This is a genomic window from Kitasatospora sp. NPDC001540 (genome assembly GCF_042894345.1).
Lineage (GTDB): Bacteria > Actinomycetota > Actinomycetes > Streptomycetales > Streptomycetaceae > Kitasatospora > Kitasatospora phosalacinea_C.
This window is the reverse complement of the sequence record NZ_JBIAVO010000012.1, coordinates 112,034-169,200: the sequence shown is the minus strand read 5'-3', so window position 1 is coordinate 169,200 and position 57,167 is coordinate 112,034. Positions and strand designations below refer to the sequence as shown.

The 57,167-nt window shown below is 74.5% G+C and carries 47 protein-coding genes (2 of these 47 running past the window's edge); 29 read left to right on the top strand and 18 right to left on the bottom strand.

The annotated features are described in order from the left end of the window. Nucleotides 1–686, bottom strand: the 5' portion of a protein-coding gene (locus ACFY00_RS17235) for an NAD-dependent epimerase/dehydratase family protein (protein ID WP_388032258.1). It extends 316 nt beyond the left edge of the window; only the first 686 of its 1,002 coding nucleotides appear in the window; its start codon is at nt 684–686; the stop codon falls past the left edge of the window. 234 nt (nt 687–920) lie between these two features. Here ACFY00_RS17235 and ACFY00_RS17230 point away from each other — a divergent pair, with 234 nt between their 5' ends. From ACFY00_RS17230 to ACFY00_RS17215, 4 genes are read left to right on the top strand one after another with little or no spacing between them, the layout of a single operon-like run. Continuing rightward, complete coding sequence (locus ACFY00_RS17230; protein ID WP_388032257.1) at nt 921–2,216, top strand: DUF1254 domain-containing protein; 1,296 nt, start codon at nt 921–923, stop codon at nt 2,214–2,216. 27 nt (nt 2,217–2,243) lie between these two features. Then, nucleotides 2,244–3,575 (top strand): DUF1254 domain-containing protein, encoded by a 1,332-nt coding sequence (locus tag ACFY00_RS17225; protein ID WP_388032255.1) that lies wholly within the window; start codon nt 2,244–2,246, stop codon nt 3,573–3,575. A 34-nt stretch (nt 3,576–3,609) separates the two neighbouring features. Beyond that, nucleotides 3,610–4,257 carry a GAP family protein gene (locus ACFY00_RS17220; RefSeq protein WP_388032254.1) on the top strand — a complete coding sequence of 216 codons (648 nt, stop codon included), beginning with the start codon at nt 3,610–3,612 and terminating at the stop codon, nt 4,255–4,257. Further along, nucleotides 4,257–5,945 carry a SulP family inorganic anion transporter gene (locus tag ACFY00_RS17215; protein WP_388032253.1) on the top strand — a complete coding sequence of 563 codons (1,689 nt, stop codon included), beginning with the start codon at nt 4,257–4,259 and terminating at the stop codon, nt 5,943–5,945. Before ACFY00_RS17220 ends, ACFY00_RS17215 begins: the two co-directional genes overlap by 1 nt. Before the next feature lie 7 nt (nt 5,946–5,952). Here ACFY00_RS17215 and ACFY00_RS17210 read toward each other — a convergent pair whose 3' ends face one another. Continuing rightward, nucleotides 5,953–7,704, bottom strand: a complete 1,752-nt coding sequence (locus ACFY00_RS17210) for a sigma-70 family RNA polymerase sigma factor (protein ID WP_388032252.1) — start codon at nt 7,702–7,704, stop codon at nt 5,953–5,955. Between the two features lie 152 nt (nt 7,705–7,856). Here ACFY00_RS17210 and radA point away from each other — a divergent pair, with 152 nt between their 5' ends. Together radA and disA are read left to right on the top strand one after the other, a co-directional pair. Continuing rightward, nucleotides 7,857–9,389, top strand: coding sequence for a DNA repair protein RadA (gene radA / locus ACFY00_RS17205; protein WP_388032251.1), 1,533 nt, complete (start codon nt 7,857–7,859; stop codon nt 9,387–9,389). A gap of 121 nt (nt 9,390–9,510) precedes the next feature. After that, entirely contained in the window at nt 9,511–10,617 is a 1,107-nt protein-coding gene (gene disA, locus ACFY00_RS17200; RefSeq protein WP_342449633.1) for a DNA integrity scanning diadenylate cyclase DisA, read from the top strand. On the opposite strand, the gene ACFY00_RS17195 is transcribed toward disA, so the two are convergent. Further along, a complete protein-coding gene (locus tag ACFY00_RS17195; RefSeq protein ID WP_388032249.1) occupies nt 10,614–11,213 on the bottom strand; it encodes a helix-turn-helix domain-containing protein in 600 nt (199 codons plus the stop codon). The genes disA and ACFY00_RS17195 overlap by 4 nt on opposite strands. A gap of 121 nt (nt 11,214–11,334) precedes the next feature. On the opposite strand from ACFY00_RS17195, the gene ACFY00_RS17190 reads away from it, so the two are divergent. Next, entirely contained in the window at nt 11,335–12,570 is a 1,236-nt protein-coding gene (locus ACFY00_RS17190; RefSeq protein ID WP_388032247.1) for an MFS transporter, read from the top strand. Nucleotides 12,571–12,585: 15 nt separating this feature from the next. Here the strand turns inward: ACFY00_RS17190 and ACFY00_RS17185 are convergent, their stop codons facing one another. Further along, nucleotides 12,586–13,452 carry a hypothetical protein gene (locus ACFY00_RS17185; RefSeq protein ID WP_388032245.1) on the bottom strand — a complete coding sequence of 289 codons (867 nt, stop codon included), beginning with the start codon at nt 13,450–13,452 and terminating at the stop codon, nt 12,586–12,588. A 133-nt stretch (nt 13,453–13,585) separates the two neighbouring features. On the opposite strand from ACFY00_RS17185, the gene ACFY00_RS17180 reads away from it, so the two are divergent. From ACFY00_RS17180 to ACFY00_RS17165, 4 genes are all read left to right on the top strand, one after another. Next, complete coding sequence (locus ACFY00_RS17180) at nt 13,586–14,338, top strand: rhomboid family intramembrane serine protease (RefSeq protein WP_388032243.1); 753 nt, start codon at nt 13,586–13,588, stop codon at nt 14,336–14,338. A 35-nt stretch (nt 14,339–14,373) separates the two neighbouring features. Next, nucleotides 14,374–15,279, top strand: a complete 906-nt coding sequence (locus tag ACFY00_RS17175) for an A/G-specific adenine glycosylase (RefSeq protein WP_388032241.1) — start codon at nt 14,374–14,376, stop codon at nt 15,277–15,279. A gap of 479 nt (nt 15,280–15,758) precedes the next feature. Further along, nucleotides 15,759–17,345, top strand: a complete 1,587-nt coding sequence (guaA, locus tag ACFY00_RS17170; RefSeq protein WP_388032239.1) for a glutamine-hydrolyzing GMP synthase — start codon at nt 15,759–15,761, stop codon at nt 17,343–17,345. 153 nt (nt 17,346–17,498) lie between these two features. Further along, nucleotides 17,499–18,503 carry a ubiquinol-cytochrome c reductase iron-sulfur subunit gene (locus ACFY00_RS17165; RefSeq protein ID WP_388032237.1) on the top strand — a complete coding sequence of 335 codons (1,005 nt, stop codon included), beginning with the start codon at nt 17,499–17,501 and terminating at the stop codon, nt 18,501–18,503. Nucleotides 18,504–18,508: 5 nt separating this feature from the next. Here the strand turns inward: ACFY00_RS17165 and ACFY00_RS17160 are convergent, their stop codons facing one another. Together ACFY00_RS17160 and ACFY00_RS17155 are read right to left on the bottom strand one after the other, a co-directional pair. After that, on the bottom strand, nt 18,509–18,736 hold the full coding sequence (locus tag ACFY00_RS17160; RefSeq protein WP_388032236.1) for a hypothetical protein: 228 nt from the start codon (nt 18,734–18,736) through the stop codon (nt 18,509–18,511). Further along, on the bottom strand, nt 18,736–20,292 hold the full coding sequence (locus ACFY00_RS17155; RefSeq protein ID WP_388032235.1) for a PspC domain-containing protein: 1,557 nt from the start codon (nt 20,290–20,292) through the stop codon (nt 18,736–18,738). The genes ACFY00_RS17160 and ACFY00_RS17155 overlap by 1 nt, the downstream gene beginning before the upstream one ends. A 134-nt stretch (nt 20,293–20,426) precedes the next feature. Between ACFY00_RS17155 and ACFY00_RS17150 the strand changes: the two genes are divergently transcribed. The 5 genes from ACFY00_RS17150 (at nt 20,427) to ACFY00_RS17130 (ending at nt 26,833) form a co-directional block, all read left to right on the top strand. Beyond that, the gene (locus ACFY00_RS17150; protein WP_388032233.1) at nt 20,427–21,812 is read left to right on the top strand and encodes a PspC domain-containing protein; all 1,386 of its coding nucleotides are present in this window, start codon (nt 20,427–20,429) and stop codon (nt 21,810–21,812) included. Next, nucleotides 21,805–22,485: a response regulator transcription factor gene (locus ACFY00_RS17145; protein WP_285737117.1), complete on the top strand. Its 681-nt coding sequence runs from the start codon at nt 21,805–21,807 to the stop codon at nt 22,483–22,485. Before ACFY00_RS17150 ends, ACFY00_RS17145 begins: the two co-directional genes overlap by 8 nt. A 211-nt stretch (nt 22,486–22,696) precedes the next feature. Next, nucleotides 22,697–23,854 (top strand): acyltransferase family protein, encoded by a 1,158-nt coding sequence (locus ACFY00_RS17140; protein ID WP_388032231.1) that lies wholly within the window; start codon nt 22,697–22,699, stop codon nt 23,852–23,854. Between the two features lie 144 nt (nt 23,855–23,998). Continuing rightward, nucleotides 23,999–25,246: a hypothetical protein gene (locus tag ACFY00_RS17135; RefSeq protein WP_388032229.1), complete on the top strand. Its 1,248-nt coding sequence runs from the start codon at nt 23,999–24,001 to the stop codon at nt 25,244–25,246. A gap of 60 nt (nt 25,247–25,306) precedes the next feature. Beyond that, nucleotides 25,307–26,833, top strand: a complete 1,527-nt coding sequence (locus tag ACFY00_RS17130) for a glycosyltransferase family 39 protein (RefSeq protein ID WP_388032227.1) — start codon at nt 25,307–25,309, stop codon at nt 26,831–26,833. Between the two features lie 88 nt (nt 26,834–26,921). Here the strand turns inward: ACFY00_RS17130 and ACFY00_RS17125 are convergent, their stop codons facing one another. After that, entirely contained in the window at nt 26,922–29,354 is a 2,433-nt protein-coding gene (locus ACFY00_RS17125; RefSeq protein WP_388032225.1) for a hypothetical protein, read from the bottom strand. Nucleotides 29,355–29,828: 474 nt separating this feature from the next. Between ACFY00_RS17125 and ACFY00_RS17120 the strand changes: the two genes are divergently transcribed. The 3 genes from ACFY00_RS17120 (at nt 29,829) to ACFY00_RS17110 (ending at nt 34,196) form a co-directional block, all read left to right on the top strand. Further along, nucleotides 29,829–30,824 carry a glycosyltransferase family 2 protein gene (locus tag ACFY00_RS17120; RefSeq protein ID WP_388032223.1) on the top strand — a complete coding sequence of 332 codons (996 nt, stop codon included), beginning with the start codon at nt 29,829–29,831 and terminating at the stop codon, nt 30,822–30,824. A gap of 127 nt (nt 30,825–30,951) precedes the next feature. Continuing rightward, on the top strand, nt 30,952–33,612 hold the full coding sequence (pcrA, locus tag ACFY00_RS17115) for a DNA helicase PcrA (protein WP_388032221.1): 2,661 nt from the start codon (nt 30,952–30,954) through the stop codon (nt 33,610–33,612). 179 nt (nt 33,613–33,791) lie between these two features. Then, nucleotides 33,792–34,196, top strand: a complete 405-nt coding sequence (locus tag ACFY00_RS17110; protein ID WP_033256091.1) for a cobalamin B12-binding domain-containing protein — start codon at nt 33,792–33,794, stop codon at nt 34,194–34,196. Nucleotides 34,197–34,321: 125 nt separating this feature from the next. Here the strand turns inward: ACFY00_RS17110 and ACFY00_RS17105 are convergent, their stop codons facing one another. The 7 genes from ACFY00_RS17105 to ACFY00_RS17075 all read right to left on the bottom strand — a co-directional run bounded on the left by ACFY00_RS17105 (nt 34,322) and on the right by ACFY00_RS17075 (nt 40,195). After that, complete coding sequence (locus tag ACFY00_RS17105; RefSeq protein WP_388032219.1) at nt 34,322–35,884, bottom strand: DUF5691 domain-containing protein; 1,563 nt, start codon at nt 35,882–35,884, stop codon at nt 34,322–34,324. Then, on the bottom strand, nt 35,881–36,024 hold the full coding sequence (locus ACFY00_RS17100; protein WP_388032218.1) for a hypothetical protein: 144 nt from the start codon (nt 36,022–36,024) through the stop codon (nt 35,881–35,883). Before ACFY00_RS17100 ends, ACFY00_RS17105 begins: the two co-directional genes overlap by 4 nt. A 183-nt stretch (nt 36,025–36,207) precedes the next feature. Next, the gene (locus ACFY00_RS17095; protein ID WP_388032216.1) at nt 36,208–37,521 is read right to left on the bottom strand and encodes an SWIM zinc finger family protein; all 1,314 of its coding nucleotides are present in this window, start codon (nt 37,519–37,521) and stop codon (nt 36,208–36,210) included. A 77-nt stretch (nt 37,522–37,598) separates the two neighbouring features. Continuing rightward, the gene (locus ACFY00_RS17090) at nt 37,599–38,129 is read right to left on the bottom strand and encodes an SUKH-4 family immunity protein (protein WP_388032214.1); all 531 of its coding nucleotides are present in this window, start codon (nt 38,127–38,129) and stop codon (nt 37,599–37,601) included. Nucleotides 38,130–38,172: 43 nt separating this feature from the next. Beyond that, complete coding sequence (locus ACFY00_RS17085; RefSeq protein WP_388032212.1) at nt 38,173–38,718, bottom strand: hypothetical protein; 546 nt, start codon at nt 38,716–38,718, stop codon at nt 38,173–38,175. 2 nt (nt 38,719–38,720) lie between these two features. Next, nucleotides 38,721–39,518, bottom strand: coding sequence for a hypothetical protein (locus ACFY00_RS17080; RefSeq protein ID WP_388032210.1), 798 nt, complete (start codon nt 39,516–39,518; stop codon nt 38,721–38,723). Next, a complete protein-coding gene (locus tag ACFY00_RS17075; protein ID WP_388032208.1) occupies nt 39,515–40,195 on the bottom strand; it encodes a WXG100 family type VII secretion target in 681 nt (226 codons plus the stop codon). The genes ACFY00_RS17080 and ACFY00_RS17075 overlap by 4 nt, the downstream gene beginning before the upstream one ends. A gap of 251 nt (nt 40,196–40,446) precedes the next feature. On the opposite strand from ACFY00_RS17075, the gene ACFY00_RS17070 reads away from it, so the two are divergent. From ACFY00_RS17070 to sucD, 5 genes are all read left to right on the top strand, one after another. Continuing rightward, nucleotides 40,447–41,544: an AAA family ATPase gene (locus ACFY00_RS17070; protein ID WP_285737129.1), complete on the top strand. Its 1,098-nt coding sequence runs from the start codon at nt 40,447–40,449 to the stop codon at nt 41,542–41,544. Then, the gene (locus ACFY00_RS17065) at nt 41,541–43,964 is read left to right on the top strand and encodes a DUF5682 family protein (RefSeq protein ID WP_388032205.1); all 2,424 of its coding nucleotides are present in this window, start codon (nt 41,541–41,543) and stop codon (nt 43,962–43,964) included. The genes ACFY00_RS17070 and ACFY00_RS17065 overlap by 4 nt, the downstream gene beginning before the upstream one ends. Before the next feature lie 164 nt (nt 43,965–44,128). Further along, nucleotides 44,129–45,262: a VWA domain-containing protein gene (locus ACFY00_RS17060; protein ID WP_388032202.1), complete on the top strand. Its 1,134-nt coding sequence runs from the start codon at nt 44,129–44,131 to the stop codon at nt 45,260–45,262. Nucleotides 45,263–45,606: 344 nt separating this feature from the next. Next, a complete protein-coding gene (gene sucC / locus ACFY00_RS17055; RefSeq protein ID WP_388032200.1) occupies nt 45,607–46,779 on the top strand; it encodes an ADP-forming succinate--CoA ligase subunit beta in 1,173 nt (390 codons plus the stop codon). Nucleotides 46,780–46,795: 16 nt separating this feature from the next. After that, nucleotides 46,796–47,686 carry a succinate--CoA ligase subunit alpha gene (gene sucD, locus ACFY00_RS17050; RefSeq protein WP_388032197.1) on the top strand — a complete coding sequence of 297 codons (891 nt, stop codon included), beginning with the start codon at nt 46,796–46,798 and terminating at the stop codon, nt 47,684–47,686. 107 nt (nt 47,687–47,793) lie between these two features. On the opposite strand, the gene ACFY00_RS17045 is transcribed toward sucD, so the two are convergent. Next, nucleotides 47,794–49,254: a LuxR C-terminal-related transcriptional regulator gene (locus tag ACFY00_RS17045; RefSeq protein WP_388032194.1), complete on the bottom strand. Its 1,461-nt coding sequence runs from the start codon at nt 49,252–49,254 to the stop codon at nt 47,794–47,796. A gap of 117 nt (nt 49,255–49,371) precedes the next feature. Here ACFY00_RS17045 and ACFY00_RS17040 point away from each other — a divergent pair, with 117 nt between their 5' ends. Beyond that, complete coding sequence (locus ACFY00_RS17040) at nt 49,372–50,643, top strand: DUF6350 family protein (RefSeq protein ID WP_388032191.1); 1,272 nt, start codon at nt 49,372–49,374, stop codon at nt 50,641–50,643. Between the two features lie 111 nt (nt 50,644–50,754). On the opposite strand, the gene ACFY00_RS17035 is transcribed toward ACFY00_RS17040, so the two are convergent. Next, nucleotides 50,755–51,513 carry a hypothetical protein gene (locus tag ACFY00_RS17035; RefSeq protein ID WP_388032188.1) on the bottom strand — a complete coding sequence of 253 codons (759 nt, stop codon included), beginning with the start codon at nt 51,511–51,513 and terminating at the stop codon, nt 50,755–50,757. Continuing rightward, entirely contained in the window at nt 51,510–52,427 is a 918-nt protein-coding gene (locus tag ACFY00_RS17030; RefSeq protein ID WP_388032185.1) for an ABC transporter ATP-binding protein, read from the bottom strand. Before ACFY00_RS17030 ends, ACFY00_RS17035 begins: the two co-directional genes overlap by 4 nt. A gap of 133 nt (nt 52,428–52,560) precedes the next feature. Between ACFY00_RS17030 and ACFY00_RS17025 the strand changes: the two genes are divergently transcribed. Continuing rightward, nucleotides 52,561–53,709, top strand: a complete 1,149-nt coding sequence (locus tag ACFY00_RS17025; protein WP_388032182.1) for a sensor histidine kinase — start codon at nt 52,561–52,563, stop codon at nt 53,707–53,709. Further along, the gene (locus tag ACFY00_RS17020; RefSeq protein ID WP_388032180.1) at nt 53,706–54,422 is read left to right on the top strand and encodes a response regulator; all 717 of its coding nucleotides are present in this window, start codon (nt 53,706–53,708) and stop codon (nt 54,420–54,422) included. The genes ACFY00_RS17025 and ACFY00_RS17020 overlap by 4 nt, the downstream gene beginning before the upstream one ends. A gap of 27 nt (nt 54,423–54,449) precedes the next feature. Here ACFY00_RS17020 and ACFY00_RS17015 read toward each other — a convergent pair whose 3' ends face one another. Continuing rightward, nucleotides 54,450–55,088, bottom strand: a complete 639-nt coding sequence (locus tag ACFY00_RS17015) for a hypothetical protein (RefSeq protein WP_388032177.1) — start codon at nt 55,086–55,088, stop codon at nt 54,450–54,452. Between the two features lie 366 nt (nt 55,089–55,454). Here ACFY00_RS17015 and purN point away from each other — a divergent pair, with 366 nt between their 5' ends. Continuing rightward, nucleotides 55,455–56,114: a phosphoribosylglycinamide formyltransferase gene (purN, locus tag ACFY00_RS17010; RefSeq protein WP_388032175.1), complete on the top strand. Its 660-nt coding sequence runs from the start codon at nt 55,455–55,457 to the stop codon at nt 56,112–56,114. Beyond that, a protein-coding gene (gene purH, locus ACFY00_RS17005; RefSeq protein ID WP_388032172.1) for a bifunctional phosphoribosylaminoimidazolecarboxamide formyltransferase/IMP cyclohydrolase crosses the window boundary here: on the top strand, nt 56,111–57,167 show its 5' portion. The gene runs 527 nt beyond the window's last position; only the first 1,057 of its 1,584 coding nucleotides appear in the window; its start codon is at nt 56,111–56,113; the stop codon falls past the right edge of the window. Before purN ends, purH begins: the two co-directional genes overlap by 4 nt.

Below are 57,167 nucleotides of genomic sequence, written 5' to 3'. Positions count from 1 at the left end.
TCGAGGAGTTCGCCGGTCGTCGCGGAGCCGATCGGCGCGGTGGTGACGTAGCGTCCGGCGGCCCGCCGCTCGGCGAGGTCGAGGCCGAAGGCGGCGAAGTCGCGGGCGTCGATGAGGCTGAGCGGGCTGTCGGGGGTGCCGGGGGCGAGGACGCGGCCGCCGCGGGCGATCCGGTCGAGCCACCAGGGGAGGCGGCCGATGGGTTCGTGGGGGCCGATCAGCAGGCCGCAGTTGAGGATCGCGGCGGGTCCGTCGAAGTTCTCGGCGAGGGCGCGTTCGCAGCCGGCCTTGAGGGCGTTGGCGAAGGGCTGGTCGGGCGGGAGGTCGCCGGGGCAGTCGAGGGTGGGGGAGTGGGCGTCGACGGGGCGGGCGGGCCAGTCGGCGAAGGCGTGGATCGAGGAGACGAAGCCGTAGTGCCCGGCGCGGCCGCTGAGCAGCCGGGCGGCGGTGGCGACGTCGTGGGGCTGCTGGCCGGAGGTGTCGACGACGGCGTCCCACCGGCGGCCGTCGACGAGGCGCCGCAGGTCCTCGGGGTCGGTGCGGTCGCCGTGGACGGCTTCGACGCCGGGCGGGTCGGTCCGGCTGACGCCGCGGTTGAAGGTGGTGACGCGGTGGCCGCGGGCGAGCGCTTCGGTGGCGTAGGCGCGGCCGAGGAACTTGGAGCCGCCGAGCAGAAGGATGTCCATGCCCAGCAGGGTCTCCGGGGCGGTGGCCGTCCATGCGCCGCGTTCACCGGGAGCGGAGCGGTTACGCCAGGAGCAGACGGCCGGTCAGACGGCCGGTCGGACGATCGGTCGGACGGCCGGTCAGGTGCGCGTCCCGGTGGTGCCCGGAGTGCTGATCGCGGGGGGAGCGCATAGCATCCCGGTGTACCGGTATGTCTGAATGGTCCCTTTCGTGGGGGAAGAAGGGTGGGCGAGATGGGGAACCCGGTCGGCACGGATCCGGAGGCGGTGCGGCGGACGGCGGCGCGGGCGTGGATCTGGGGCTACCCGATGGTGGAGAACTACCGGACGATCTACCCGCAGGCGATCGACGACGCGGACCCGCGGTACGTCGGCGGCTTCGGCGTGTTCCGGCACTACCCGCGGCCCTTCACCCCGGACAACACGGACGTGGTGACGCCCAACAACGACACCCCGTACTCGTGGGCCTGGCTGGACCTGCGGGCCGAGCCGTGGGTGCTGGAGAAGCCCGCGACCGACCGCTACCACGTGCTGCCGGTGCACGACCTGGACACCGCGTACGTCGGGTTCGTCGGCTCGCGGACCACCGGGGACGGCGCGGGCCGCTACCTGGTCGCGGGGCCGGGGCACCGGGCGAACCCGCCGGAGGGCTTCGACGGGGTGCTGCGGGCCGACACCAACCTGGTCGGCATCCTCGGGCGGACGTTCTCGGCGGGCCCGCAGGACGTGCCGGAGGTCGAGCGGGTGCAGGCCGGGTACCTGCTCAAGCCGCTGAGCGAGCACCTGGGCACGCCCCGCCCGGTCGCCGCGGAGCCGGTGTGGCCGGTGTGGCGGGGCGAGGAGGTGCTCGGCACCCTGGAGTTCTTCTCGCTGCTGGACTTCCTGCTGGGCTTCTTCCCGGCCCTGCCCGCGGACGCCGAACTGCGCGGTCGGCTGACCGAACTGGGCATCGGCAGCGGCGACTTCGAACCGGCGGCGCTACCCGCCGAGGTGCGCGACGCCCTGCTGGCGGGCATCGCGGACGCCCGCGAGGAACTGGTCGCGGCCACCGAGGGCGCGGCCACCGGCACCGCCCTGTTCGGCACCCGGGAGCAGCTGGGCACCCGCTACCTGGACCGGGCCTGCGGCGCCCTCAAGGGCCTGTACGGGCTGCCCGCCGAGGAGGCCTGGTACGGCGGCTGGGAGTCGGCGGCGGGCGGCCGGGAGCCCGCCGTGCTGCGCTTCGCGGCCGGGCAGCTCCCGCCGGCCCGGTTCTTCTGGTCGGCGACCGCGTACCGCCTCCCCGAACGGCTGCTGGTCGCCAACGAGATCGACCGGTACTCGATCGGCGACCGCACGCCGGGCCTGGTGTACGGCGAGGACGGCTCGCTGACCCTCTACCTGCAGCACCAACGCCCCACCGACCCGGACGAGTTGGCGAACTGGCTGCCCGTCCCGGAGGGCCCGTACTTCGTCGCGGTGCGCGCCTACGGCCCGCAACCCGCGCTGCTGGACGGCAGTTGGCGGCTGCCCACCCCCACCCCTCGATGAAGTCACCGACCAGACAAGGACGTTCGCATGGCTGACGCCACCCCCGAGATGCTGGCCGCCGAGGCCCTGGTGTACGGATCCCCGCTGGTGGCCAATCTGACCATGGTGGACGCGATCGTCCGCCGGGGGCTGAGCTCGATCGGCCCGACGCCGTGGAACACCTTCGGCCACGCCACCGAACTCGCGGGCCCCGCTTCGCACTTCGTGTCGGTGAACAACGACACCGTGTACTCGGTCGCCCCGCTGGACCTGTCGGCCGGCCCGCTGCTGCTGCACGTCCCGGACACCGGCGGCGCGTACGACGTGCTGCAGTTCATCGACTCCTGGACGAACAACTTCGCCTACGTGGGCCGCCGTTCCTCCGGCACCGCCGAGCAGACCTGGCTGATCGCCCCGCCCGGCTGGCAGGGCGCCGCCCCGGAGGACGTGCCGGTGATCACCGCGCCGACGACGGTGGCGGCGATCGCGGTGCGCAACTACTGCGCCGGGCCGGACGACCTGGCGCGGGTCCGCGAACTGCAGCGGCAGTTGACGCTGACCCCGCTGGAGGGCTCCGGCACCCCGGCGGGGCTGCCGGAGCCGACCGCGGGCGTCCCGGAGGAGCTGCTGTTCCTGGAGAGGCTGCGGCTGTGGATGGCGGCCTTCCCGCCCGCCGCCGCCGACGTCGCCTTCCAGCAGCGCTTCGCCCCGATCGGCCTGCTCGACGAGGGCCGCTCGCCCTACCTGGACGGCCCGGCCGCGTGGGCGGCGGCGCTGGCCAAGGGCCTGGCGGCGGGCCGGGAGCGGGTGGAGGCGGCGACCCTCGGCACCGGCGACCCCACCGGCGAGTGGGCGGCCAACCTGCACCTGTTCGACTACAACCTGGACTTCCTCGGCCCCGGCACCCGCGACGAGCCGCAGTGGAAGATCGCCGACCGCCGCGCCGCCTACCTGTCCCGCGCGGTCGCGGCCCGGACCGGCCTGTGGGGCAACCACGCCTACGAGGCCGTGTACGCCACCACGTACCACGACGCCGACGGCGTCCCGCTGACCGGCGCGCACGCGTACGTCCTGCGGTTCGAGAGGACCCCGCCGGTGGGCGCGTTCTGGTCGGTGACGATGTACGACACCCCGGAGTACCTGCTGGTCGCCAACGAGATCGACCGGTACTCGATCGGCGACCGCACGCCGGGCCTGGTGTACGGCGAGGACGGCTCGCTGACCCTCTACCTGCAGCACCAGCGCCCCACCGACCCGGACGAGTTGGCGAACTGGCTGCCCGCGCCCGCGGGCGGGTTCCGGCCCATGGTGCGGATGTACCAGCCACAGGACGCGGTGCTCGACGGCAGCTACCGGCTGCCCGCCGTCCGGTTGCGCTGACCGGGGAGGGGACGGAGATGGGTGAGGCGAGCAGATGCTGGCCTCGGCGGTCGGCATCGCGATCAGTCCGCTGCCGCTGATCGCGGTGATCCTGATGCTGGCGACCCCGCGCGGGCGCTCCAACGGCATCGCGTTCACGGCGGGCTGGGTGGTGGCGCTGGCCGCGGTCACCACCGTGGTGGTGCTGGCCGGTTCGGGCATCGACACCGACGCCGGGACGCCCGACTGGTCGTACTGGGTGAAGCTGGTGCTGGGCGTGCTGTTCCTGCTGCTGGCGGCCAAGCAGTGGCAGGGGCGGCCCCGGGAGGGGAGGGTCGCCGAACCGCCGGGCTGGATGCGGGCGATCGACCGGTTCACCCCGGCGAAGTCGGCGGGGCTGGCGGTGGTGCTGGCCGCCGCGAACCCGAAGAACCTGGTGCTGGCGGTCGGCGGCGCGGTCTCCATCGCCACCAGCGGCGCGAGCGGCGGCGGCAAGGCGGTCGCGGGCGCCCTGCTGGTGCTGATCGGCTCGCTGTGCACCCTGCTGCCGCTGGGCGTCTACCTGCTCGGCGGGTCGCGGGCGAGCGAGGTGCTGGGCGGCTGGAAGGCGTGGATGTCAGCGCACAACTCGGCGATCATGCTGGTGCTGCTGCTGGTCCTCGGCGCGAAGTACGTGGGTGACGCCGTGGCGGGGCTGGCCTGATGCGCCGACCGTCGTTGCGGTCGCTGCGGTCGCTGGGGCGGCCGAAGCCGAGCGACGTCACCTCCGGGCTGGTCACCGGCCTGTTCTCGATCCCGGAGGGCATGGCGTACGCGTCGATCGCCGGGTTCAACCCGGTCGCGGGCCTGTTCTCCGGCGTCGTCCCGGCGGTCGTCGGCTCGCTGACCGCCCGCACCGTCCTGATGGTCACCACGCTGACCAGCGCGATCGCGCTGACCTCGCAGAGCGTGCTGAGCGACGCCGGGCTCGACCCGTCCGACGCCGGGAACGTGGCGGTGCTGGGCCTGCTGTCCGGCGTGGTGATGCTGCTGATGGGCGTGCTGCGCCTGGGCGTGGTGCTCAGCTTCGTCTCCAACGCGGTCATGGTGGGCTTCTCCACCGGCATCGCGGTGCAGATCGTGGTCGGCGTGCTCGAGGACGCCACCGGGTACGCGCCGCAGGGCCACAACAAGCTGGTGCAGCTGGGCGACTGGCTGGCGCACGTCGGCTCCTGGGAGTCGGCCGCCACGCTGGTGGCAGTCGCGACCGTCGCGGTGTGGGCGCTGGCGCACGCGGTGCGGCGGCTGCGGACGGTGGCGCTGCTGGTGGCGATGGTGGTGGTCAGCGTCGTCGTCGCCGTGCTCGGCACCGACGTCGAACTGGTCAAGGACATCGCCGACATCCCCGCCGCGCTGCCGCACTTCACCGCCCCCGACTGGTCCGCGCTGCCCCACCTGGTCGGCGGGGCGCTGTCGATCGCGCTGGTGGCGCTGGCCCAGGCCGCCGGGATCAGCCCCTCGGTGCCCAACCCGGACGGCTCGAAGTCGAGCGTCAACGGCGACTTCGCCGCGCAGGGCCTGGCCAACGTCACCGGTTCGCTGTTCCAGTCGCTGCCGGTCGGCGGCTCGCTGTCGCGCACCGGCGTCGCCGTCTCGGCCGGGGCCCGGACCCGCTGGGCGGGCGTGTTCTCCGGCGTCTGGCTGGCGCTGATCGTGCTGGCGCTGGCCCCGCTGGCCGAGCACATCCCGATGCCGGTGATCGGCGGGCTGATCATCGTGGTCGGCGGCGAGCTGATCGTCGGCAAGCTCGCCGACATCGGGCTGGTGCTGCGCACCTCGAAGCTGTCCGCCGCCGCGATGGTGGCCACCTTCCTGGGCACCACCCAGCTGCCGCTGCAGCAGGCGATCATCCTCGGTGCGGTGCTCTCGCTGCTGCTCTACTGCGTCCAGGCCTCCCGGCAGGCGAAGCTCACCGCGCTCACCCGCACCGCGGACGGGCGCTGGGAGCTCGCCGACGCCCCGGCCGAACTGCCCGCGGGCCGGGTCACCGTGCTCGCCTACGGCGGGGTGAGCCTGTTCGCCGAGCTCCCGCTGATCGAGGCCGACTGGCCCCGCGCCCCGGACGGGCCCGCGGTGCTGGTGCTGGTGGTGCGCGCCGTCCCCGACGTGCCCTCGTCCAGCATGGTCAAGCTGCTGCGGCGCAGGAACGACGAGCTGGGCGCCCGCGGCGGACGGCTGATCGTCGCCGGGGCGCAGCCCTCCTTCGTCCGGCTCGCCGAGCACACCGGGCTGGCCGGGGCGCTCGGCCCGGACGGAGTCGTTCCCGCCGACCCCGTCCTGGACGCCTCGCTGGAGGAGGCCGTGGCCCGCGGTGAGCGCTGGCTGGCGGGCGAGCGCACCGCGGCGGACTGACGCCCCGTCACGGCGACGGCGGGGCCGAGGCGGACGGGGAGGCCGGGGAGGCCGAGGCCGAGGACGCGGACGCGGAGGGGGAGGGCTCCACTGGCGCGGACGTGGACGCGGACGGCGACGGTGACGGCGAGGGGCTCGTCGTGGCCGGAGCGGAGGCGCTCGCCGAGGAGGAGGGCGAGGGCGCCGGGGTCGGCGTGGCGCTGTCGGAGGGCGCGGAGGTCGGCGTCGGCTCCGGGGTGGGCACGCCGCGGTGGTCGCTGCCGCCCTCCAGGGTCACCACGGCGCTGGACGGCGGCAGCGCCAGGTGGGCCGTCCAGCGGGACTGCGGGGCGCGCGCCTCGTCCACCGTGACGGTCACGGTGATCCGCTGCCCGGGGGCCAGGGTGCCGGAGTCCCGGCTGAGCCGCAGCCAGTCCGCGTCCAGCACGGCGTGCCAGGACAGCGGCCCGTCCCCGGAGTTGGTGAGCGTCAGCACGGTGCGGTTGCCGTACGCGCCGGCCTCCACGGTCAGCCGGTCCGCGGGGGCGGCGGGCGGCAGCGGGACGGGTTCGGGGGTCAGCGCGGGGCTGGAGAGCGGCGCGGCGCCGTGCGAGGGCACCGGCACGGCCGGGCCTTGCACCGTCGGCAGGGACGTTTCTGCGGTCACCGCACCGGCCAGCTCCATCGAGGCGACCTGGCCCGCCGGGGGCAGCACCGCCACCGCGACCGCCGTCGCCTCCGGCACCGGGACGCGCTGCCCGGGCGCCGCCGTCGGGTCGACCCGCACCGAGGAGACCGCCGCGGCCCGTTCCTCGTCGCCGCCGCGGTGCGCGCTCCACAGCGCCACCACCGGCGCGGCCAGCACCGCCGCCAGCACGCCCGTGGTCACCACCCGCTGCCGCACCGCCGTGCCGCGCGGCGCCGGGGGCATCCGGTGCCGGGGGAAGCCGCGCTGGTCGAACCGCGGCTGGGCCGGGCCCTGCGCGACCCGCCGCCCGGCCGCCGCGCCGGACAGGAACGCCGCCCCGCCGGAGGGCGCCGTCCGGCCGGGGCGCAGCACCCCCGGCGCGGCCAGCAGCGGCAGGCCCGGCAGCCCGGCCAGGCCGTGCCCGAGCTGGCCCGCGACCCGCTCGGCGGTGCCCCGGCAGGTCGGGCACTCCACCAGGTGCAGCACCAGTTCGCGGCGCAGCGCCGGGCCCAGCACCCAGCCCCGCCAGGACTCCGCGCCGACGCCGCCGAGCTGCGCCAGCTCCGGGCAGGAGCCGACGCCGAGCACCAGCAGCGCCGTCCTGGTCCGGCCGACCTCGGCGCCCGCCGCGTCCAGCAGCGCGGCCGCGGCCTCGGTGCTCAGGCCGAGCACGGCGGCGACCTCGGTGCCGTCCAGCCGGTGCCGCACCGCCAGCTCCAGCGCCTCGCGCTGCTCGGGGTCGGTGCCGGCCGCCTCCGGCCAGGCCAGCGAGGCGAGTTCGCGCCGCCGTTCGCGGACGGTGCCGGGCCCGGGCGGCCCGCCCGCGGGGGCGCCGTCCGCCGCGACCGCGCCTTCGAGCCGGGCCAGGCAGCGGTGCCGGGCCAGCGCGTACAGCCAGGCGCGCAGCAGCGCCGGGTCGTCGAGCCGGTCGCCGTGGCGCTGGGCCAGGTCGCGGACTTCCAGGACGGCCGCGGTGGCGGCTTCGTGCTCGCAGAGCACGGACAGGCAGTAGGTGAAGAGCCCGTCGACACAGGCGCCGTACGCCCGGAGTACCGGGGACGGGTCGACGGGGTGGGGCTGGCCGGTGGTCACCCGATCGACGGTAGGCAGCCGAAACCCGCCGTCCGGGAGGTTTCGGCCGTCTGTCCCCCTTTCGGGTCACCGGACCGATTCCTTGTTCGGCCGGTTGACGCCGTTCGGGTGAGGTCCGGGCGTTGTCGGTGCGAGGCGCTACCGTGGCCCGCATGGCTGCCCGTACCAAGACCACCGCCAAGGCGCGCCCCTCGTACCGCTGCACCGAGTGCGGCGCCCAACTGCTCAAGTGGGTGGGCCGCTGCACCGAGTGCAACGCCTGGGGCACGGTGGAGGAGCACGGCGCCGTCCCGATCCGGACGACCGCGGCCGGGCCGGTCTCCGCGCCCGCCAGGCCGATCGGCCAGGTCGACGGGCAGGTGGCCACCGCCCGCTCCACCGGCGTCCCGGAGCTGGACCGGGTGCTCGGCGGCGGCCTGGTGCCGGGCGCCGTGGTGCTGCTCGCGGGCGAGCCCGGCGTCGGCAAGTCGACGCTGCTGCTGGACGTGGCGGCGAAGGCCGCCAGCGACCGGCACCGCACGCTGTACGTCACCGGCGAGGAGTCCGCCGGGCAGGTGCGCCTGCGGGCGGACCGGATCAACGCGCTCTCCGACCACCTCTACCTCGCCGCCGAGCAGGACCTCGGCGCGGTGCTCGGCCACGTCGAGGCGGTCAACCCCTCGCTGCTGATCATGGACTCGGTGCAGACCGTGGCCTCCGCCGAGCTGGACGGCGCACCCGGCGGCCCCGCGCAGGTCCGCGAGGTGGCGGGCGCGCTGATCCGCGCCTCCAAGGAGCGCGGCATGGCCACCCTGCTGGTCGGCCACGTCACCAAGGACGGCCAGATCGCCGGTCCCCGCCTGCTGGAGCACCTGGTGGACGTGGTGCTCTCCTTCGAGGGCGACCGGCACGCCCGGCTGCGGCTGATCCGCGGCGTCAAGAACCGCTACGGCGCGACCGACGAGGTCGGCTGCTTCGAGCTGCACGACGAGGGCATCGTCGGCCTGGCCGACCCGTCCGGCCTGTTCCTGACCCGCCGCGACAAGGCCGTCCCCGGCACCTGCCTGACCGTCACGCTGGAGGGCAAGCGCCCGCTGGTGGCCGAGGTGCAGGCGCTGATGGTCGACTCGCAGATCCCCTCGCCGCGGCGCACCACCTCGGGCCTGGAGTCGCCGCGGATCGCGATGATCCTGGCGGTGGTCGAGCGGCACGGCGGCGTGAAGCTCGGCAAGCAGGACATCTACACGGCCACGGTCGGCGGCGTGAAGCTCACCGAGCCCTCGGCGGACCTGGCGATCGCCCTGGCGGTGGCCTCCTCCTCCACCGACACGCCGCTGCCGGAGAACCTGGTGGCGATCGGCGAGGTCGGCCTGGCGGGCGAGGTGCGGCGGGTGACGGGCGTGCAGCGCCGCCTCGCCGAGGCGCACCGGCTCGGCTTCACGCACGCCCTCGTCCCGCCGGACCCGGGCAAGGTCCCGGCGGGCATGAAGGTGGTGGAGGTCGCCGACATCGGCGAGGCGCTGCGGGCGATCCCGGGCCGCCGCTCCCGTTCGAAGCCCCGCGCGGAGGGCGCCCAGCCCACCCGCACGCCCGCCCAGCAGGGCGCCGACGCCCTGGCCCGGGCCCGCGCCCAGGCCCCCGTCCCGGCCTTCCCGGAGGAGCTGATGGCGGGGTGGGAGCCGGTCGACTCGGACGAACTGGGCTGACCCACGCCCCGCCGCGGCCGTACGCAGTTAGACTTCACCTGCTCATCGGCATCAGTAGCAGCAACAACAGACAGACCGTCGGCCGCCGCGGCACACGGTTAGGGTCGGCCCAAGGAGTCACGTGGCAGCCATCGACCGGGCGGACAAGTCCTCCCGCGAGGAGGCCCTGCTGCGGGCCTCCCTCAGTGCGATCGCCCCGGGCACCGCGCTGCGGGACGGCCTGGAGCGGGTGCTCCGGGCCAACACCGGCGGCCTGATCGTCCTCGGCTTCGACAAGAGCGTGGACGCGCTGTGCACCGGCGGTTTCGTGCTGGACGTCGAGTTCACCGCCACCCGGCTGCGCGAGCTGTGCAAGCTGGACGGCGCGGTGATCCTCGACAAGGACCTCACCAAGATCCTGCGCGCGGGCGTCCACCTGATGCCGGACGCCAACATCCCCACCGACGAGACCGGCACCCGCCACCGCACCGCCGAGCGGGTCAACCGGCAGACCGGCTACCCGGTGGTCGCGGTCTCGCACTCGATGCGGCTGATCGCCATCTACGTCAACGGCGCCCGCCGGGTGCTGGAGGACTCCACCACCGTGCTGTCCCGCGCCAACCAGGCGCTGGCCACCCTGGAGCGCTACAAGCTCCGCCTCGACGAGGTGGCCGGCACGCTGTCCGCGCTGGAGATCGAGGACCTGGTCACCGTCCGGGACGTCTCGGCGGTGGTGCAGCGCCTGGAGATGGTCCGGCTGATCGCGGGCGAGATCGCCGGGTACGTGCTGGAGCTGGGCACCGACGGCCGACTGCTCTCGCTGCAGCTGGACGAGCTGATCGCGGGCGTCGAGCCGGAACGCGAGCTGGTGGTGCGCGACTACTTCCCGGACCGCGCCGCCAAGAAGGGCCGCACCGTCACCGAGGTGCTCGCCGACCTGGAGGCGCTCACCCACGCCGAGCTGCTCGACCTGCAGACCGTCGCCAAGGCGCTCGGCTACACCGGCACCCCCGAGTCGCTGGACTCCGCGGTCTCCCCGCGCGGCTACCGGCTGCTGGCCAAGGTGCCGCGGCTGCCCAACACCGTCATCGAGCGCCTGGTCGACCACTTCGGCGGCCTGCAGAAGCTGCTCGCCGCCTCCATCGACGACCTGCAGACCGTCGAGGGCGTCGGCGAGACCCGGGCCCGCTCGGTGCGCGAGGGCCTGTCCCGGCTCGCCGAGTCCTCGATCCTGGAGCGGTACGTCTAGGTCCTGCCGACCTTCGGCGGGTCCACCGTGTAGAGCAGCGCGAACAGGACCGCCTCGACGGCGTCCGGGTCGGTGGAGTCGCCCTCCGCGAACGCCTCCTCCAGCGCCCCGTCGATCCGTTCGCGCAGTCGCCGCAGCCGTTCCGGGCTGAGCCGGAGGGTGGCGTGCGCGAACTTGCCGACCCGCTTCTCCGGGGACATGTCGATCCGTCCCGCCAGGAAGTACCGCTGGAACTCGGAGCGCACCAGGTCCATCGCGGCCAGCACCGCCTCCAGTACGGCCGGCTGTTCCCCGTTCTCCGCGAACACCGGCGGCGACAGCCGCAGCGACTGCTGCGCCGAGCGGTAGCGGCTCTCCACGATCCCGGAGACCAGCCGGGTCTCCGCCACGTACACCAGCCCGGTCTGCTCCAACTGCTTGACGTGCCGGTACAGCTTGGTCGGCGCCTCGTCGAGCTCGGCGGCGACCTCCTTCACCGACACCGGCTCCGGGTCGCGCTTCATCAGCACCCCGAGGACGGCCAGCCGCAGCGGGTCCGCCAGGGCCTTCAGCGTCGCGACGTCCGTGACCTCGCGCTCCTTCATCTGATCCACCACGTTCACATTCAGCCATGGCGTCAACGCTTGTGCAATTGTTCTCCGCCGTGCAACCATTCACGCTTGCATGAATGGTTGCATACTCGTGAACATGGGCGGAGACATGAACGGGGTACGAGGGATGACCGCGACACTCGAACCGGAAGCGGCCGTGGTGCCACTGCGCCGCAACCGCCGCTTCCAGACGCTCTGGGCCGGCTCCGCGTCCGCGATGCTCGGCACCTGCCTCGCCGACACCGCGTACCCGCTGCTGCTGCTCGCGATGACCGGCTCCCCGACGGTGGCCGGGGCGTTCGGCGCCGTCCAGTTCGGCGCCTCCGTGCTGTTCGGCCTGCACGGCGGCACGGTCGCCGACCGGCACGACCGGCGGCGGATCCTGATCCTCGCCGACACCGCCCGGCTGCTCACCGCGCTCAGCGTCGCGCTCGCCCTGGCCGCCGGCCGGCTGACCGTCCCGCACGCGCTGTTCGCCGCCGCCGTCATCGGCGCGACCATGGCCTACGGCGGCCCCGCCCGGATGCTCGCGCTGCGCGCCGTCGTCCCGCCCGAGCAGCTCCGCCAGGCCCTCTCCCAGGACGAACTCCGGGTCAACGGCGCCGCGCTGGCCGGTCCGCCGCTGGCCGGGTTCCTGCTCGGCCTCGGCACCGCCGTGCCCTTCCTGACCACCGTCCTCACCTCCGGCCTGGCCCTCGGCGCGAGCGTCGCCGTCCGCTTCGACTCCCGCCCGGACGCGCGGGAGCAGGCGGGCGGCAAGGAGAAGGGCGCCGCGTTCGCCGGCCTGCGCCACCTGTTCGCCAACCGGATGCTGCGCGGCACCGTGCTGGTCGTCTCCGCGCTCAACCTCACCGGCTCGGCGATGCTCCTCGCCGTCATGGTGCTGCTCCGCGACCACGGCACCACCGAGGCGGGCATCGGCCTGGCCCTCACCGGCGAGGCCGTCGGCGGCCTGCTGGGCGCGCTGCTGGTCTCCCGCCTGCACCGTCTGCTGCGCCCCGGCGTCCTGCTGCTGGCCGTCGCCTGGTCCGCGGTGCTCTCCTTCGCCGCCCCCGCGGCGGCGGCCGGCCCGCTGGTGGTCTTCGCGGCCCTCGCCCTCACCGGGCTCGGCGTGCCCGCCCTGCGCGTCATGCTGGACGTCCTGGTCTTCCAGCGCGTCCCCGAGGCGATGCGCGGCCGCGCCGTGGCCGGCACCATGACCCTGCTGATGGCGGGCCTCCCGCTCGGCACCATGGCCGCGGGCCTGCTGCTCGACCGGCTTCCGGCCCCGACCGTCCTGCTCCTGCTCGCCGCGGTCCTCGCCGCCGCGCTCCTCCCGCTCACCCTCGGCCGCTCCCTGCGCGGCACCGGCTGGAACGGGTAGGCGCCGCCCGGGGGTTCAGCCCTCCAGGCGGACGGAGGTCCGGGCGGTGAGCGGGCCGCCCGCCGGGCTGGTCAGGTCGGCCTGGACGAGGTAGTTGCCGGGCTGGGCGGGGGTCGGGTCGGGGGTGGCGCACTGGGGCTTGGAACGGCTGCGGTCCCAGGTGAAGGTCTCGGTGACGCCGCTGTTGCCGCCGATCTGGGCCCAGGCGTCGGTGTGTTCGGTGACGCAGTCGGCGGAGGACCAGACCCGCTCGTTGGCGCTGGAGGTCACGGTCAGGAAGGAGTGCTCGTGCGAGAGGTTGATCCGGCAGCCCGCCCCGGAGGAGTTGCGGATCGTCAGCGCCAGCTTCGGCTTGTCCTTCGCCGCGAACGAGTTCTGCGCGGGCGCCAGTTCCAGGGTGAGCTGCGAGGTGGTGCACACCGGCAGGGCCATCACCTCGGTGGTGTTCAGGGCCGGCGAAGCCCCGCCGCCGGGGCGGGAGTTGCCGCCGCCCCCGCTGCCGCCGGTCGAACCGCCGCCGCCCGTGCCGCCGTTCGCACCGCCGTTCGAACCGCCGGAGGAGCTCCCGCCGCCGGTGACGCTGATCTCGCCGCCCGCGCCGCCGCTCGCGCCGCCGCTCGAACCGCCGGAGGAACCGCCGGAGGAGCCGCCGGGCCGGGTGGTGATCGCCGAACCGGTGGGAGAGGCGCCGGGGGTGATGGTCTGCGCGGGCGCGGGCTGCGGGCCGCCCCCGGCGGCCTTCTTCTGCTTGTCGTCGTCGCCGCCGAACACGAGCAGGCCGATCACGAGGAGGACCACGGCGAGGGCGAGGAGGACCACGACGCGGCGCCGCCAGTAGATCGAGGCGGGCAGCGGTCCGACGGGCTGGCGCAGAGAAGGCACGCGCAAACTCTACGAGACCTTGTGCACCTGTTGACGCATCAACACCTTACCGGGACCACTTCTTTCACATGATCCGCCATTTGGTCCGGAAGGGGGACTCGACACGTCGGTGCGTCGCCCTATAGTCGCCCTCATGGCCTCACCGCACGACCACGCCCCCACCGGCGCCGGCCTCGACCCGGCGCAGATGATCGCCGAGGCGCGACGCGCGTTCTTCGTCATGTTCGGATTCCTGTGCCTGGTCTGGGCGGCGCAGCTGGTGAACTGGCTGCTGGACGGGCGGATGGCCATGATGCACGGCATCCGCCCGCACGACCCGGACACCCTCGGGTACCTGCTGACCGCGCCCTTCCTGCACGCGAACTGGCAGCACCTGGAGGGCAATTCGGGCCCGCTGTTCGTGTTCGGCTTCCTCGCCGCCTACCGCGGGGTGCGCAAGTTCCTCGGCCTGACGGCGCTGCTGGTGGTGATCAGCGGGATGACGGTGTGGCTGTTCCAGGACGGCGGCACGGTGACCGTCGGCGCGAGCGGCCTGGTCTACGGCTACCTCGGCTACGTGGTGCTGCGCGGCCTGTTCGACCGGAACCTGATCGACTCGCTGATCGGCCTGGTGATGGGCGCCTCCTTCGCCTACGTGCTGACCGCGGCCGTCCCGGGCACCCCCGGGGTGTCCTGGCTGGGCCACCTCGGCGGCCTGGTCGGCGGCCTGGTGGGGGCCTGGCTCTTCCGCGACCGGCAGGCGAGGCGGCCCGCCGCGCTGTCCGCCGGGGGCGACCACCTGCCGGTGCCCGCCCCGGCCCCCGACGCGAAGGGCGCCCGGGCGTCGGCGGCCCCGGCCAGCCCGCGGGCGGCCCTGCTCAAGGAACTCGACGACCTGGGGCTTTAAGCCCGCGGGGCGGGTCGTGGCAGGATCGAGGGACCATGGCTGCCACTGCTCCGACCCTTGCCCCGGGCGCCGTCCAGGCGCTGCACTCGACCGTCATCGGCTGGTACGAGGCCCACGCCCGCGACCTGCCCTGGCGGGCCCCCGACGCCTCGCCGTGGGCCGTGATGGTCAGCGAGTTCATGCTCCAGCAGACGCCCGTGAAGCGGGTGCTGCCCGCGTACGCGGCCTGGCTGGAGCGCTGGCCCACGCCCGCCGACCTGGCCGCGGACGCGCCCGGCGAGGCGGTGCGGATGTGGGGGCGGCTCGGCTACCCGCGCCGCGCGCTGCGGCTGCACGGCGCGGCCGTCGCGATCACCGAGCGGCACGGCGGCGAGGTGCCGAGCGACCACGCGCAGTTGCTGGCGCTGCCCGGCGTGGGGGAGTACACGGCGGCCGCGGTCGCCTCGTTCGCCTTCCGGCAGCGGCACGCGGTGCTGGACACCAACGTCCGCCGGGTGTTCGCCCGCGCGGTCACCGGCGTCGAGTACCCGGCGAACGCCACCACCGCCGCCGAGCGCCGCACCGCGCACGAGCTGCTGCCCGCCACCGACGAGCGGGCCGCCACCTGGGCGGTCGCGGTGATGGAGCTGGGCGCCCTGGTCTGCACCGCCCGCGGCCCGGAGTGCGGCGCCTGCCCGCTGCGCGCCGACTGCGCCTGGCAGCGGGCCGGCCGCCCCCCGCACCAGGGCCCGGCCCGCCGCGGGCAGACCTACGAGGGCACCGACCGGCAGGTCCGCGGCAAGCTGCTCGCGGTGCTGCGGGACGCCCACGGGCTGGTCACCCAGGGCCAGTTGGACGTGGTCTGGCCGGACGCGGTGCAGCGCGCCCGGGCACTGGACGGGCTGGTCGCCGACGGCCTGGTCGAGCCGGTCGGCCCGGGCACCTACCGGCTGCCGCAGTAGGTTCCCGCGCCCGGACGCGGGCCCGGCCCCCCCCCCCCCGCCCCCGGGGGGGGGGGGGGGGGGGGCCGGGCGGGGGGGGCGCGCACAGCGCGCCCCCCCCGGGGGGGGGCGGGGGCCCCGCGGGGGGGGGGGCGGGGGCGGGGGGGGCGCCCCCCCCCCCCCCCCCCCCCCCCCCCACCCCGGGTCCGCCCGGTCGCGGACGGGGTCGCTGTCCCCTGCTGACCCGACCGCGGCACCGGGGCGCGGTCCCACGGCGGGCCCGTGCCCGCCACGCGCACCCGGTGGACCGGAGATGATCCACGCGTGGTTCCGCCGCGCGGTGCCGCCCGCACCTGGAGGGCGCCGACGTTCCGCGCGGTCTCCCGGTGCAACGATTCGCCCGCCCGCGCGGTCACGGGCGGCGGCGCGGGCAGTCGGGTGAAAGCGTCCCGGTAGACTCGGGGGTGACACCCCTTGTACCGCCCGCCGGAAGGCCGTCCGTGTCCGCTGATACACCCGCCCAGTCCGTCCCCGAGAACGACACCGTCCTGGTCGTCGACTTCGGCGCCCAGTACGCCCAGCTCATCGCCCGCCGGGTGCGTGAGGCGCGGGTCTACAGCGAGATCGTGCCCAGCTCGATGCCGGTCGCCGAGATGCTCGCCAAGAACCCCAGGGCGATCATCCTCTCCGGCGGCCCGTCCTCGGTCTACGAGGAGGGCGCCCCGCAGCTCGACCGCGCGCTCTTCGAGGCGGGCGTGCCGGTCTTCGGCATGTGCTACGGCTTCCAGCTGATGGCCAAGACCCTCGGCGGCACCGTCGACAACAGCGGCGCCCGCGAGTACGGCCGCACCCCGCTGACCGTGACCCGCTCCGGCTCCACGCTGTTCGAGGGCGTCCCGGACAAGCACTCCGTGTGGATGTCGCACGGCGACGCCTGCTCGGCCGCGCCCGAGGGCTTCACCGTCACCGCCTCCACCGACGTGGTGCCGGTCGCCGCCTTCGAGAACGACGACCTCAAGCTGTACGGCGTGCAGTACCACCCCGAGGTGATGCACTCCGAGCACGGCCAGCAGGTGCTGGAGCACTTCCTGTACCGCGGCGCGGGCATCGCCCCGAACTGGACCACCACCAACGTGGTCGAGGAGCAGGTCGCGCTGATCCGCGCGCAGGTCGGCGACAAGCGCGCCATCTGCGGCCTGTCCGGCGGCGTGGACTCCGCGGTCGCCGCCGCCCTGGTGCAGCGCGCCATCGGCGACCGGCTGACCTGCGTGTACGTCGACCACGGCCTGATGCGCAAGGGCGAGACCGAGCAGGTCGAGAAGGACTTCGTCGCGGCCACCGGCGTCAAGCTGGTCGTGGTCGACGCCGAGGAGCGCTTCCTGACCGCGCTGAAGGGCGTGTCCGACCCCGAGCAGAAGCGCAAGATCATCGGCCGGGAGTTCATCCGGGTCTTCGAGCAGGCCCAGGCCGACATCATCGCCGACGAGGGCCCGGCCGTGGAGTTCCTGGTCCAGGGCACCCTGTACCCGGACGTGGTGGAGTCCGGCGGCGGCACCGGCACCGCCAACATCAAGTCCCACCACAACGTCGGCGGCCTCCCCGAGGACCTGGAGTTCCAGCTCGTCGAGCCGCTGCGCAAGCTGTTCAAGGACGAGGTCCGGATGGTCGGCCAGGAGCTCGGCCTGCCCGCCGAGATCGTCCAGCGCCAGCCCTTCCCCGGCCCGGGCCTCGGCATCCGGATCGTCGGCGAGGTCACCAAGGAGCGCCTGGACCTGCTCCGCGAGGCCGACGCCATCGCCCGCGAGGAGCTGACCCTGGCCGGCCTGGACGCCGAGATCTGGCAGTGCCCGGTCGTGCTGCTGGCCGACGTCCGCTCGGTCGGCGTGCAGGGCGACGGCCGCACCTACGGCCACCCGATCGTGCTGCGCCCGGTCTCCTCCGAGGACGCCATGACCGCGGACTGGTCGCGCCTGCCCTACGAGGTGCTGGCGAAGATCTCCACCCGGATCACCAACGAGGTCAAGGACGTGAACCGGGTCGTCCTGGACGTCACCTCCAAGCCGCCGGGCACCATCGAGTGGGAGTGATCCCACCGGCAACCGTGTGACCGCGCCGCCGCTTCCCGCGCCAGGGGAGTGGCGGCGCGGTCATGTGGGAAGGGCACCGGGCACAATCGGACCCGACCCCGCCGGCGGACGGCGGGCGGCGAGCGGCGAGCGGCGAACGAGAGGGCGGCGAGGATGGCGACGGGGACGGGCAGTACGGCGGGCGGCACCGCGGGCGGCAGGACCACCGAGTGGAAGGCGCTGGGCTCGCGGTACGCGCTGCTGCCGCTGCGGCTGTTCCTGGGGGCGACCTTCGTCTACGCCGCCTTCGACAAGCTCTCCGACGCGCACTACCTGGCCGGGGCGGGCGACCCCGCCTCGTTCTACGCCCAGACGAAGGCCGCCGAGGGCAGCAGCCCGATCGGCTGGGCGCTCGGCCCCGCCCTGCACGCGCCGACCTTCTTCGGCCTGCTGGTCGCCTTCGGCGAGCTCGCCGTCGGCCTGGGCACCCTGCTCGGCCTGTGGGGCCGGGTCGCCGCGCTCGGCGGCGCGCTGCTGTCCGCCTCGCTCTGGCTGACCGTCAGCTTCCACACCACCCCGTACTACCTCGGCAACGACCTGGCCTACCTGCTGGCCTGGACGCCGCTGCTGCTGGCCGGCACCCCGTACCTGTCGGTCGACGGCTACCTCGCCGCCCGGGCCGCCCGCGACCGGGCCCGCGGCCTCGCCGAGGACGCGGTGCGCCGCCGCGCCCTGCTCGACGGCGGCATCGCGGCCGTCGCGCTCGGCGGCGCCGGGCTGCTGTCCGGCTCGCTCACCGCCGGCTTCGGCCGGGACGAGGCGCCCGCCGCGGCGGGCGCCGGTGCCACCAGCCCCGTCCCGCAGCCCGGCCCCGCGGTGCCCGCCGCGCAGGTCCCGGTCGGCGGCGCCGCCACCGTCAAGGACCCGGCCAGCGGCGACGCGGTCTACATCGTCCAGCCCGCCGCCGGGAAGTACGCGGGCCTGTCCTCGGTCTGCACCCACTCCGGCTGCGCGGTCAACCCGCCCAAGGACGGCAAGCTCTATTGCCCCTGCCACGGCTCCACGTTCGACGCCGCCACCGGCGCGGTGATCACCGGCCCGGCCGTGAAGCCGCTGCCCACGTACGCCGTCACCAAGAACGGCGACCAGTTGGAGCTCGGCCCCCAGCAGTCCTCCTGAGCCCGTCAGTCCAGGGTGCGGTCGTCGTCCCGGGCGCCGCCCCGGCCGCGCCGGGCCGCGGCCACCAGGGCGCCGGCCAGCCCGCCGCCGCCGAGCACGATGCACGTCAGCGGCAGCACGAAGCGGCTGTTCACCTCGCGGTCGTTCAGCGAGGCGACCAGGTACAGCACCGCCAGCGCGGTGAACAGCCCGCCCGCGACCAGCGCGTACACGTCGAACCGGTGTTTCCGCATCACCGCACCACCTCGATGTCCCCGGCGCCCACGGACACCGTCAGTTCCAGTACGCCCCTGGACGGTTGGCCGCCCGGGACCTCGATCACCACGTCCTCGTCGGTGCCGGGGCCGCTGAAGTGCTGCCCGTCCGGCAGGGACGCGTCGCCCACCCCGTTGTGGACCTTCAGCCGCAGCTCCACCCCGGACGGCACGGTCACCCGGGCCGCGCCCGCGCCGACCCGCAGTTCGGTGTGCAGGGTGCCGCCCGCCGGGTCCAGCGCCGACAGGTCGAGCCGCGCGTCGCCGAACGCCAGGGTGTAGTGCTCCTGGAGCTGCTGCGGGGCGGAGACCGTCCAGCGGTGGTCGCCGGTGGAGCCCGCGACCGTCGCCGAGGTGCCGGCCGAGAAGACCAGGCCCGCCGTCAGCAGCAGCGACAGCAGGGTCAGCCCGCGGGTCCGCCCCCAGCGGGCGCTGACCACCATCGCCAGGCCCAGCGGCAGCAGCGCCACCGCCAGCACCGTCGACCAGCGCTGCTGCCCGTGGTCGCTCGCCGCGACCGCCCAGGACGCGCCGAGCGCCACCAGCACCGCCGACGCGCCCAGCACCGAGGTGCCGCGCTCCGCCCGGCGCCGGGCCTTCCACTCGCGGTGCCGCTCCATGTTCGCCCGGTACTGCTCCATCGCCTCCTGCTGCCGGACGCGGTGGTCCGCCATCCGGCGCTCCATCCGCTCGTGGTAGCCCTCCTCGGCGGGCTCCGCGCGCGGCTCCTTGCGCAGCGGGTCGCCCTCCGGCAGGTCGGTGCGCTGCCACCACGGCTGGGCGGGCGCCCCGGGCGGCGGCGTCGCGCCGCCGTACGGGTTGCGCTCCGGGTGCCGCGGGTCCCACAGGTAGCCGGACGGGCCGACCGGCGGGGTGTCGGCGGGGCGGTCCTCGGCGGCGGCGCCGCCCGCGGCCTGCTGCTCGTGCCAGGCCCGGATCCGCTCGTGCAGCTCGGCGCTGCGGACCTTCCACTCGCCGCGCAGGTCGCGGCTGACCGACTCGCCCCAGGTCTTCCAGTCGGCGAACGGGCCGGTGTCCTCCAGCCGGTCCCGCGGGCCGGGCGGCGGCGGGGGCGGCGGGGCGTCGTCGCCGCCGAAGCGCCGCCGCCGCTCCGGGTCGTAGCGCAGCCCCAGGAACACCAGCGCGGCCAGCAGCAGCAGCGGGAACAGCTGGCCGCCGTCGCCCATCGAGGAGAAGAACACCCCGGTGCCGATCACCGTCAGCAGCACCGCGCCGACCGACTGGCCGTCGACCCGGCCGGTCAGCACCCGCTGCAGCTCGGTGCGGCCGCCCTCGCCGTCCGCGGCCTCCCGCGGCACCACCAGCCAGGCCAGGCCGTACAGGAACAGGCCGAGCCCGCCGGTCAGGCCGAGCACCGCGATCACCACCCGGAACACCACCGGGTCGATGTCCAGGTAGCGGCCGAGGCCGCCGCACACGCCCGCCACCACCCGGTGCCGGGAGGAACGGGTGAGCGCCGGCCGGCCGTCGGCGGGGGCGGCCGGGGGGTCCGCCGGGGTCTGGTCGTCCGTCATGTCCCCCATCCTCCCGGGCCGTCGGGCCCCGCCCAACCGTCCGGGGCCCGGGAGCGACCCTGAACTGTCCCTGAGGCACCTCAGGGGCCGGACCCTGATGCGCCGCTCCACCGCCACCTGCGACCATCGGTGCCGTGGCCGTACCCGAGACCAGAAGCACCGAGCCCGCGCCGACCGAGACCCCGGCCGGCGCGCCGCCCTACCGGCGGCTGTACCGCAGCCCGCACGGCCGGATCCTCGGCGGCGTCTGCCAGGGCCTGGCCACCCACCTCGGCGTGCCCGTCACCTGGGTGCGGCTGGCCTTCATCGTGCTGTTCTTCTCCGAGGGCATCGGCGCCCTGCTGTACGCCGCGTTCTGGGTCGTGGTGCCGCTGGGCATCAACCAGGCCGCCCCCGGCGCCGACCGCCCGGCCCGCCGCGGCGACGCGGCCCCCGGCCGCTTCGGGCGGCTGCGCGACCTGCTGGAGCGCACCTTCCACGGCGACGAGGGCGCCCCCGCCACCGACGAGGACGGGCAGCGCCCCGCCCCGGTCGAGGGCCGCGGCCGGGCCGGCAGCATGGGCCAGCTGTTCGCCCTGGTCGCGCTGGTGATCGGCGTGATGGCGCTGCTGTCCGCGCTGGGCATCCAGACCGCCAAGCCGTACGTGTGGCCGCTGCTCGCGGTCGGCATCGGCGTCGCCCTGGTGTGGCGGCAGGCCGACGACTCGCGCTGGCAGAGCTGGTTCGGGCTGGAGCCGGGCAGCCGCAAGGGCGCCTACCTGCGGGTGCTGTCCGGGGTGCTGCTGGTGGTGGCCGGCATCATCGGCTACTTCGTCACCCAGGGCGTCGGCTCGCCGCTCGCGCTGGTCGTCGAGTCCTCGCTGGCCGTGGTCGCGGGCGTGCTGGTGCTCGGCGGCCCGTCGATGCTGCGGATGTGGCAGGACCTCGGCGCCGAGCGCACCGCCCGCATCCGCGCCCAGGAGCGGGCCGAGATCGCCGCGCACGTCCACGACTCGGTGCTGCACACCCTCACCCTGATCCAGCGCCGGGCCGAGGACCCCAAGGAGGTGCTGCGCCTGGCCCGCGCCCAGGAGCGCGAGCTGCGGCTGTGGCTGTACCGCCCGGAGGCCGCCGCCGCGGCCGCCCCCGACACCCTCGCCGAGCACCTGCGCGAGATCGTCGCCGAGGTCGAGGACCGGCACGGCGTCCACCTGGAACTGGTCTGCGTCGGCGACTGCCCGATGGACGAGCGGATCGCCTCGCAGATGCAGGCGGCCAGGGAAGCCATGGTGAACGCCGCCAAGTACGGTGGCGGTGGACCGGTCCAGGTCTACGCGGAGGTGGAGGGGAGGACGGTGTCGGTGTTCGTCCGCGACCACGGCCCCGGCTTCGACCCCGACGACCTCCCCGAGGACCGCATGGGCGTACGCGAATCGATCATCGGCCGGATGCGGCGCAACGGGGGCACCGCTCGGGTGCGGCCCGCGCCGGACGGCGGGACCGAGGTCGAGCTGGAGATGGAGAGGGCGGCAGATGACTGACGCAGCGTCGCAGGAGGCGGCACCCGGCCGACGGGCCCGGGTGGTGCTGGTCGACGACCACCGGATGTTCCGCACCGGCGTGCGCGCCGAGATCGGGCGCACCGACGAGACCGGCATCGACGTGGTCGGCGAGGCCGACGACGTGGAGTCCGCGGTCCGGGTGGTCGCCGAGACCCGGCCCGACGTGGTGCTGCTCGACGTCCACCTGCCCGGCGGCGGCGGCGTCGAGGTGCTGCGCCGCTCGGCGGGCGTCGAGGGCGTGCGCTTCCTCGCGCTGTCCGTCTCGGACGCCGCCGAGGACGTGATCGGGGTGATCCGCGGCGGCGCCCGCGGCTACGTCACCAAGACCATCACCGGCACCGACCTGGTCAACGCGATCTTCCGGATCGCCGACGGCGACGCGGTGTTCTCGCCCCGGCTGGCGGGCTTCGTCCTGGACGCCTTCGCCGCCACCGACACCCCGCCGGTGGACGAGGACCTCGACCGGCTCACCCAGCGCGAGCGCGAGGTGCTGCGGCTGATCGCCCGCGGCTACGCCTACAAGGAGATCGCCAAGCAGCTGTTCATCTCGGTCAAGACGGTGGAGAGCCACGTCTCCGCGGTGCTGCGCAAGCTGCAGCTCTCCAACCGGCACGAGCTGACCCGCTGGGCCACCGCCCGCCGCCTGGTCTAGACCGCCTGACCGGGCCCGGCGGGGCGCGCCGCCGGGCCCGGACCGAGGTCCCCCCGGGCCGCGCCGTGCGGCCGTGTGCCGACGATCCGGTCACCGGACGAAGGGGGCGCGCCGCGGTGTCGGTAGGCTTCCTCCCGACCGGCACCGAGCCGGCCCCGGTCCGGGGCCCGGCGGCCGGTTCCCTCAGTCCCTCCACAGCGAGAGCGCGCCGATGTCTTCGACCGTTGCGAGCCACGAGCCGCTGTCCCCGTTGACGGCGGACAGCGCGGCCCCTGCCAAATCCGCCAAGCGTCCCCGGCTCTACGTGCTCGACGGCCTGCGGCTGCTCGCCGCGATCGGTGTGCTGTGCTGGCACTGGCTCGGCGTCGAGCGCTTCCAGGGCGTCTGGCACGGCTCCCCGTCGAAGCTGATGCCGTTCGGCCACCTGATCGGCGCCTACAGCTGGACGGGCGTCCAACTGTTCTTCCTGATCAGCGGCTTCGTCATCTGCATGTCCTGCTGGGGCCGCTCGATCGGCGACTTCGTCACCTCGCGGATCGTCCGGCTCTACCCGGCGTACTGGGTGGCGGTGCTGGTCACCTCGGCCGTGCTGATGGTCGTCCCGACGATATGGGGCGACGACACCCACCACCCGACGCCGACCCGCATCCTGACCAACCTGACGATGTTCAACATGCCGCTCGGCGTCGGCAACATCGACCCGGTGTACTGGTCGCTCTGGGCCGAGATGCGGTTCTACGTGCTGTTCGGCCTGCTGCTGATCTGGGGCCTGACCTACAAGCGCGTGGTCGCGTTCTGCGGCGTCTGGGCGTTCCTCGCCACCATCTCGCCCTCGGTGAACCTGCCGATCCTCGAGACCATGGTGCAGTCCACCTACGCCTGGTACTTCATCGCGGGCATCGCGATGTACCTGATGTACCGCTTCAAGCCGAACATGGTGCTCTGGGCGCTGGTCGTCTACTGCTGGCTGATGGCCCAGGACCGGATGCGCGGCGTGATCGGCGGCTACGAGTACGGCACCCGGCACCACCTGTCCTGGTACCTGGTCATGGCGTACGTCACCACCGCCTTCCTGCTGGTGCTCGGCTCGGCGCTGGGCTGGTTCAACTGGATCCGCTGGAAGTGGCTGACCGTCGCGGGCTCGCTCACCTACCCGCTGTACCTGCTGCACCAGGAGGTCGGCTTCCAGGTGATCACCCGGGTCAGCCGCCACCTGGACCCGTACCCCACCTTCTTCCTGGTGCTGGCCGCGATGATGGTCGCCGCCTACCTGGTGCACCGGCTGGTCGAGGTGCCGCTCGCGCCCTGGATGAAGAAGAAGCTGGAGAACGCCTTCGCACAGATCCGCCGCAACGGCGAACCCGACTGACCCTTCCGGGTGAAACCCGGCGCGCCGCCCGCGCGCCGGGGCCCCCGATCCGGCCCCGTGCATATCCTGCCGGGGCCGGAGCCGTCTCCACCCCCGCTCACCCCTGTCCGAGCCACTCGCACCCCCGGCCCGGCAGGAGGAAGCGTGACCGCCGAGGCCGACCGCCTGGACCAGCCGGACCGCACGACGCCGACCGGCGGCCCCGCCCGGCCGGACCCGGCCCGCACCGCGCACCGGCTGCTGCGCTCCGAACGGCTGCGCTGGACGGCGCTCGCCCTGGGCGGTTACGCCGCGGTGCGGCTGGTCGGCCTGGCCGCCGTGGTGCTCTGGGGCCACCGGACCGCCCCCGGGCAGTCCGCCCTGCACCGGCTGGCCACCCTGTGGGACGCCCAGTGGTACCAGCACATCGTGGTGCACGGCTACACCGACCAGCTGGACGTCGGCGGCTACGCCAACGGCATCCCCTACTCCACGCTGGCCTTCTTCCCGCTCTACCCCTGGCTGATCACCGCCGTCCACGCCGTGCTGCCGCTCAGCGTGGCGGGCTCCGCGCTGGCCGTCGCCTGGGCGGGTTCGCTCGCCGCGGCCTGGGGCGTCTTCGAGTTCGGCAGCCGCCTGTACTCCCGACCCACCGGCCTGCTGCTGGTCCTGCTGTGGGGCGCCCTGCCCGGCGCGGTCGTCGAGTCGACGGCCTACAGCGAACCGCTCTTCACCGCCCTCGCCGCCTGGGCCCTGCTCGCCCTGCTGGTGCGCCGCTGGCTGACCGCCGGACTGCTCTCCACCCTGGCCTGCCTGACCCGCCCCACCGGCATCGCCGTCGCCGCCGCCGTCGGCGTCGCCGCGCTGCTCGCCCTCCTCACCGCGGTCCGCCGCCGCGACGCCACCGGCTGGGCCCGGCCGGTCGCCGCCGCCGTCATCGCCCCGCTCGGCTTCGTCGGCTACCTCGCCTGGGTCGGCCACCGGTGGGGCCGCTGGGACGCCTACTTCGAGGTCCAGCGCGCCTGGGACTCGCACTTCGACTTCGGCCGCAGCACCCTCGCCTCCTACGACCGGCTGCTGTTCTCCGCGCACCCGGTCTGGCTGACCGAGGCGGTCACCGCGATCGTGCTGATCGGGTACGTCGTGCTGTTCGCGGTCGGCGTCCTGCAGCGCCAGCCGCCCTGGCTGCTGACCTACGGCGCGGTGCTGCTGCTGGTCGCGCTCGGCGACGCCGCGTACTTCAACTCCAGGGTCCGCTTCCTGCTCCCGGCCTTCTCCCTGCTGCTGCCCGCGGCCCTCGGGCTGGCGCGGCTGCGCAACCGGGCGGCCACTATGCTGGTCGTCGTTTCGGCAGCGGCGTGCTCCGCCGTCTACGGCGGCTACCTGACCTGGGTCTACCCGGACGCCCCCTGACGCCGGAACCACCGAAACGCCGAACCGGTCCTTGCACACATGCGTCCTAAGGGGAAAGACGTGGCGGAAGCCGCCGTGGCCGAACAGACGGCCACCGAACGAAAGGGCTCCGCCGCTCCGGCAGGACGGTTCGCCGCACTGCCGCCCCGGGTGGTGAACACCCTGTGGGTCTGGCCGATGCTGATCACCCTCGCCCTGGGCATACGGGGGTCCTGGCGCCCCCAGCTGTGGCGCGACGAGCTGGCCTCCTGGAGCGCCGCCGAGCGCAGCACCGGCGAACTGCTGAGCATGCTGCACCACGTCGACGCCGTCTCCGGCGCCTACTACCTGCTGCTGCACTTCTGGATCGGCTGGTTCGGCGACTCCGCCACCTCGATGCGGCTGCCCTCCGCGCTCGCGATGGCCGGGGCCGCCGCGTTCGTCGTGCTGACCGCCCGCAAGCAGTTCGGCAGCGCCTGGACCGGGCTGGTGGCCGGACTGCTGTTCGCGGTCGTCCCCTCGGTCTCCGGCTTCGCCCAGCAGGTCCGCGGCTACGCCTTCGTGGTGCTGTTCGTCGCCGCCGGCACCTGGGCGCTGCTGCGCGCCCTGGAGCGGCCGACCTGGCCGCGCTGGCTCTCCTACGCGGCCTGCGTGGCGATGGCCGGGCTGTTCCACATGATCTCGCTGGTCTTCCTGCTGCCGCACGCCATCGTGGTGGCGCTGCGCTGGTGGCCGACCCGCGACCGGCGGCTGCTGTTCGGCTTCCCGGCGGCGGTCGTGGTGGCGGTCCTCCCGCTCGTCCCGCTGGTGCTGCTGGGCCGTCGGCAGGTCGGCCGGCAGATCTCCTGGATCACCACCCCCGACCTGACCTCCTTCCAGCCCTTCTGGAACGGCGTGTTCGGCGACCCGCTGGTCGGCGGCATCTTCCTGGCGATGGCCGTGATGCCGCTGGCGTGGAGCGGCAACCGCCGCCGGGCGGTCGAGATCGGCATGGTCGCGGCGCTGCCGATCGCCGCGGTCTACCTCGTCTCGCAGGGCAAGACCTCGTACTTCATGGACCGCTACCTGCTGTTCACCGTGCCCGCCTGGTGCGTGGTGGCCGCCGCGGCGATCACCGCGCTGCGCCCCCGGGTGTGGATGGCGCTGGTGTTCCTGCTCGGCACCGGCTACCTCGGCATGGACACCCAGGAGCACCTGCGCGTCACCACCGCGCACGAGTACTCCGACGAGCGCGGCGCGGCCCGGACCATCGCGGCCGGGTACCGGCCCGGCGACGCGATCCTCCCGGTCCGCGGCGACGAGGCGTGGATGATGATGGACCTCGCGCTGGACTACTACCTGCCGGACCGCGTCCAGCCGAAGGACGTGTTCGTCGCCAAGAGCGCGATCGACCGCAACGACCTGTTCGCCAAGGAGTGCCCCGACCCGGCCGCCTGCCTCGGCGACACCCAGCGGATCTGGATGGTCACCTACGCCTTCGAGAACAAGGGCGACCCCTTCGAGGGCCTGCCGCCCGCCCAGGCCGCGCTGCTCAAGTCGGAGTTCACCCCGGTCCAGGTCACCAAGGTCCGCCAGATGACCGTGACCCTGCTGCAGCGCACTCCCTGACCCGGACCGCCGCCGCCCGGACGGACGCCGAAGGGCCCCGGACCTCCACGGAGGTCCGGGGCCCTTCGGCGTCGCGGCGGCGGGACGGTCAGCGCAGCTCGTAGACGCCGATCCGGCCGTTGTCGAACACCTTGGTGGCCAGCGCCGCCAGCTCGGGCGACTCGGCGCGGACCTTGCGGTTCACGAACAGGTAGCGCACGTGGTGCTCGCCGTGCAGCCGCGCCAGCACCTGCGCGGTCGGCCGGTAGAACGCCTCGTCGTTCAGCGCCAGCAGCGGCTGGTCCCAGAAGTTCGGGTCGGTGCCGGCCATCACCCGCGGGGCGAAGGCCCAGCCCTCGACCAGCACCGAACGCTCCGAGTAGGCGCTCAGCGCGAAGTCCCGGTAGTCGTTGCACGGGGCGGTCGGGTCGGCGAAGTCGTCGTACGACCAGCAGTGCTCGTTGGTCGCCAGCACGTCCGTCGGCTCGCTGTGCGCGCGCACCCAGCGGGCCGCGTCCACCTTGGAGGCGGGCAGCGGCATCGAACCCCAGACCGTCGCGTCCCAGACCGGCTTGGGCAGGTCCAGCGCCAGCGTCGGGGCGCCCGCCAGCAGCGCGGCGGTCAGCAGCACCACGCCGCCGCGGCGGCGCATCCGCGGCAGCGCGCGGGACAGGCCCCACCACAGCAGCGCGCACAGCACGCCGAGGCCGAGCAGCGCCAGGCCGGCCGCGACGATCGGGAACAGCCCCGACGCGGAGCCGTTCCCGTCCGGGTTGCCGCTCAGGAAGGCGCGCAGGAAGCCGTGCCGGGTCGGGTGCAGGTCGTGCAGCCGCCGGGAGAGGCGGTCCAGCCAGGCGTAGTCGTGCTTGTCGACGACGAACCAGGTCAGCAGCACCGTCCAGCCCACCGCGAAGGCGGCCAGCGCGGCCCGGCCCGCCCGGCCCAGGTCGGCCCGCTCGAAGGACTCGCAGTAGCCCCAGGCGGACAGCAGCACGCCGAAGACCAGGCCCGCGTGCGTGAAGTAGCCCGCGTTCCAGCCGCTCACCAGGACGAACACGGCCGGACCGGCCACGGCGCCGCCGAGCAGGAACCACTGCACCGGCTCCAGCTTCAACCGGCTGCGCCACAGCAGCGGCAGCGCGCCCGCCACCCGCAGCTGGGTGTTGACCACGAAGGCGAACAGCACCAGCGCCACGACCACGGCCTGGCCGGAGGCGCCGCGCAGGCCCTGCGGGTCGGCCCAGCCGTAGCGGAGGTTGGAGAACGGGTCCACGGCCAGGCCGTACGTCTTGAACGCGAAGATCACCGCGGTGGAGAACAGCTGGGCGGCGGCCACGATCGCGCCGAGCCTGACCACCGTCCACGGGATCCGCCGGTTCACCAGCAGCCCGACCGCGCCCGCCAGCGCGAGGCCCGCCAGGGTGACCGGGACGGAGGTGGCCTTGGCGGCGCTGGAGGCGAAGGCGAACAGCACCGTCAGCACGTACACGGCGCGGCCGCCCAGCAGCGGCACCGGCGCCCCGGTCTCCCGCTCGGGGCGGCGCAGCGCGTCACCCGCGGTGGCGACCAGCGCCAGCAGCAGCGGCTGGCTGTACGTCATGGAGACGCTGCCCCACACCATCAGCGTGGTCTGCGGCGAACCGAACGGGGTCTGCCCGTGCCCGCCGTTGAACTCGCCGACCGCGAACAGCAGCAGGCCCGCGATCGGACCGGCCCAGATCCGGCCGGTGAGCCGGTGCGCGACCACCGCGGCGACCAGCATGGTCAGCGCGCACAGCGCCGGGATCATCAGCCGCAGCTGCACCACCGGCAGGTCGAGGTGGCCGACCAGGCTGGTCATCGCCTCGTGCACGAACGCGAACCAGTGGTACTGCAGCGGCTCGCCGGACGCCTGCGGCAGGGTCAGCGGGAAGGAGTGCTTGGCGTTGCCCGCCAGCGACATCTGGTACGACAGGTCGATGAACTGGCGGCTGGCGTCGTCCGCGGGCATCAGCGGCGTGCGCGACAGGTACGTCCGGTACAGGTAGGCGCTGGTCAGCGCGACCGTTCCGGCCACCGCCCAGGACCAGCCGACCGGGACCTTCCGGTAGCCGCGCACCCACCAGTGCCCGCGCAGCCGCGGCACCGCGGCGAACGGCACGACCACCAGCAGCGGCCAGAGCGCCGCCGCCCCGGCCAGGCCCAGCGGCAGGAGCAGCGCCCAGGCGGCGAGCTCGAGCACCAGGCCGGTGACCGCGCCCAGGACCAGGTCCTCCAACAGGGTGTGCGGTGCGCGGCGCAGTGAGCGGTACACCAGCGTGCCGGGCAGCAGCACACCCCAGGCTATGTAGAACCCGTACCTGGCTATGGAGTTCAGCGGGGTGTCGGAGGCCACCAGGGTCGCCAGCAGCAGCACCAGGGCGGCGACGGCGGGCAGGAGGCGCCACACCGCACCGAGCGCCCCCGGGCCCTCCAGCCGACCCCGGAGGCCGTCGGGACGCCGGGGGCCGGTGACCGCGGGCGGGGAGTCCGCCGTCACGGGGGTGTCGTGAAAGGTGCCCATGAGACTGTTTTCTCCCCCTGGAGTGCTCGGTGGCTCTGCGCCGAACCTGGAGAACGAGGCGGTGCCGGCCGCGGCTCGGGAGCGGGGCGGGGCCTCGGAGGAGAGAACCGCCTACCGCCGGGCAGCGGCGTAGGCGGTCGGTGACGGGCGGTAGTCCTGAGGTGGGACGACTCCGGCTCGACGGTGCGGACTTCGATAGCATGCCGTACGCGACCCACAGGCTACCAGCACGGCCCTGCGCCCCTCCGGGGGGCCGGTGCCGGACGCCTCCGCCCCGCCGGCGCCGCTCCCCGCCGGGGCCGCGGCGGGCCGGCGCGCGGGGCTCCCGGCCCCCGAACCCGACACGCCGTGACCGGGGGGATCCCGGGGAACTCGGGTGACGATCCGGTAAGGGCGCCTTGCTAGGATGCGCTCGATCAATCGAACCTCTGCGTCATTGACTCATCGAACTACTCTTCTCTGGCGGGAAACCCCATGGCGGCTGCACGAGCCACGACGACCCTCTCCGTCGTCATCCCGATGTACAACGAGGAGGCCGCCCTGCCGGCCCTCGTCGCCCGTCTCCGCCCCGCGCTGGACGGTACCAACGTCTCCTACGAGGTCGTGGCCGTGGACGACGGCAGTGCCGACCGCACCGCGGAACTCCTGGAGGAGATACGCCAGGGCTGGTCGGAGCTGCGCATCGTCAAGCTGCGCCGCAACTCCGGGCACCAGGCCGCGCTGACCGCCGGTCTGCACAGCTCGGTCGGCGACTACGTCGCCAGCATCGACGCCGACCTGCAGGACCCGCCGGAGAAGATCCCGGAGATGCTGGAGCTCGCCCGGCGCGACAAGCTCGACATCGTCTACGGCGTCCGCTCCGACCGCAGCACCGACACCGGCTTCAAGCGCTGGACCGCGGGCGCGTACTACTGGCTGATGCGCCGCATGGTCGGCAAGCGGGTGCCGTCCCAGGCGGGCGACTTCCGACTGCTCAGCCGCGAGGCCGTGGACGCCCTCAAGTCGCTGCCGGACCAGCAGCAGGTCTACCGCCTGCTGGTGCCGTGGCTGGGCTTCCCCAGCGGGCAGGTCACCTACTTCCGCGAGGAGCGCGTCGCGGGCGAGACCAAGTACCCGCTGAGCAAGATGATCCGCCTCGCGATCGACAGCATCACCAACTTCTCGGCCGCGCCGCTGCGGATCGCGACCTGGCTGGGCGTGCTGAGCTTCTTCGGCTGCTTCGCGATGCTGGCCGCCACCATCGGCGTCTACCTGGCCGGCCACACCGTGCCCGGCTGGACCTCGCTGTTCGTCGCGATGCTGTTCATCGGCGGCATCCAGCTGATCTGCGTGGGCCTGCTCGGCGAGTACATCGGCCGGATCTACACCGCGGTGCAGAAGCGTCCGACCTTCTTCATCGGCTACGACTCGGCCGACGCCCCGCAGCAGCGCGGCGCCGACCGCGGCGAGCGGGTCGACGTCGGCATCTGACCTGCCGTGACTCCGGGACGGCCCGGCCCCCCGCAGCGGGGGCCGGGCCGTCCGCGTTGCCGGGGCCGGCGGGCGGCTCCCGGGAGCGGCCCGGGATGTCGGCGGCGGGCCATAGACTCGAAGGGCCATGAGTAGCCTCTTCGATGACCTCCCGCTCCCCGGCTTCGAGCGTCCCGCCGTCGGGTCGAGCCCCCGCCCCGCAGCGCCGCAGGCGCCCCGGCCGCAGTGGTCGGAGGAGGAGGCGCCGCCGCCGGACGAGCCGTACGACGAAGGGCCGTACGACCCCGGGTACGGCGAGGAGGACATCCCCGACGGGCTGTTCGCCACCGACCACGCCGCCGAGGCCGAGCGCGACGCCTGGCACCGCAACGGCGCCGCCCGCACCGTGGTCGACCCGGCGCAACTGCTGGAGGGCATGAACGACCCGCAGCGCGAGGCCGTGCTGCACGCCGGGTCGCCGCTGCTGATCGTGGCCGGCGCGGGCTCCGGCAAGACCCGGGTGCTCACCCACCGGATCGCCCACCTGCTGGCCGCCCGCGGCGTGCAGCCCGGCGAGATCCTGGCGATCACCTTCACCAACAAGGCCGCGGGCGAGATGCGCGAGCGCGTCGAGGCGCTGGTCGGCCCGCGCGCCAAGGCGATGTGGGTCTCCACCTTCCACAGCGCGTGCGTGCGCATCCTGCGCCGCGAGGCCAAGCAGCTGGGCATGAACTCCAGCTTCTCGATCTACGACTCCGCGGACTCGCAGCGCCTGATGGCCCTGGTCTGCCGCGACCTGGACCTCGACCCCAAGCAGTTCCCGCCGAAGTCCTTCACCGCCAAGATCAGCAACCTCAAGAACGAGCTGATCGACGAGGAGACGTACGCCGACCAGGCCGCCAACGAGACGGAGAAGAAGCTCGCCGAGGCGTACTTCCTCTACCAGCGGCGCCTGCGCGAGGCCAACGCCCTCGACTTCGACGACATCATCATGACCACCGTCAACCTGCTGCAGGCCTTCCCCGCCGTCGCCGAGCACTACCGGCGCCGGTTCCGGCACATCCTGGTCGACGAGTACCAGGACACCAACCACGCCCAGTACACGCTGGTGCGCGAACTCTCCGGCGGCTCCGCCACCCACGCGCCCCGGATGACCGTCGACGGCGACTACGTCAACCCCGCCGAGGCGCACCTCGCGCAGATCCCGCCCGCCGAGCTGTGCGTGGTCGGCGACGCCGACCAGTCGATCTACGCCTTCCGCGGCGCGACCATCCGCAACATCCTCCAGTTCGAGGAGGACTACCCGAACGCGACGACGATCCTGCTGGAGCAGAACTACCGCTCCACCCAGACCATCCTCACCGCCGCCAACTCGGTCATCGAACGCAACACCAACCGCCGCAAGAAGAACCTCTGGACGGCCGGGGACCAGGGCGAGCAGGTCGTCGGCTACGTCGCCGACGACGAGCACGGCGAGGCCCAGTTCATCGCCGAGGAGATCGACCGCCTCACCGACGCCGGCCACGCCCGCCCCGGCGACGTGGCGATCTTCTACCGCACCAACGCCCAGTCCCGGGTCTTCGAAGAGGTGTTCATCCGGGTCGGCCTGCCCTACAAGGTCGTCGGCGGCGTGCGCTTCTACGAGCGCAAGGAGGTCAAGGACGTCCTCGCCTACCTGCGCGTCCTCTCCAACCCCGAGGACACCGTCCCGCTGCGCCGCATCCTCAACGTCCCCAAGCGCGGCATCGGCGAGCGCGCCGAGGCGATGATCGACGCCCTCGCCGCGCGCGAGCGGATCTCCTTCGCCGCCGCGCTGCGCCGGGTCGACGAGGCGTACGGGATGGCGGCGCGCTCCACCAACGCGGTCAAGAAGTTCAACGAGCTGCTGGCCGGGCTGCGCCAGGTCGTCGAGTCCGGCGCCGGACCGGCCGCCGTGCTGGAGGCCGTCCTGGAGGAGACCGGCTACCTCGCCGAGCTCCAGGCCTCCACCGACCCGCAGGACGAGACCCGGGTGGAGAACCTCCAGGAACTCGCCGCGGTCGCCCTGGAGTACGAGAAGGACCCGGGGGAGCGCCCCGAGGGCGACGAGGGGCCGCCGGTCGGCTCGCTCGCGGACTTCCTGGAGCGGGTCGCGCTGGTCGCCGACTCCGACCAGATCCCGGATGCGAAGCAGTCCGGGACATCGGAAGGAAGCCCGGACGAGGAGGACGGGGCGGGCGTCATCACGATGATGACCCTGCACACCGCCAAGGGCCTGGAGTTCCCCGTCGTCTTCCTCACCGGCATGGAGGACGGGATCTTCCCGCACATGCGGGCCCTCAACCAGGTCAAGGAGCTGGAGGAGGAGCGCCGCCTCGCCTACGTCGGCCTCACCCGGGCCCGGCAGCGGCTCTACCTGACCCGCTCGGTGCTGCGCAGCGCCTGGGGGCAGCCCTCCTACAACCCGGCCTCGCGCTTCCTGGAGGAGATCCCGGAGAAGCTGATCGAGTGGAAGCGGACGGGCGCGGCCGCGGTGCCGGCCTCGCGCGGCTACGCGTCCTCGGGATCGGGCTGGTCCGGGTCCTCGCGCGGCTCCGGGTCCTCCGCCGCCGCCTCGCCGAAGGCCGGCTGGGGCAAGTCCGCGCGGACGGTCGCCGACCGGGAGGTCGTCGCGCTCGCGGTCGGCGACCGGGTCAGCCACGACAGCTTCGGCCTCGGCACCGTCGTCGCCGTCCAGGGCGTCGGCGACAAGGCCCGCGCCACGGTCGACTTCGGCTCCACCGGCCGCAAGGAACTGCTGCTGCGGTACGCCCCCGTCGAGAAGCTCTGACCGGCGGGCCCGGTCGCGGGTCGGCCCCGCACGCTGTGACTTTGCCCTCCTCTCGGCGGACGGGGAAGGACGGCGGCCCCACGGGCCGCTAACCTCTCCTCAGATCTGTTAGAAGTGGTTAACACCGAGCCCGTGACCAGGTCGGCCGGGTGGTGGACAACGTGGTCCAGGAGGCAGTGATGGTGGTGTCGGGGCCGATCCGAGTCGTGGTCGCCAAGCCCGGGCTCGACGGGCACGACCGGGGAGCCAAGGTCATCGCGCGGGCGCTGCGCGACGCCGGCATGGAGGTCATCTACACCGGCCTCCACCAGACCCCCGAGCAGATCGTCGACACGGCGATCCAGGAGGACGCGGACGGCATCGGCCTGTCGATCCTCTCCGGCGCGCACATGACCCTCTGCGCGAAGGTGATCGAACTCCTCAAGGAGCGCGACGCGGCGGACATCAAGGTCTTCTGCGGCGGGATCATCCCCGACGCGGACATCACCGAGCTCAAGGCCCTCGGCGTCGCCGACATCTTCACCCCGGGCACCTCCACGCAGGAGGTCGTCAGCTGGGTGCAGTCCAACCTGCGCGCCAGCTGAGAACGGCGGGTCCGAGCTGCGCAGTGGCCCCGACAGGGGCCGGGGAACGGCGGGTCCGTGCTGCGCAGCGGCCCCTGGTGTCGTGCCTCGCCGCTCCTTCCGGACCCCTGGTGCGGGTGCTCCCCTCACTCCAGTTCGGCGAGCATCGCCTGCCGGAAGCGCAGCGTCCCCGCGAGGCGGGTGAAGGTGTCGGACCAGGCGGTGTCCGGGGAGGTGTCGGCGGCCAGGGCCTCGACGGCGGGGGCGGTCTCGGGGGCGAGGGCGCGTTCGGTCATGCCGAGGACGCCGCTGTGGCTCCACGGGTAGGAGCCGAGTTCCGCGGCGCGCTTGAGCGCGGCGACCACGGCGGTGGAGAGCGGGGGCGTCCACGGGGTGGCGCAGGCGCCGAGGAGTTGGAAGGCGTCGCCGAGCCCGTGGGTCTGGACGAACGCGGCCGTCCAGGCGGCCCGTTCGGCGGGCGGGAGGACGGCCAGCAGTTTCGCCGGGGCGCCCGGGGTGCGGGTGTCGCGGCCGGGGCGGGGCGGGGTGCCGAGCAGGGCGCGGGCCCAGGCGGCGTCCTGCTGGCGGACGGCGGCGCGGGCCCAGGCCTCGCGCAGGTCCTCGGCCCATTCGGCGCCGCCGCCGTCGGGCGCGTCGACGGTCGGCAGGGCGAGCAGTTGCTCGGGGCTCAGGCCGGTGCCGGTGGTCCAGAGGGAGAGCGGCGCCCCGGCGACGACCTCGCCGAACCACCAGGCGCGTTCGCCGCGCCCGGTGGGCGACTTGACCGGTATGCCGTCGCGCTGCATGGCGGCGTCGCAGGCCGTGGGCGGGGTGACGTACAGCCGGTCGCCGTCGTGGCGGACGGCCGCGCGGGCCCGGTCGGCCATCCGGGCGGCGAGGGCGGAACCGGGCAGGGTGGAGAGCAGTTCCGCGGCGGTGGCCCGGACGTTCTTGGAGCGGTCGGAGAGCGCGGCCTCCAGGAAGTCCTCGTCCGCGAGGGAGAGTCCGTCCTGCAGGGAGTCGAGGAACAGCACCCGGTCCTCGGCGCGCTCGGTGCTCCAGGTGGAGGCGAGCAGGGCCAGCCCGGCGGCCGGGTCGGTGCGCCGCAGCCGGGTGAGGTGGGTGACGCGTTCGGCGAACAGGCCTTCCTGCCACAGGAGTTCACCGGGCTGGTCGAGGACGTCCTGTTCCCCGGCGGTGCGCGTGACGTACTTCCAGTCGGGGTTGTGCGGGGCCAGCCAGCGGCCGAGCGGACCGGCCAGGGTGACGGCGTCGGTGCGCAGTTCGGAGCGGGCCCGGGCGGTGTCCAGCAGGGTCGGGACGAGGGCGGGCGGCAGCCGGTAGCCGCGGCTGCGGGCGGCGGCCAGCCACTGCGGGAGGAGCTCGGCCAGGTTGGCCGTGGTGCCCTGGCCGCTGCGGGTGCCGAGCAGGACGGCCAGGCGGCGGGCGGCCGCCTCGGGCAGGGCGGGGCGCGGGTCGTCCGGCGCGGGCGCGGGCGTCTCGACGGCGGGGGCGGGCAGCGCGCCGGCCCGGCGGCGGACCGCGGCGACGGCGGCCAGGTCGAGCAGGGCGCCCGCCGGGTCGGTGCGGTCGAGGGCGGCGGCCAGTGCGGTGCGCGGCTCGGGCAGCGGGCGGCGGTCGGTGCCGAGCAGGGCGGTGCCCTGCAGTTCGGCCCAGTCGTCGGCGGGGGCGAGCGCGGGCGCGGTCATGCCCGGACCCCGTTCGGACGCTGGACGGCGGCGCGGTGGCGGCGGCCCCAGCCGCTGGCGAGGGCGGCCCGGCGGGCGGCGTGGTGCAGGGTGATGCGCCGGACGGCGGCGCGCTGCCGGATGCTGCGGGTGCGGGTCATCGTTTCCTCCGGTCGACGGCGGGTCAGGGGGCGCCGGGGAGCGTCCCGTTCCGTCGGTGGTGCGGGTGCGGGTGCGGGGGAGTGCGTGGCCGCCGGGCGCGGCGCCCTTCGGCGAGGCGTCGGGCGGGCGGCGGGAAGGTGGTGGGAAGGTGTCGGGCGCTGGAGGGTCGGCCGGACGGGAGGTCAGCCGAGCGGGACGGGCCGGTGCTCGGAGTCCCAGGCGGTGACGGGGGCGAAGCCGTGGTGGCCGCACTCGCCGAACAGCGTGACGGGGTGCCCGGCGGAGACCGCGGCCAGCCGCCACAGCGCCGTCTCGGGCAGCGCGCCGCGGCGCACCGGCAGCGCGTGGGCGCCGTCGGTGAGCTGCCAGCCCTCCGGCGTGCGGACCGGCACCACGTCGGCCAGGACGGTCGGCCAGCCGTCCAGCCACGGGTCCTCGGCGACGGCGGCGCCGTACTCGGCGAGCGCCCCGGCGGGCGACAGACCGGCGGGCGCGGCGGCCGGGGCGGGCTCGGGGCTGCCGTAGCGGGTGCCCAGGACGGCCCGCAGCGGGCGGGCGCCCGGGTGGTAGGCCAGCTCGGCCTCCAGCAGGTAGCCGGTGGGCAGCGCGAGGTCGGGCGCCTGGCCGGGGCGGCCGAAGGCCAGCAGCAGGGCGGGCCGTCCGGTCTTCGCGCCGCGCAGCCACACCCGGCGGGTGGTCAGCCGGTCGTCCGCGGTGTCCCGGCTGCCCAGGACGTGCCAGCGGTCCCGGACGGTCGGCCCGGCGAGCAGGTCGGCGGTGTCGGTGGTGAAGCCGACCCGGGCCCGGACCGTCGCCGCCAGGGCCTCCGGCAGGGTGTCGATCCGGCCGTAGGCGCCGGCCAGCAGGTGCAGCATCGCGTACTCCTCCAGCAGTTCGTCCTGCGGGGCCTCGGCCAGCACCCGCACCCGGGACGCCAGGCCCGGCGCCTGGGCGTCGACCATGCGCGCGGCGACCTCCTCCCACGCGCCGGGCGGCTGCGGGTCGGCCAGCCCGCGGCGCACGCCGTCGGCCAGCCGCAGCCGCAGCTCGCGGGCGCCGCCCGCGACCCGGGCCGCCCGCTTCTCGGCCCGCCTGCGGACGGCCTCCGGATCGGCCTCGGCGGCCTTCGCCCGCTGCTTGGCCGCCTTGTCCGCGGCGGCCCGGCCGCGGCCGTCCAGCCACTCCTGCACCCAGTCCGGCGGCGCGGCGCCGTCGGCGACGGCCTCCGGCCCGGCGGCCCACAGCAGCAGCAGGCCCAGGGCGTGCTTGCACGGGAACTTCCGGCTCGGGCAACTGCACTTGTACGCGGGCGTGCCGAGCTCCACCGCCGTCCGGTACGGGGTGCTGCCGCTGCCCTTGCACAGGCCCCACAGCGCGCCCTGCCCGGTGCCGGTGGCCGACCAGGGGGCCGGGCCGGAGAGCTTGCCCGCGGCCTTCAGGGAAGCCGGATCGGGCGCCAGCGAAAGGACGTGTTCGGTGCTCCAGCGTTCCTCCATGGCACCGACGTTAGGGGGGGACACTGACAAGCCCTCAGGACCCTGGCGGGGTCCTGAGGGCTTGTCAGCGGGTATCCCTAGTCGACGAGGGCGTCGAACACCATGCCCCACCAGCTGTCCGGGGCGGCGAAGGCGTAGGGGTCGCGGGCAGCGAGGTACTCGCGGAGCTTGGCGGTGTACTCGTCGGCCTGCCGGTCGGAGACACCAGCGACGTGCTTGAGGCGCAGGGCGTACCGGTAGAGGAACTCGACGAAGGAGTCCAGGTTCTGGTTCACGATCTCGGCGGTGGGCTCCTCACCCAGGCCGAGCAGGATGACGTACCCGTTGTCGAGGTCCAGGCAGTAGCGCATCAGGTCGGCGTCGGTGGGGCCGCCGAGGGCCAGCACGGTCACGCCGTCGTCCCCGGCGCTGATCGGCACCAGGGTGTACGCGAGCGGGTCGCCCTTCACCTTGACCGTGAACAGCACGTCGACGAAGAGCGGCACGCCCACCTCGGCGAGCAGGCGGGCGTCCTCCTCGGGGATGCCGCTGGCGAGGGCCTCGTCCAGGGGCATCCGGAGGACGCCGTCGGGGCTGAACAGTTCGGCGAGTTCGGCGTATGTGGCCACGTCAGGTCTCCAGTGTCGTCGCGGTGCGGTGGGCCGGTCGCCCTCAGGCGGGGACGCGGCCGGCGGCCTGCAGCAGGCGCCACCAGTCGTCCCGGCTGAGGTCGCGGTCCTCCTCGTCCTGGGCCGTGGACAGGACGAGTTCGTGGAAGCGGGGTCCCGCCACCCACTCGGACAGGAAGACGTCGAGGTTGTCGGCGATCCGGAGCAGCTCGGACCCCTGGTACCAGAGGCCGCCGGGCTCGGGGTGGGCCGCCCAGACGCTGCCGTCCCTGGTGTCGAGCAGCAGCGGCTCCTCGTCGACGAGACCGATGTCCAGGTAGTCCTCGGGGTTGGTGACGCCGGTGGCGATGGCCAGCACCTCGGGCCCCTGGTAAGCGGGGAGACTGGCACTGGAGTGAACGGACGCCCACACGCCGAAGTGGATCCCGTCACTCAGCGACAGCAGTCGGCGGACGTCCCTCGGCAGTTCTCCGGGCAGTTCCTCGATCGGCCTCGCCGGGCCGAACCCGACCGCCGGGAAGTTGCTGCGGTCCTGCCAGACCCGCATCAACTCCGGGAGCAGCAGTTCCATGGTTTCCTCGGCCGGCACCGCTACCACCATTTCCATTTGATCTTGATTTTGATCGGGGTACCGACCGGGACTCTGTGCCGCACCAGATCGAGGGTGACCTGCTGCGTCCCGACGTCCCGGTTGGTTTCGCCGTGCAGCATCCGGAGATTCTTCCACGAGTCGAGACCGCCGAGTTGGAGCTCGTTGACGTGGTCGGCCTGCATGGATTCGACCCGGTCCATGATCGCCTTGTAATCGGGCGAGCCCTTGTGGTTGTCGTGCAGGACCTTGATCAGGGCGCTCTTGTAGGCCTGGGTCATGCCGCTTGCGCGCTGCACCTTGGGCGCGTTGAAGATCTTGCCCTGCTTGCCGAGCCGTCGCAGCGCCATCGCCTTCTGCAGGAACTCCAGCCGCGGCATGCCGTGCCGCCACTCCAGCGTGACGGTGTGCGGCTTCAGGCCGGGTTTGGGGCCGCGGTACTCGGGGCCCTGCTTCTTGCGGATCTCCTCGGCGTTCGACTCCACCTTGAGGAGGCTCTTGAGGGCCTTCTCCAGGTCCGCCTCGTTCTCCTTGTGGTTGAGGGAGGTCCGCTCCAGGCCCTTGGACATGTTCTTCAGGTGCTCGTGCAGCTGGTCCTCCGCCTTGCGGATGACGTCCAGGATCCTGGTCGAGCCGTTGGACACCGCGGTGGCCAGCGGGTCCTGGCCGTGGTGGGCGTTCAGCCGCGCGTGGGCCCGTCCGCTGTGCGGGCCGGCCGCGCCGTGCAGGCGCTCGGCGTGCTCCAGCAGGCGCCGGGCCATCCGGTCGGTCTCGTCGTAGTTGTGGCGGATCTCGCTCACCACGGGCCACCTCCGCCGGTCACCGCGGAGCCGAGCTGCGACTGCTTCGCCCCGTCCAGGCCGGAGCGGCCGACGTCGCCCCAGTCGACGCCCTGCTTCATGCCGAGGGCGTTCTCGCCGAGCTGGAGCACCAGGTCGCCCGCCATGTTGGACAGCGCGTTGACGACCGGCTCCTCGACGATCGCGAGCAACTGCTGGACGATCTGCTGCTCGGCCTCCTTGAGCAGGCGGCGGACGATCACCCGGGTGGCCTGGGTGGCGCCCAGCGCCCCGGCTTCCGACAGGCCGAAGGTGAACGGCGCGGCGGCCTGGGCGGCGATCACCTCGACGGCCAGGGCCACGAGTTGGGCCACTGCGGCGATCTTGGCGCCGGTGATCACCAGGGCGGCGCCGTCCAGCGCGGTGGCGAGCAGCCGACCGGCCTCGCCGAGGCCCTCCAGGTGCTTGTTCGCCACCGAGGTCCAGTGGTTGTTGAAGGCGTCGCTGGCCGGGCCGACGTTCTCCGAGACCAGGCGCGCGACGGCGGCGATGGTGTCGCTGCGCCCGTTGTCGACCTCCTCGGCGAACGCCCGCATGCTGTCGGCGATCTCGCGGAACTCGTCCTCGTCCACGTTCGGCCAGTTGACCCCGATGAGGTCGAGGACCCAGGCGACCTCGTCGGGCAGGACCACTCCCATGACACGCACCCCCCGAGCGTTAGTCAGTTCATCGGACAGTATGGCCAGTCCGCTGTCCGGGCAAGGAATCCGGCGGACCGCGGCCGTGGCTCCGGTTGTCAGTGGCGGGCGGCACAGTGGTGGGTGCACGGGCGGGCGGGAGTTCTTCCTCCCAGGTCAGCGCCGTGCCGTTCATTCTCCGCGCCCGCTTCGCGCAGCGTTCTGACGACCCGTGAGTTCCCCGTGAGTCCCCCGTGAGATCGGAGCAGTCGATGACCACCGAGACGACCAGCGAGGTCCTTCGGCAGCACGCCGAGGACGCGTTCGCCGAGGAGCTGGCCGCCCTCGCCCGGCACGACGACCGGGACCGGCCGGAGCGCTGGCGGCTGTCGCCGTGGGCGGTCGCCACCTACCTGCTGGGCGGCGAGCTCGCCGACGGCACCGTGATCACGCCCAAGTACGTCGGCCCGCGCCGGGTGGTCGAGGTCGCCGTGACCACGCTGGCCACCGACCGGGCGCTGCTGCTGCTCGGCGTGCCCGGCACCGCCAAGACCTGGGTCTCCGAGCACCTCGCGGCGGCGATCTCCGGCGACTCCACACTGCTGGTGCAGGGAACCGCGGGCACGCCGGAGGAGGCCGTCCGCTACGGCTGGAACTACGCCCAACTCCTCGCCCACGGCCCGAGCGAGGACGCGCTGGTGCCGTCCCCGCTGATGCGCGCCATGCGGCACGGGCAGATCGCCCGGGTCGAGGAGCTCACCCGCATCCCGGCGGACGTGCAGGACAGCCTGATCACCATCCTCTCCGAGAAGACCCTGCCCGTCCCCGAGTTGGGCTCCGAGGTGCAGGCGGTGCGCGGCTTCAACGTGATCGCCACCGCCAACGACCGCGACCGCGGCGTCAACGAGCTCTCCTCCGCGCTGCGCCGCCGCTTCAACACCGTGGTGCTGCCGCTGCCCGCGACGCTGGAGGAGGAGGTGGAGATCGTCACCCGCCGGGTCGGCCAGCTCGGCCGCTCCCTCGACCTGCCCGAACTGCCGGGCGGCGCCGAGGAGATCCGCCGGGTGGTGACGGTCTTCCGCGAGCTGCGCTCCGGCCTGACGGCCGACGGGCGGACGAAGGTGAAGACCCCCAGCGGTACGCTCTCCACCGCCGAGGCGATCTCCGTGGTCACCAACGGCCTCGCGCTGGCCGCACACTTCGGCGACGGCGTGCTGCGCGCGGGCGACGTCGCGGACGGCATCGTCGGCGCGGTGGTCCGCGACCCGGTCGCCGACCGCCAGGTGTGGCGCGAGTACGTGGAGGGCGTGGTCCGCGACCGCGACGGCTGGAAGGACTTCTACCGGGCCGCCCGGGAGGTCTCCGCGTGAGCGCCGAGGCCGTGAGCGCCGGGGCGGCGGGCGCCGGGGCCGCGGGCGCCAGGGCGGCGGCTGCGGAGGTGACGCTGCTCGGGGTGCGCCACCACGGTCCCGGCTCGGCCCGCGCGGTGGCCGCCGCGCTGGCCGCCCTGCAGCCGGACGCGGTGCTGATCGAGGGCCCGCCGGAGGCCGACGAGCTGGCCGCGGCCGCCGCCGAGAAGGAGATGGTGCCGCCGGTCGCGCTGCTCGCGCACGTCGCCGACGACCCGGCGCGGGCCGCGTTCTGGCCGTTCGCCGAGTTCTCGCCCGAGTGGGTGGCGCTGCGGCACGCGCTGGACGCCGGCGTGCCCGTCCGGTTCATCGACCTGCCCGCCGCGCAGGGCCTCGCGCTCGGCCCGCGCGGTGGCCGTGACGAGGAGGGCGAAACCGTTGCCGGCGAGGGTGACGCCTCCGGCGTCGACGGTGCGTCGGAAGAGGGGGAGGGGTCGGGAGTGCCGGGGGGCACTTCCCGCCCCGCGCCCGTCGACCCGATCGCCGAACTCGCCGCCGCCGCGGGCCACACCGACCCCGAGGCCTGGTGGGAGGACGCGGTCGAGCACCGCACCCCCGACGGCGACGTGCTCGCCCCGTTCGCGGCCCTCGCCGAGGCGATGGCGGCGCTGCGCGAGCACCACCCGGCCGAGCGGCGCGACCTGGTCCGCGAGGCCGCGATGCGCCAGCAGATCCGGGCCGCCCGCCGGGCCGGGCACCGGCGGATCGCGGTGGTCTGCGGCGCCTGGCACGTCCCGGCGCTCGCCGCGATGCCGACGGTGGCGCACGACCGGGCGCTGCTCGCCGGGCTCCCGAAGAAGCCGAAGGTCGAGCTGACCTGGGTGCCGTGGACGCACCGCAGGCTCTCCCAGCACACCGGCTACGGCGCGGGCATCGACTCGCCCGGCTGGTACCACCACCTGTTCACCGCACCCGGGCAGCCGGTCGCCCGCTGGATGACCAGGGTCGCCGAACTGCTCCGCGCCGAGGACCACCCGGTCTCCTCCGCGCACGTCATCGAGGCCGTCCGGCTCGCCGACTCGCTCGCCGCGATGCGCGGCCGCCCGCTGCCCGGCCTCACCGAGACGCTGGACGCGGTGCGGGCCGTGATGTGCGACGGCTCGGACGTCGCCCTGGCGCTGGTCCGCGAGCGGCTGGTGGTCGGCGACGCGCTCGGCGAGGTCCCCGACGGGGTGCCCGCCGTGCCGCTGCAGCGCGACCTCACCCGCCTGCAGCGCACCCTGCGGCTCAAGCCGGAGGCCGCGGCCCGCGAACTCGTCCTCGACCTGCGCAAGGACCTCGACGTCGAGCGCTCCCGGCTGCTGCACCGGCTGCGGCTGCTCGGCCTGCACTGGGGCCGTCCGGCCCGCGACAGCGTCAACTCCACCGGCACCTTCCGGGAGACCTGGCAGCTCGCCTGGGAGCCCGAGTTCTCCGTCCACCTGGTCGAGGCCGGGCAGTGGGGCACCACCGTGCGCTCCGCCGCCACCGGCAAGGCCGTCGCCGAGGCCGCGAAGGCCGAGCTCACCGCCCTCACCGCGCTCGCCGAACAGTGCCTGCTGGCCGACCTGCCCGACGCGCTGCCCGAGGTGATGCGGGCCCTCGCGGACCGCGCCGCGCTCGACACCGACGCCGGACACCTGGCCGCCGCCCTCCCCGCGCTGGTCCGCACCCTGCGCTACGGCGACGTCCGGGCCACCGACACCAGCGCCCTCACCGCCGTCGCCCACGGCCTCGCCGAACGCCTCAGCATCGCGCTGCCCGCCGCCTGCACCGGCCTCGACGCGGACGGCGCGAACGCCCGCCGCGCCGACCTGGACGCCGTCCACCAGGCGATCGCCCTCCTCGGCGGCGCCACCGCCGACCGCTGGGCCGACACCCTCGCCGCCCTCGCCGCCCGCGAACCGCACGGCGGCCCCGCGACGGGCGTCCCCGGCCTGCTGCGCGGCCGCGCCGTGCGCCTGCTGCTGGACGACGGGCGGCTCGACGCGGAGGAGGCCGGGCGGCGTCTGGGGCTGGTGCTCTCCACCGCCTCCGAGCCGGCCGACGCGGGCGGCTGGGTCGAGGGCTTCGTCTCCGGCGGCGGCGCCCTGCTGCTGCACGACCCCGTCCTGCTCGGCCTGCTCGACGGCTGGCTGTGCGGGGTCTCCCCGGAGGCCTTCACCGACCTGCTGCCGGTACTGCGCCGCACCTTCTCCTCCTTGGAGGCGGGCGTCCGCCACACCATCGGCTCCCGGGTCGCCACCGGCCCGCTCACGGCTCCCGCGGGGGACTCCGCCCCGGACACCCCGCTCGACGAGGAGCGCGCCGACGCGACCACGCCGGTGCTGGCGCTGCTGCTGGGCGTGCGGGTTCCGCAGCCGCGGATCCCGCGCCAGGTGGACCGCCGCGCCACGGCCTGAGGCGCCACGGGTCGGAGCGGCCCGCAGGATCCGCCGCGACGCCGCCCCGACCCTCCCCTGTTCCCCTTCCGCTTCGCGCAGTTCCCCGCGCCCCTGACGGGGCGCGGGAGTTGGGCAGGGCGGTCTTCGACCGGCCCGATGGGCAAGCCAAGGAGTGAGATCACATGACGGTCCGTCAGGACGACGAGCGGATGCGGCGCTGGCGGCTGGTGCTGGGTGGCGACGCGGACGGCACCGGGGTGCGGCTGTCGGGACGGGACGCGGCGATGGACGGGGCGCTGGGGGCGCTGTACCGGGAGGACGGGAAGCGGTCGGCGGGGCTCGGGGGGTCGGCGCCGAAGGTGGCGCGGTGGCTGGGGGACATCCGGGAGTACTTCCCGACCAGCGTGGTGCAGTTGATGCAGCAGGACGCGATCTCCCGCCTGGGCCTGGACCGGCTGCTGCTGGAGCCGGAGATGCTGGCCGCCGTCGAGCCGGACGTGCACCTGGTGGGGACGCTGCTGTCGCTGAAGCACGCGCTGCCGGAGACCACCCGGGAGACCGCCCGGACGGTGGTCGGCAAGGTGGTGGCCGAGCTGGAGCGCCGGCTCGCCGACCGGACGCGCTCGACGGTCGGCGGGGCGCTGGACCGCAGCGCCCGGGTGAACCGCCCCCGGCACCGGGACATCGACTGGGACCGCACGATCCGGGCCAACCTGTCGAAGTACCTGCCGGAGTACCGCACGGTCGTCCCGGAGCGGCTGGTCGGCTACGCGCGGGCGCAGCGGGCGGTGAAGAAGGACGTGATCCTGTGCATCGACCAGTCCGGGTCGATGGCGCCGTCGGTGGTGCACTCGGCGGTGTTCGGCGCGGTGCTGGCCTCGATGCCGAGCCTGGACACCCGGCTGGTGGTGTTCGACACCTCGGTGGTGGACCTGACCGAGCAGCTGAGCGACCCGGTGGACGTGCTGTTCGCGACCCAGCTGGGCGGCGGCACCGACATCAACCGGGCGCTGGCGTACTGCCAGTCGAAGATCAGCCGGCCGTCCGAGACGATCGTGGTGCTGATCAGCGACCTGTACGAGGGCGGCATCCGCAACGAGATGCTGAAGCGGGTCGCGGCGATGAAGGCCGCGGGGGTGCAGTTCATCGCGCTGCTGGCGCTGTCCGACGAGGGCGCCCCGGCGTACGACCACGTGCACGCGCAGGCGCTGGCGGAGCTGGGCGCCCCGGCGTTCGCCTGCACGCCGGACGCGTTCCCGGAGATCATGGCGGCGGCGATCGAGAAGCGCCCGCTGCCGGTGCCGGACCGGCGGTGAGCGACGGGAACCGCGTGCGGTCAAGGGGGGTGCCCGCCACTCGTCCGGGTGAAGTGGTGGTGGCCCTCACCGCTGCGCGCCCCCGCTGGTGAGGGGCGCGGACCGGGGCCGTTGTGACGGTTCTCACCAAGGCGGACCCGGTCCCGGGCGAAACAGGCCGGTCGTCCGGGGATAACCTGCCATGCGGACGTGACGCGCGTGTTGATTGACGATGCGCCCGGCAACTGCGTGGGCCGCAAGGCCGTACATCTGCGTACCCGCTCAGTGTCGACGACCCGCAGCGAAGATCCTGCCGTGGCACGCTCGTAGAGACACATTCCGCGACCACGAACAAGGACAAACACGTGGACCTGTTCGAGTACCAGGCGAGGGACCTCTTCGCCAAGCACGGTGTACCCGTGCTTGACGGCGATGTCATCGAGACCGCCGCAGACGCTGCCGCCATCGCGGAGCGCTTCGGCGGCCGAGCCGTCGTCAAGGCTCAGGTGAAGGTGGGTGGCCGAGGCAAGGCCGGTGGCGTGAAGCTCGCGTCCGACCCGCAGGACGCCGTGGCCAAGGCCGAGGCGATCCTCGGCATGGACATCAAGGGCCACACCGTCCACAAGGTCATGCTGGCCCAGACCGCGGACATCAAGGAGGAGTACTACGTCTCCTTCCTGCTCGACCGCACCAACCGCACCTTCCTGGCGATGGCCAGCGTCGAGGGCGGCGTGGAGATCGAGGTCGTGGCCGAGGAGAACCCGGACGCGCTGGCCAAGATCCCGGTCGACGCCAACGAGGGCGTGACCCCGGAGAAGGCCGCCGAGATCGTCGCCGCCGCGAAGTTCCCGGCCGAGATCGCCGACCAGGTCGCCGAGGTCCTGCAGAAGCTCTGGGTCGTCTTCGTCAAGGAGGACGCCCTCCTGGTCGAGGTCAACCCGCTGATCAAGTCCGGCGACGGCAAGATCATCGCCCTGGACGGCAAGGTCTCCCTGGACGAGAACGCCGAGTTCCGCCAGCCCGAGCACGAGGCGCTCGAGGACAAGGCCGCCGCCAACCCGCTCGAGGCGGCGGCGAAGGCCAAGGGCCTGAACTACGTCAAGCTCGACGGCCAGGTCGGCATCATCGGCAACGGCGCGGGCCTCGTCATGAGCACCCTGGACGTCGTCGCGTACGCCGGTGAGAAGCACGGCGGCGTGAAGCCGGCCAACTTCCTCGACATCGGCGGCGGCGCGTCCGCCGAGGTGATGGCGAACGGCCTGGAGATCATCCTGGGCGACGCCGACGTCAAGTCGGTCTTCGTCAACGTCTTCGGCGGCATCACCGCCTGCGACGCGGTCGCCAACGGCATCGTGCAGGCCCTGGCGCTCCTGGAGAGCAAGGGCGAGGCCGTCACCAAGCCGCTGGTCGTCCGCCTGGACGGCAACAACGCGGAGCTCGGCCGCCAGATCCTGACCGACGCCAACCACCCGCTGGTGCAGCAGGTGGACACCATGGACGGCGCCGCTGACCGCGCCGCCGAGCTGGCCAACAAGTAAGGAAGGGACTCGAACAATGGCTATCTTCCTTACCAAGGACAGCAAGGTCATCGTCCAGGGCATGACCGGCTCCGAGGGCATGAAGCACACCCGCCGCATGCTCGCCTCCGGCACCCAGATCGTCGGCGGCGTGAACCCGCGCAAGGCCGGCACCACCGTGGACGTGGACGGCACCGAGGTGCCCGTGTTCGGCACCGTGGTCGAGGCGATCGAGAAGACCGGTGCCGACGTCACCGTCATCTTCGTCCCGCCGGCGTTCACCAAGTCCGCCGTGATCGAGGCGATCGACGCCGAGATCGGCCTCGCCGTGGTCATCACCGAGGGCGTGCCGGTGCACGACACCGCCGCGTTCTGGGCCCACGCCGGCGCCAAGGGCAACAAGACCCGCATCATCGGCCCGAACTGCCCCGGCCTGATCAGCCCCGGACAGTCCAACGCGGGCATCATCCCGGCCAACATCACCGGTCCGGGCAAGATCGGTCTGGTGTCGAAGTCCGGCACCCTGACCTACCAGCTCATGTACGAGCTCCGTGACCTCGGCTTCTCCTCCGCGGTGGGCATCGGTGGCGACCCCGTCATCGGCACCACCCACATCGACGCCCTCAAGGCGTTCCAGGAGGACCCGGAGACCGAGCTCATCGTCATGATCGGCGAGATCGGCGGCGACGCCGAGGAGCGGGCCGCGGCCTACATCGCCGAGCACGTCACCAAGCCGGTCGTCGGCTACGTCGCGGGCTTCACCGCGCCCGAGGGCAAGACCATGGGCCACGCCGGCGCCATCGTCTCCGGCTCCTCCGGCACCGCCCAGGCGAAGAAGGAGGCCCTGGAGGCCGCCGGCGTCAAGGTCGGCAAGACGCCGTCCGAGACCGCCCGCCTGGCCCGCGAGCTGATCGCCGCCGCGCAGTAGGCAAGCAGGCGAGCAGTAGCGCGCAGCTACGCCGCAGGCGCCGCGCACCGTTTCGACGGTGGGCGGCGCCTGCGGCGTTTCCCGGGGCCTCCCGGGCCGCTCGACGGTCAGAGCGGGTCGCAGCGCTCCACGGCCGGGCCGCACGCGGCGGCCGCCCCGGGCGGCAGCGGGTGGTGTTCCTCCGACCGCGGGCGGTGCTCCGGCGGCGGGGCGAACAGCGGACGGCGGGCCGTGAACGGGTCGGCGGGCGGTACGGCCGCCCGGCCCGGCGGGGGCGGCAGCTGCCCCGGCAGGCTCACCAGCCGGGCCGGGACGCCCGGTGTCGGACCGCACCACGGCGTCTGCAGGCCCGGCGCGCCGTACGGGGCCGCCGGACCGGCGCTGCCCGTGCCGACCCCGGTGCAGGCCGTCCCGCGCGAGGGCTCCGGACGCACCAGCTCCGACGGGCCCACCCCCAGCAGGGTCGCCACGATCGCCCCGCCCACCACGACCGTCAGCGCCACCGCCCCACCCGTCACCAGGCCCGTGTGCAGCCTGCTGTCCGCCACCAGCCGCGCCGTGGACGGCAACCTCGGCCCCGGGCAGCCGTGCACCGCCGCCCGGTGCAACAGCTCCGCCAGCCGCTCCGCGAACTCCGGGTCCTCCGGGTCCGCGCCGACCAGCGCCGGAACCTCCCGGGCCAGCGCGGCCCGCGCCGAACGCACCCGGCCCTCGGCCGCCGCCGTGCTCGACTCCACCTCCACCGCGACCCGCTCCACCGGCAGGCCCAGCGTGTCGTGCAGCACCAGCGCCCGCCGCTGCGGCCGCGACAGCCGCAGCAGCGCCTTCACCAGCGCCCGGTCGCGGTGCGTCAGCTTCTGCGGCGGCTCGGGCGGCTCCGGCGCGCCCGCTTCGTCCACCGCGATCCGCCGCCGCGGCCACCGCAGCAGGTGCGCCCGCCGCGGGCCGCCCCGGTGCCACGGCGACAGCGCCAGGTCGAACGCCTCCCCGCGCACCCGCCCCTCCGGGTCCGGGTCGGCCGCGACCTCCGCCCACCGGCGGGCCGCCGAACCCAGCGCCAGGTGCACGCAGTGCACGGCCCGGTGGCGGTGGCCGGTCAGCAGGAAGGTCTGCTGGACCAGCCGGGTGTGCACCAGGGCGGCGAACTCGGCGAAGGAGCCCGGGGCGGGATCGGGCCGGACGGGGGCGGAGACGGGGGCTCTGCCGGGGGTGACGGGTTCGACCGGGTGGACCGGGGGGAGCGGGGGGCCCACGAACTCGGTGGGGGCGGTCGACGCGGGGGGTGCTTCCGGGGTGAGCGCGGCGACCAGGGCGACGGCCTCCTCGCGGGTGCGGACGCCGAGCTTGCGGACCGCCCGGTTGAGGTGGCCGCGGGCGGTGCCGGGGGCGACGCCCAGGTGCCGGGCCATGGCGCGCAGGTCGTCGCCCGCGGCCAGCCGGGCCAGGGCCTGGGCCTCGCGGGGGGCGAGGCGGCGCAGCAGGAGTTCGGCGTCCTCGCGGGCCCGGGGCGAGGTTCCGGCGGTCGTTCCGGTGGTCCGCTCCGGTTCGGCGGTCGAGGGCGAGGTCACCGATCTCCTCCGTGGCAGGTCCGTCCCGGAAAAAGGCACATGTACTGATAATCCGGGACACGGCGAAGGTGCGCGCGTTGACACCCCTCAACGGGTGGCCTTGGCAGCATGAAGGCCATGACGCAGCTGATGGGCCGTCCGATCCTGGGACTGCCGAGCGACTTGGACAGCCGCTCCACCCTCTCCGACCTGCTCACCGGCGTCCGCACCGCGCTGCTCACCCTGTCCCTGATCGCCGTCCCGGTGTTCGGCCTGTGGGTGCTCGCCCCGTACGGGGACGACACGGCGCAGGACGCGGCCCGGGCCGTCTTCGCGTGCTGGCTGCTCGGCCACGGCGCCCCCCTGGCCCGCGGCCCCGGCGCCGCCCCCGTGACCGTCGCGCCGCTGCTGCTCACCGCCGTCACCGCCGTGCTGCTCTCCCGCGCCGGACACCGCCAGGCCCGGCGCGCCCGGGGGCGCGGACGGGTGCGTTGGCGCTCCCCGCTCACGGTGTACGCCGGGTACCTGCTGGTCGCGGCCTTCGCCGTCGCCCAGTGCGCCGACCCGCAGGCCCTGCTGCGCTCCCGGGCCGTCCCCGACCTCGTCGCCGTCGCCCTGCTGGCCGCCGCCGCGCTCGGCCACGGCCTGTGGACCGGACTCGGCCGACCCGCCGCCCTGCCCCGACTGCCGCTGCCGCCCGCCCTCTGGCCCGACGGCGCCCCGGCCGCCCTCGGCCGGGCCCTGGCCGGCTGGCTGCTCGCCCTGACCGCCGGGGGCGGCGCGGTGCTCGCCGCCGCCGTGCTGCTCGGCTCCGCCGGACAGGACGCGCAACGGCTCGGCGGCGGCGCCGCGGGCTGGCTCGGCATGCTGCTGACCTGCCTGACGTTGGTGCCCAACGCGCTGATCTGGGCCGCGAGTTACGCACTCGGAGCGGGCTTCGAGGTCGGCACCGCACAGCACGCCGGACCGCTCGGCACCCGGCTCGGCCCCGCCCCGGACTTCCCGCTGCTCGCCCTGCTCCCCGCCGACCGCGGCCCCGACTGGCACCTGCTCGCCTGCGCGGCGGCCGCCGCCGCGGCCCTCACCGCCGCCCTGCTCATCGGCCGCGCCGCCACCCGCTGGACGCCCGCCCAGACCGCCGTCACCGCCGCCGCCACCGCCCTCGCCGCCGTCCCGCCCGCCCTGCTCACCGCCCACCTCGCGGGCGGCGCGCTCGGCTCCGGCCGGATGTCCCGACTGGGCCCCGTCCCCTGGCAGTTCGCCCTCGCGCAGGCCGCCTGGCTGCTCGCCCTCGCCCTGCCCGGGGCGCTGCTGTGGCGCTGGTGGCTCGGCCGCCACGGCGACGGCGCGGGGCCGGTGCTCCGAGCCCGGATGGGGGCGTACCGGCTGGTGTGCCGACTGGCCGCGTAGCGGGAGGTACACGTCAGCGAGGTCGCGAGGTGGGCGGCGAGTTGACGTCACCTCGCGACCTTGCGGTGGGTGCCTGGTTGCTCGCGCGGTTCCCCGCGCCCCTGTTTTTGTTCACGCGTCCTTGCGGTGGAGGGTGCGCAGGCCCGCGAGGGCGGCGGCCAGGGTCCAGGCGGCCATCAGGAGGAGGCCGGTGGTGTGGCCGTACGGGGTGCCGGGGGTGTCGGCGAGGCGGAGGGCGTACTGGCCGGCGCGGTCGGGGAGGAAGCGGGCGGCCTCGCGGAGGACGGGGACGGCGGTCAGGGCGGTGGTGCCGAGGAAGACGGCGGGGGAGAGCAGGCCCAGGGCGGCGGTCTGGTTGCGCAGGACGGTGGTGAGCGCCAGGCACAGGACGAGCAGCAGCGGGTGGTAGAGCACGCCCGCGACGAGGGCCCGTACGGTGCCGGGGGCGGACAGGTCCAGGCCCACCGTGACGGCGGTCGCGGCGAGTTGGCCGCCGACGGTGGCGAGGCCGACGGCCAGGCCCAGGCCGGTGCCGAGCAGCAGCTTGGCGCGGTAGAACCGCAGCCGGTCCGGGACGGCGGCGAGCGAGGTGGTGAGCGTGCCGGAGGCGTACTCCTGGCCGACCAGCAGGATGCCCAGGCAGACGACCGCGACCTGGCCGAAGTTCAGCCCGTAGTACAGGCCCTCCATCGGGTCGCCGGTCAGCGAGGTGTCGCGGCGGCCGTACGCGGCCTGGACGGCGGCGGTGATGCCCGCGCTGAGCGCCACCGCGAGGAACGGGGTCGTCCACAGCGGGCGCAGCGTGGTGAACTTCGCCCACTCGGCGCGCAGCGGGTGCGTCCGGCGCACCTGCGGCATCGGGGTGCTCATGCCGCCACCGCCCGGTACTCGACGGCGTCCGCGGTCATCCGCATGAAGGCCTCCTCCAGGGAGTCGTGGGTCACCGACAGTTCGACGAGCACCACACGGTGCTCGGCGGCCAGCGCGCCCAGTCGGGCCGGGTCGGCGTCCGGGACGTCGAAGGCGCCGTCGGCGCGGGGCACCGCGTCGGGGTGGGCGGTGGCGAGCAGGGCGGCCAGGGCGGCCAGGGCGGCCGGGTCGACGGCGCGGACCCGGACCCGGCGGCGGCCGTGGTGGGCCAGGAAGTCGACGGTGGAGGTGTCGGCGAGCAGGCGGCCCCGGCCGATCACCACCAGGTGGTCGGCGGTGAGCGCCATCTCCGCCATCAGGTGCGAGGAGACCAGCACCGCCCGTCCCTCGTCCGCGAGGCGGCGCAGCAGGCTCCGGATCCACCGGATGCCCTCCGCGTCCAGACCGTTCACCGGCTCGTCCAGCAGCAGCGCGGCCGGGTCGCCGAGCAGGGCCGCCGCGATGCCCAGGCGCTGGCGCATGCCGAGCGAGAACGTGCGGATCCGGCGGTCGGCGACCTCGGCGAGGCCGACCAGGGCGAGCACCTCCGCGGTGCGGCGGGCGGGCAGGCCGTGCGAGGCGGCGATCCAGCGCAGGTGTCCGGCCGCGGTGCGGCCGGGGTGCACGGCCTGGGCGTCCAGCAGCGCGCCGACCCGCTCCAGCGGGCGGCCGAGGGCGGCGTACGGCCGCCCGTCCACCAGCGCCGTCCCGGACGTCGGCCGGTCCAGCCCCAGCACCGCCCGCAGCGTCGTCGACTTGCCCGCCCCGTTCGGCCCCAGGAAGCCGGTCACCCGACCGGCTTCGACCCGGAACGACAGGCCGTCCACGGCCCGCCGCCCGCCGTACGCCTTGGTCAGGTCGCGGATCTCGATCACGGGAACTCCCTTCCTCCGGTTGCCTGTTCCGAGTCAACCGCCGGGGCCGGGGCCGCCGGATCCCGCCCGCGGGTGGTCCGGCTCCCTCCCGGGAGGGAGGAGGGCGCGGGGGCGGACCGGGCAGGATGGACGGATGCCCGCACTCCTCGCCCCGCTGCTGCGCCCCGTGACGTACACCCGCTGGGTGCACCTGATGATCGGGCTGGTGTTCGCCGGGGTGGTGCTGCTGGTGTACCCGGGGACGGAGGGGGTGTCGACCGGGCGGGCGGTGCTGTGGGCGGTGGCGCTGGACGTGCCGCTGCTGGGCCTGGCGGCGCTGGTGCCGGGGGTGCGGCGCGGGGAGGGCGTACAGGCGCGGCTGCTGCTGGCGCCCGCGCGGGAGGAGGAGATCGGGGTCGCGCCGTCGGCGGGCTGGGCGGACCGGGGGCGGACGGCGTGCTGGCTGGTGGCCCGGGTCGCGCTGGGGGTGGCGCTCGGCGCGGCGACGGTGCTCGCCGTCCGGACGGTAGCGGGCGTCCCGCTGCTCGCGCCGCCGGTGGCGTTCGCCCTGCTGTGGCTGGTGGTGTACGCCGGACGGCTGCAACTCGCGCTGGCTGTACGGTTGTTGGGGCCGTCGGGAGCGGAGCGGCTGGCGGCCGCCGAGGCCCGGGCCGAGCGGCTGCTGGAGCGCAACCGGCTGGCCCGGGAGCTGCACGACTCGATCGGGCACGCGCTGACGGTGACGGTGGTGCAGGCGGGCGCGGCCCGCGAGGTGGCCGATCCGGCGTTCCGGGAACGGGCGTTGGAGGCGATCGAGACCACCGGGCGGCGGGCCCTGGACGACCTGGAGCGGATGCTGGTGCTGCTGCGCGAGAGCCCGGACGCGGCCGCCGCCGAGCAGCCCGGACTGGACCGCGCCGCCGAACTGTTCGCCGCCGCGACGGCGGCCGGCAGCCCCGTCGACGCCCGACTCGACGTCCGCGCCGCCGAGTTGCCCGGCGTGCTGTCCCGCGAGGCGTACCGCATCCTCCAGGAGGGCGTCACCAACGCGCTGCGGCACGCCCCCGGCGCGCCGATCCTGGTCCGCGGCGCGGTGGACGGCGGGGTGCTGGAACTGTCCTGCCGCAACGCCCGTACCGGAAAGGGGAGTTCGCGCAAGGGCGGCGGCAAGGGACTGCGCGGGGTGCGGGAGCGGGCGGTGCTGCTCGGCGGCGAGTGCGAGGCGGGGGAGACGGGTGCGGACGGGGACGGCGGGGCGGACTGGCTGCTGCGGGTGCGGCTGCCGCTACGGTTGGGCCGGTGAGCGTGGTCAAGGTGCTGCTGGTCGACGACGAGGAACTGATCCGCTTCGGCCTGCGCGCCGTCCTGGACGCCCAGCCGGACCTGGAAGTGGTCGGCGAGGCCTCCGACGGCGCCGAGGCGCTCGGCCTGGTCCGCTCGCTGCGCCCCGACGTGGTGCTGATGGACGTCCGGATGCCCGGCCTGGACGGCCTCGCCGCGACCCGGGCCATCCTGCGCGACGCCGGCCGCAGCACCGACCGCGGCACCGGCCGCGGCATCGACCGGGCGCCGAAGATCCTGGTGGTCACCACCTTCGAGGCCGACGACTACGTGTACGAGGCGCTGCGCGCGGGCGCCGACGGCTTCCTGCTCAAGCGCTCCCGCCCGGCGGAGGTCGTCCAGGCCGTCCGGCTGGTCGCGGCGGGCGGGTCGCTGCTGTTCCCGGCCGCGATCCGCCGCCTCGCCGCCGCCCGGGCCGGGCACGCCGCGGACGGCGGCGCGGTGGCCCGGGCGGGCCTGACCGGCCGGGAGGGGGAGGTGCTGCGGCTGATGGCCCGCGGCCTGTCCAACGCGGAGATCGGCGCCCGACTGCACCTGGGCGTGCAGACCGTGAAGACGCACGTCAGCGCGGTGCTCGGCAAGCTCGGCGCCCGCGACCGCACCCAGGCGGTGATCGCCGCCTACGAGTCCGGCTTCGTCACCCCCGCCCCCGAGGGGGCCGCGGACCGGGACTGACCGGCCGGAGCGGGGCTCCGCCGCGGGTCACTCGTCGGAGCCGTCGTAGAGGTTGTCGCTGAGCCAGGAGGGGGCGTCGTACTCCTTGGCGCAGGTGTGCACGGCTTCCTGGGTGATCGAGTTGTTCCGGCAGTCGAGGTAGTCGCGGTAGACGAACTGCACGGTGAAGACGCTCAGCGAGACGACCAGGGCGAGGCCGCCGGTCAGGAGGGCGCTGAGGGCGGCCGGGACCTGGGGGCGGACGGGGCGGGGGGAGAAGGGGTCGGCCGCGGGTTCGGCGGGGGTGCGCAGGACGGTGACGGCGTACCAGATGGCGAGCAGGGCCAGCGGGAAGGCCAGCCAGTACTGGTGGAACAGCGTGGCGAGCAGGGCGGCGAAGCCGGAGAGCAGGGCGTTGCGGGTGGCGCGCTGCGTCGGGTCGGCGGGGTCGAGCTTGGGCGGGGCGGGCTGCTGCCGGCCGGGGTCGGGGCGCTGGCCCCACGGCGGGGGCTGGGGGAGGTCCTCGTCGGGGCGGCCGTCCGGCTGCTGTCCGGTCGGCTGCTGCCCGTCCGTCTGCTGTCCGGTCGCGGGGGGCCGGGGGGTGCGGGGCCGCCACGGCTGGTCGGGCGCGCCGGGCGGAGGGGGCGCGAAGGGGTTGCGCTCGCCGCTGTCCTCGCCGCTGCTCATGGTCTCGGCCGTTTCTGCTCGTCGGGTGGTCCGCCCCGTCGGTGGGGGAGTGGGCGGTCCGGTCAATGATCCCCCAGTCGGTTTCCGGCCGTACGGCACCCTGCCGGGTTGGTGCCGGGCCGCGACGTTTTCCGCCGGGAGATCCCCGTCTCAACTACGCGCGTAGCGTGGCCGGGCGGTTACGGGTGGCCTCCCACCAGCCGTTATCGTGGTGACCGTCGGCAGCTCCCACCGGTTCCTCGGGCACCCGCAGCGCCGCGGCCCCCGGCGATCCACCGCCCGCTCCCGACCTGCCGCCGCCCGTAGTGGCCCCACCGAGGGTGGACGTACCAGCGGGCGACAACCCGACGTACGGAGAATCGCGCCGTGGCTGCCGCTGACGCCCAAGTGTTCCCGCCCCGTACCCCCGGACCGGCCCGGCTGGTGGTGCTGGTCTCCGGCTCCGGCACCAACCTGCAGGCGCTGATCGACGCCGCCGCCGACCCCGCCTACGGCGCGGAGATCGTCGCGGTGGGCGCCGACCGGGACGGCATCGCGGGCATCGAGCGGGCGCGGCGGGCCGGGATCCCGGTCTTCGTCGAGCGGGTCAAGGACCACGCCGACCGGGCCGCCTGGGACGCCGCGCTGACCGCCGCCGTCGCCGCGCACGAACCCGACCTGGTGGTCACCGCCGGGTTCATGAAGATCCTCGGCCCCGCGTTCGTCGCCGCCTTCGCGGGGCGCACCGTCAACACCCACCCCGCCCTGCTGCCCGCCTTCCCGGGGGCGCACGGCGTGCCGGACGCGCTGGCGTACGGGGTGAAGGTCACCGGCTGCACCGTGCACCTGGTGGACGCCGGGGTCGACACCGGGCCGATCATCGCCCAGGGCGTGGTGGAGGTCGTGGACGCCGACCACGCCGACGGCGGCGAGGCGCTGCACGAGCGCATCAAGACTGTCGAGCGCAAGCTGCTCGTCGAGGTCGTGGGCCGGCTGGCCCGCGAAGGACACCGCATCGAGGACCGAAAGGTATGGATTCCGGCATGAGCGCCGCTTCCTCCGGCAACACCCCCGTCTCCGAGAACGTGCGCCCGATCCGGCGCGCGCTGATCAGCGTCTACGACAAGACCGGGCTGGAGGAGCTGGCCCAGGGGCTGCACGCCGCCGGGGTCGCCATCGTCTCCACCGGTTCCACCGCCGGGAAGATCGCCGCCGCGGGCGTCCCGGTCACCGAGGTCTCCGAGCTGACCGGCTTCCCCGAGTGCCTGGACGGCCGGGTCAAGACCCTGCACCCGCGCGTGCACGCCGGTGTGCTGGCCGACCTGCGCCTGGAGTCGCACCGCGCGCAGCTCGCCGAGCTGGGCGTCGAGCCCTTCGACCTGGTCGTGGTGAACCTGTACCCGTTCACCGCCACCGTCGCCTCCGGCGCCACCCCGGACGAGTGCGTCGAGCAGATCGACATCGGCGGCCCGTCCATGGTCCGCGCCGCCGCGAAGAACCACCCCTCGGTGGCCGTCGTGGTCGACCCGGCCCGCTACGCGGACGTGCTGACCGCCGTGCGGGGCGGCGGCTTCGACCTGCTGACCCGCAAGCGCCTGGCCGCCGCCGCGTTCGCGCACACCGCCGCGTACGACGTCGCCGTGGCGAGCTGGTTCGAGGAGTCGGGCTACACCGGGTCCGAGGCCGCGTTCCCGTCCTTCCTCGGCAGCACCTGGGAGCTCGGCAACGTCCTGCGCTACGGCGAGAACCCGCACCAGCAGGCCGCCCTCTACACCGACGGCACCGGCGGCCTGGCGGGCGCCGAGCAGCTGCAGGGCAAGGAGATGTCCTACAACAACTACGTGGACACCGACGCGGCCCGCCGCGCCGCGTACGACCACGAGGGCCCGGCCGTCGCCATCATCAAGCACGCCAACCCGTGCGGCATCGGCACCGGCGCGGACGTCGCCGAGGCGCACCGCAAGGCCCACGCCTGCGACCCGGTCTCCGCGTACGGCGGCGTGATCGCCGTCAACCGCCCGGTGAGCGTCGAGCTGGCCGAGCAGATCGCCCCGATCTTCACCGAGGTCGTCGTCGCCCCCGACTACGAGGACGGCGCCC

Excerpts from the sequence above, each read along its gene's own strand:
- ACFY00_RS17180 (WP_388032243.1), top strand. The coding sequence starts at position 13,586 with ATGGCCTCACCGCACGACCACGCCCCCACCGGCGCCGGCCTCGACCCG.
- radA (WP_388032251.1), top strand. The coding sequence starts at position 7,857 with ATGGCTGCCCGTACCAAGACCACCGCCAAGGCGCGCCCCTCGTACCGC.
- ACFY00_RS17155 (WP_388032235.1), bottom strand. The coding sequence starts at position 20,292 with ATGACGGACGACCAGACCCCGGCGGACCCCCCGGCCGCCCCCGCCGAC.
- ACFY00_RS17035 (WP_388032188.1), bottom strand. The coding sequence starts at position 51,513 with ATGAGCACCCCGATGCCGCAGGTGCGCCGGACGCACCCGCTGCGCGCC.
- ACFY00_RS17060 (WP_388032202.1), top strand. The coding sequence starts at position 44,129 with ATGACGGTCCGTCAGGACGACGAGCGGATGCGGCGCTGGCGGCTGGTG.
- ACFY00_RS17175 (WP_388032241.1), top strand. The coding sequence starts at position 14,374 with ATGGCTGCCACTGCTCCGACCCTTGCCCCGGGCGCCGTCCAGGCGCTG.
- ACFY00_RS17025 (WP_388032182.1), top strand. The coding sequence starts at position 52,561 with ATGCCCGCACTCCTCGCCCCGCTGCTGCGCCCCGTGACGTACACCCGC.
- ACFY00_RS17165 (WP_388032237.1), top strand. The coding sequence starts at position 17,499 with ATGGCGACGGGGACGGGCAGTACGGCGGGCGGCACCGCGGGCGGCAGG.
- ACFY00_RS17225 (WP_388032255.1), top strand. The coding sequence starts at position 2,244 with ATGGCTGACGCCACCCCCGAGATGCTGGCCGCCGAGGCCCTGGTGTAC.
- ACFY00_RS17120 (WP_388032223.1), top strand. The coding sequence starts at position 29,829 with ATGGCGGCTGCACGAGCCACGACGACCCTCTCCGTCGTCATCCCGATG.
- ACFY00_RS17230 (WP_388032257.1), top strand. The coding sequence starts at position 921 with ATGGGGAACCCGGTCGGCACGGATCCGGAGGCGGTGCGGCGGACGGCG.
- pcrA (WP_388032221.1), top strand. The coding sequence starts at position 30,952 with ATGAGTAGCCTCTTCGATGACCTCCCGCTCCCCGGCTTCGAGCGTCCC.
- ACFY00_RS17095 (WP_388032216.1), bottom strand. The coding sequence starts at position 37,521 with ATGGAGGAACGCTGGAGCACCGAACACGTCCTTTCGCTGGCGCCCGAT.
- ACFY00_RS17220 (WP_388032254.1), top strand. The coding sequence starts at position 3,610 with ATGCTGGCCTCGGCGGTCGGCATCGCGATCAGTCCGCTGCCGCTGATC.
- ACFY00_RS17100 (WP_388032218.1), bottom strand. The coding sequence starts at position 36,024 with ATGACCCGCACCCGCAGCATCCGGCAGCGCGCCGCCGTCCGGCGCATC.
- sucD (WP_388032197.1), top strand. The coding sequence starts at position 46,796 with ATGGCTATCTTCCTTACCAAGGACAGCAAGGTCATCGTCCAGGGCATG.
- ACFY00_RS17215 (WP_388032253.1), top strand. The coding sequence starts at position 4,257 with ATGCGCCGACCGTCGTTGCGGTCGCTGCGGTCGCTGGGGCGGCCGAAG.
- ACFY00_RS17075 (WP_388032208.1), bottom strand. The coding sequence starts at position 40,195 with ATGGGAGTGGTCCTGCCCGACGAGGTCGCCTGGGTCCTCGACCTCATC.
- ACFY00_RS17145 (WP_285737117.1), top strand. The coding sequence starts at position 21,805 with ATGACTGACGCAGCGTCGCAGGAGGCGGCACCCGGCCGACGGGCCCGG.
- ACFY00_RS17160 (WP_388032236.1), bottom strand. The coding sequence starts at position 18,736 with ATGCGGAAACACCGGTTCGACGTGTACGCGCTGGTCGCGGGCGGGCTG.
- ACFY00_RS17015 (WP_388032177.1), bottom strand. The coding sequence starts at position 55,088 with ATGAGCAGCGGCGAGGACAGCGGCGAGCGCAACCCCTTCGCGCCCCCT.
- ACFY00_RS17140 (WP_388032231.1), top strand. The coding sequence starts at position 22,697 with ATGTCTTCGACCGTTGCGAGCCACGAGCCGCTGTCCCCGTTGACGGCG.
- ACFY00_RS17190 (WP_388032247.1), top strand. The coding sequence starts at position 11,335 with ATGACCGCGACACTCGAACCGGAAGCGGCCGTGGTGCCACTGCGCCGC.
- ACFY00_RS17070 (WP_285737129.1), top strand. The coding sequence starts at position 40,447 with ATGACCACCGAGACGACCAGCGAGGTCCTTCGGCAGCACGCCGAGGAC.
- ACFY00_RS17105 (WP_388032219.1), bottom strand. The coding sequence starts at position 35,884 with ATGACCGCGCCCGCGCTCGCCCCCGCCGACGACTGGGCCGAACTGCAG.
- ACFY00_RS17040 (WP_388032191.1), top strand. The coding sequence starts at position 49,372 with ATGACGCAGCTGATGGGCCGTCCGATCCTGGGACTGCCGAGCGACTTG.
- ACFY00_RS17110 (WP_033256091.1), top strand. The coding sequence starts at position 33,792 with ATGGTGGTGTCGGGGCCGATCCGAGTCGTGGTCGCCAAGCCCGGGCTC.
- ACFY00_RS17125 (WP_388032225.1), bottom strand. The coding sequence starts at position 29,354 with ATGGGCACCTTTCACGACACCCCCGTGACGGCGGACTCCCCGCCCGCG.